At 62.7% G+C, this 56,949-nt stretch carries 49 protein-coding genes and 2 pseudogenes (1 of these 51 only partly in view); 26 read left to right on the top strand and 25 right to left on the bottom strand.

From position 1 onward, the window contains the following. Positions 1-551 carry the start of a bifunctional aconitate hydratase 2/2-methylisocitrate dehydratase gene (acnB, locus tag BM70_RS0120690; protein WP_025857763.1) on the bottom strand. The gene continues 2,059 nt to the left of window position 1, outside the view, so only the first 551 of its 2,610 coding nucleotides appear in the window; it begins with the start codon at positions 549-551; its stop codon lies off the left edge, out of view. Positions 552-945: 394 nt separating this feature from the next. On the opposite strand from acnB, the gene BM70_RS0120685 reads away from it, so the two are divergent. Next, positions 946-1,416: a DUF1289 domain-containing protein gene (locus BM70_RS0120685; RefSeq protein WP_025857762.1), complete on the top strand. Its 471-nt coding sequence runs from the start codon at positions 946-948 to the stop codon at positions 1,414-1,416. Between the two features lie 48 nt (positions 1,417-1,464). On the opposite strand, the gene BM70_RS0120680 is transcribed toward BM70_RS0120685, so the two are convergent. Next, entirely contained in the window at positions 1,465-2,328 is an 864-nt protein-coding gene (locus tag BM70_RS0120680; RefSeq protein WP_025857761.1) for a universal stress protein, read from the bottom strand. 152 nt (positions 2,329-2,480) lie between these two features. Here BM70_RS0120680 and BM70_RS0120670 point away from each other — a divergent pair, with 152 nt between their 5' ends. Beyond that, positions 2,481-3,083, top strand: a complete 603-nt coding sequence (locus BM70_RS0120670; RefSeq protein ID WP_025857760.1) for a tRNA-(ms[2]io[6]A)-hydroxylase — start codon at positions 2,481-2,483, stop codon at positions 3,081-3,083. Here BM70_RS0120670 and BM70_RS0120665 read toward each other — a convergent pair. Beyond that, positions 3,039-4,238 carry an MFS transporter gene (locus BM70_RS0120665; protein WP_025857759.1) on the bottom strand — a complete coding sequence of 400 codons (1,200 nt, stop codon included), beginning with the start codon at positions 4,236-4,238 and terminating at the stop codon, positions 3,039-3,041. The genes BM70_RS0120670 and BM70_RS0120665 overlap by 45 nt on opposite strands. Before the next feature lie 157 nt (positions 4,239-4,395). On the opposite strand from BM70_RS0120665, the gene BM70_RS0120660 reads away from it, so the two are divergent. Beyond that, complete coding sequence (locus BM70_RS0120660; RefSeq protein ID WP_025857758.1) at positions 4,396-5,103, top strand: winged helix-turn-helix domain-containing protein; 708 nt, start codon at positions 4,396-4,398, stop codon at positions 5,101-5,103. Then, complete coding sequence (locus BM70_RS0120655) at positions 5,104-6,381, top strand: ATP-binding protein (RefSeq protein ID WP_025857757.1); 1,278 nt, start codon at positions 5,104-5,106, stop codon at positions 6,379-6,381. Positions 6,382-6,564: 183 nt separating this feature from the next. On the opposite strand, the gene BM70_RS0120650 is transcribed toward BM70_RS0120655, so the two are convergent. The 4 genes from BM70_RS0120650 to BM70_RS0120635 all read right to left on the bottom strand — a co-directional run bounded on the left by BM70_RS0120650 (position 6,565) and on the right by BM70_RS0120635 (position 10,695). Continuing rightward, positions 6,565-7,356, bottom strand: coding sequence for a MipA/OmpV family protein (locus BM70_RS0120650; RefSeq protein ID WP_081782105.1), 792 nt, complete (start codon positions 7,354-7,356; stop codon positions 6,565-6,567). A 17-nt stretch (positions 7,357-7,373) separates the two neighbouring features. After that, entirely contained in the window at positions 7,374-9,188 is a 1,815-nt protein-coding gene (locus tag BM70_RS0120645) for a serine hydrolase (RefSeq protein WP_025857755.1), read from the bottom strand. A 94-nt stretch (positions 9,189-9,282) separates the two neighbouring features. After that, on the bottom strand, positions 9,283-9,771 hold the full coding sequence (locus BM70_RS0120640; RefSeq protein WP_025857754.1) for a GFA family protein: 489 nt from the start codon (positions 9,769-9,771) through the stop codon (positions 9,283-9,285). A 33-nt stretch (positions 9,772-9,804) separates the two neighbouring features. Continuing rightward, positions 9,805-10,695 carry a LysR family transcriptional regulator gene (locus BM70_RS0120635; RefSeq protein ID WP_025857753.1) on the bottom strand — a complete coding sequence of 297 codons (891 nt, stop codon included), beginning with the start codon at positions 10,693-10,695 and terminating at the stop codon, positions 9,805-9,807. A 213-nt stretch (positions 10,696-10,908) separates the two neighbouring features. Here BM70_RS0120635 and BM70_RS0120630 point away from each other — a divergent pair, with 213 nt between their 5' ends. The 8 genes from BM70_RS0120630 (at position 10,909) to dctM (ending at position 19,642) form a co-directional block, all read left to right on the top strand. Further along, the gene (locus BM70_RS0120630) at positions 10,909-11,727 is read left to right on the top strand and encodes a MaoC family dehydratase N-terminal domain-containing protein (protein WP_025857752.1); all 819 of its coding nucleotides are present in this window, start codon (positions 10,909-10,911) and stop codon (positions 11,725-11,727) included. 29 nt (positions 11,728-11,756) lie between these two features. Then, positions 11,757-12,920: an acyl-CoA dehydrogenase family protein gene (locus tag BM70_RS0120625; RefSeq protein WP_025857751.1), complete on the top strand. Its 1,164-nt coding sequence runs from the start codon at positions 11,757-11,759 to the stop codon at positions 12,918-12,920. A 10-nt stretch (positions 12,921-12,930) separates the two neighbouring features. Continuing rightward, positions 12,931-14,280: an MmgE/PrpD family protein gene (locus tag BM70_RS0120620; RefSeq protein ID WP_025857750.1), complete on the top strand. Its 1,350-nt coding sequence runs from the start codon at positions 12,931-12,933 to the stop codon at positions 14,278-14,280. Between the two features lie 9 nt (positions 14,281-14,289). Continuing rightward, a complete protein-coding gene (locus BM70_RS0120615) occupies positions 14,290-15,483 on the top strand; it encodes a CaiB/BaiF CoA-transferase family protein (RefSeq protein WP_025857749.1) in 1,194 nt (397 codons plus the stop codon). Positions 15,484-15,606: 123 nt separating this feature from the next. Further along, positions 15,607-16,428, top strand: coding sequence for a CoA ester lyase (locus BM70_RS0120610; RefSeq protein WP_025857748.1), 822 nt, complete (start codon positions 15,607-15,609; stop codon positions 16,426-16,428). 177 nt (positions 16,429-16,605) lie between these two features. Further along, on the top strand, positions 16,606-17,595 hold the full coding sequence (locus BM70_RS0120605; protein WP_025857747.1) for a TRAP transporter substrate-binding protein: 990 nt from the start codon (positions 16,606-16,608) through the stop codon (positions 17,593-17,595). 134 nt (positions 17,596-17,729) lie between these two features. After that, complete coding sequence (locus BM70_RS0120600; protein WP_025857746.1) at positions 17,730-18,362, top strand: TRAP transporter small permease; 633 nt, start codon at positions 17,730-17,732, stop codon at positions 18,360-18,362. Continuing rightward, positions 18,362-19,642: a C4-dicarboxylate TRAP transporter large permease protein DctM gene (gene dctM / locus BM70_RS0120595; RefSeq protein WP_025857745.1), complete on the top strand. Its 1,281-nt coding sequence runs from the start codon at positions 18,362-18,364 to the stop codon at positions 19,640-19,642. Before BM70_RS0120600 ends, dctM begins: the two co-directional genes overlap by 1 nt. Before the next feature lie 107 nt (positions 19,643-19,749). Here dctM and ampC read toward each other — a convergent pair whose 3' ends face one another. Beyond that, the gene (ampC, locus tag BM70_RS0120590; protein ID WP_025857744.1) at positions 19,750-20,904 is read right to left on the bottom strand and encodes a class C beta-lactamase; all 1,155 of its coding nucleotides are present in this window, start codon (positions 20,902-20,904) and stop codon (positions 19,750-19,752) included. A gap of 127 nt (positions 20,905-21,031) precedes the next feature. On the opposite strand from ampC, the gene BM70_RS0120585 reads away from it, so the two are divergent. Continuing rightward, positions 21,032-21,910 carry a LysR family transcriptional regulator gene (locus BM70_RS0120585; protein WP_025857743.1) on the top strand — a complete coding sequence of 293 codons (879 nt, stop codon included), beginning with the start codon at positions 21,032-21,034 and terminating at the stop codon, positions 21,908-21,910. A gap of 76 nt (positions 21,911-21,986) precedes the next feature. Next, on the top strand, positions 21,987-23,171 hold the full coding sequence (locus tag BM70_RS0120580) for a DUF2252 domain-containing protein (protein ID WP_025857742.1): 1,185 nt from the start codon (positions 21,987-21,989) through the stop codon (positions 23,169-23,171). A 63-nt stretch (positions 23,172-23,234) separates the two neighbouring features. Here the strand turns inward: BM70_RS0120580 and yghX are convergent, their stop codons facing one another. Then, the gene (gene yghX / locus BM70_RS0120575; protein WP_025857741.1) at positions 23,235-24,122 is read right to left on the bottom strand and encodes a YghX family hydrolase; all 888 of its coding nucleotides are present in this window, start codon (positions 24,120-24,122) and stop codon (positions 23,235-23,237) included. Between the two features lie 44 nt (positions 24,123-24,166). After that, a complete protein-coding gene (locus tag BM70_RS0120570) occupies positions 24,167-24,661 on the bottom strand; it encodes a PaaI family thioesterase (RefSeq protein WP_025857740.1) in 495 nt (164 codons plus the stop codon). Positions 24,662-24,784: 123 nt separating this feature from the next. Between BM70_RS0120570 and BM70_RS0120565 the strand changes: the two genes are divergently transcribed. Next, a complete protein-coding gene (locus BM70_RS0120565; protein ID WP_025857739.1) occupies positions 24,785-25,351 on the top strand; it encodes a YceI family protein in 567 nt (188 codons plus the stop codon). Here the strand turns inward: BM70_RS0120565 and BM70_RS0120560 are convergent. Then, a complete protein-coding gene (locus BM70_RS0120560; RefSeq protein WP_025857738.1) occupies positions 25,348-26,238 on the bottom strand; it encodes a DMT family transporter in 891 nt (296 codons plus the stop codon). The two genes, BM70_RS0120565 and BM70_RS0120560, sit on opposite strands and share 4 nt — an antisense overlap. A 91-nt stretch (positions 26,239-26,329) precedes the next feature. Here BM70_RS0120560 and BM70_RS0120555 point away from each other — a divergent pair, with 91 nt between their 5' ends. Next, complete coding sequence (locus BM70_RS0120555) at positions 26,330-27,655, top strand: PLP-dependent aminotransferase family protein (RefSeq protein ID WP_025857737.1); 1,326 nt, start codon at positions 26,330-26,332, stop codon at positions 27,653-27,655. Between the two features lie 28 nt (positions 27,656-27,683). On the opposite strand, the gene BM70_RS0120550 is transcribed toward BM70_RS0120555, so the two are convergent. Then, entirely contained in the window at positions 27,684-28,115 is a 432-nt protein-coding gene (locus tag BM70_RS0120550; RefSeq protein WP_025857736.1) for a nuclear transport factor 2 family protein, read from the bottom strand. 236 nt (positions 28,116-28,351) lie between these two features. Between BM70_RS0120550 and BM70_RS0120545 the strand changes: the two genes are divergently transcribed. After that, the gene (locus BM70_RS0120545; RefSeq protein WP_025857735.1) at positions 28,352-28,570 is read left to right on the top strand and encodes a DUF6434 domain-containing protein; all 219 of its coding nucleotides are present in this window, start codon (positions 28,352-28,354) and stop codon (positions 28,568-28,570) included. Next, the gene (locus BM70_RS0120540; RefSeq protein ID WP_025857734.1) at positions 28,567-29,040 is read left to right on the top strand and encodes a RidA family protein; all 474 of its coding nucleotides are present in this window, start codon (positions 28,567-28,569) and stop codon (positions 29,038-29,040) included. Before BM70_RS0120545 ends, BM70_RS0120540 begins: the two co-directional genes overlap by 4 nt. 117 nt (positions 29,041-29,157) lie before the next feature. Here the strand turns inward: BM70_RS0120540 and BM70_RS0120535 are convergent, their stop codons facing one another. The 5 genes and pseudogenes from BM70_RS0120535 to BM70_RS0120515 form a co-directional block, all read right to left on the bottom strand. Then, entirely contained in the window at positions 29,158-30,867 is a 1,710-nt protein-coding gene (locus tag BM70_RS0120535; protein WP_025857733.1) for an amidase, read from the bottom strand. A gap of 54 nt (positions 30,868-30,921) precedes the next feature. Next, positions 30,922-31,401 (bottom strand): annotated as a pseudogene (locus BM70_RS0120530) (transcriptional regulator); the annotation flags it as partial. Between the two features lie 513 nt (positions 31,402-31,914). Further along, complete coding sequence (locus BM70_RS0120525) at positions 31,915-32,838, bottom strand: sugar ABC transporter substrate-binding protein (RefSeq protein ID WP_025857730.1); 924 nt, start codon at positions 32,836-32,838, stop codon at positions 31,915-31,917. Positions 32,839-32,879: 41 nt separating this feature from the next. Further along, positions 32,880-34,013: a phytanoyl-CoA dioxygenase family protein gene (locus tag BM70_RS0120520; protein WP_025857729.1), complete on the bottom strand. Its 1,134-nt coding sequence runs from the start codon at positions 34,011-34,013 to the stop codon at positions 32,880-32,882. Continuing rightward, positions 34,013-34,849, bottom strand: a complete 837-nt coding sequence (locus tag BM70_RS0120515; protein WP_025857728.1) for an SDR family oxidoreductase — start codon at positions 34,847-34,849, stop codon at positions 34,013-34,015. The genes BM70_RS0120520 and BM70_RS0120515 overlap by 1 nt, the downstream gene beginning before the upstream one ends. A gap of 127 nt (positions 34,850-34,976) precedes the next feature. Here BM70_RS0120515 and BM70_RS0120510 point away from each other — a divergent pair, with 127 nt between their 5' ends. Both BM70_RS0120510 and iolG read left to right on the top strand, forming a co-directional pair. Next, complete coding sequence (locus BM70_RS0120510) at positions 34,977-36,002, top strand: LacI family DNA-binding transcriptional regulator (RefSeq protein WP_025857727.1); 1,026 nt, start codon at positions 34,977-34,979, stop codon at positions 36,000-36,002. Between the two features lie 34 nt (positions 36,003-36,036). Continuing rightward, positions 36,037-37,047: an inositol 2-dehydrogenase gene (iolG, locus tag BM70_RS0120505; protein ID WP_025857726.1), complete on the top strand. Its 1,011-nt coding sequence runs from the start codon at positions 36,037-36,039 to the stop codon at positions 37,045-37,047. Here iolG and BM70_RS0120500 read toward each other — a convergent pair. Next, entirely contained in the window at positions 37,029-38,204 is a 1,176-nt protein-coding gene (locus tag BM70_RS0120500) for a GGDEF domain-containing protein (RefSeq protein WP_025857725.1), read from the bottom strand. The two genes, iolG and BM70_RS0120500, sit on opposite strands and share 19 nt — an antisense overlap. Positions 38,205-38,313: 109 nt before the next feature. Next, complete coding sequence (locus tag BM70_RS0120495) at positions 38,314-39,525, bottom strand: MFS transporter (RefSeq protein ID WP_025857724.1); 1,212 nt, start codon at positions 39,523-39,525, stop codon at positions 38,314-38,316. Between the two features lie 98 nt (positions 39,526-39,623). Here BM70_RS0120495 and BM70_RS0120490 point away from each other — a divergent pair, with 98 nt between their 5' ends. Then, complete coding sequence (locus tag BM70_RS0120490) at positions 39,624-40,445, top strand: helix-turn-helix domain-containing protein (RefSeq protein ID WP_025857723.1); 822 nt, start codon at positions 39,624-39,626, stop codon at positions 40,443-40,445. 66 nt (positions 40,446-40,511) lie between these two features. On the opposite strand, the gene proP is transcribed toward BM70_RS0120490, so the two are convergent. Beyond that, a complete protein-coding gene (gene proP / locus BM70_RS0120485) occupies positions 40,512-42,014 on the bottom strand; it encodes a glycine betaine/L-proline transporter ProP (RefSeq protein ID WP_025857722.1) in 1,503 nt (500 codons plus the stop codon). A 153-nt stretch (positions 42,015-42,167) separates the two neighbouring features. Between proP and BM70_RS31445 the strand changes: the two genes are divergently transcribed. Then, positions 42,168-42,665, top strand: a complete 498-nt coding sequence (locus BM70_RS31445; RefSeq protein WP_043274311.1) for a GNAT family N-acetyltransferase — start codon at positions 42,168-42,170, stop codon at positions 42,663-42,665. Positions 42,666-42,841: 176 nt separating this feature from the next. Next, on the top strand, positions 42,842-44,245 hold the full coding sequence (locus tag BM70_RS0120475; protein WP_025857721.1) for an MFS transporter: 1,404 nt from the start codon (positions 42,842-42,844) through the stop codon (positions 44,243-44,245). Between the two features lie 53 nt (positions 44,246-44,298). Here BM70_RS0120475 and BM70_RS0120470 read toward each other — a convergent pair whose 3' ends face one another. Both BM70_RS0120470 and BM70_RS0120465 read right to left on the bottom strand, forming a co-directional pair. Then, positions 44,299-45,591, bottom strand: coding sequence for a sorbosone dehydrogenase family protein (locus BM70_RS0120470; protein ID WP_025857720.1), 1,293 nt, complete (start codon positions 45,589-45,591; stop codon positions 44,299-44,301). After that, positions 45,588-46,001, bottom strand: coding sequence for a DUF2231 domain-containing protein (locus BM70_RS0120465; protein WP_025857719.1), 414 nt, complete (start codon positions 45,999-46,001; stop codon positions 45,588-45,590). The genes BM70_RS0120470 and BM70_RS0120465 overlap by 4 nt, the downstream gene beginning before the upstream one ends. Positions 46,002-46,175: 174 nt before the next feature. Between BM70_RS0120465 and BM70_RS0120460 the strand changes: the two genes are divergently transcribed. Then, on the top strand, positions 46,176-47,204 hold the full coding sequence (locus tag BM70_RS0120460) for a UV damage endonuclease UvsE (protein WP_025857718.1): 1,029 nt from the start codon (positions 46,176-46,178) through the stop codon (positions 47,202-47,204). An 89-nt stretch (positions 47,205-47,293) separates the two neighbouring features. Here the strand turns inward: BM70_RS0120460 and BM70_RS33975 are convergent, their stop codons facing one another. The 3 genes and pseudogenes from BM70_RS33975 to BM70_RS0120450 form a co-directional block, all read right to left on the bottom strand. Continuing rightward, positions 47,294-48,061, bottom strand: coding sequence for a methyl-accepting chemotaxis protein (locus BM70_RS33975; RefSeq protein ID WP_371262174.1), 768 nt, complete (start codon positions 48,059-48,061; stop codon positions 47,294-47,296). Positions 48,062-48,148: 87 nt separating this feature from the next. Further along, positions 48,149-49,150 (bottom strand): annotated as a pseudogene (locus tag BM70_RS33970) (cache domain-containing protein); the annotation flags it as partial. A 232-nt stretch (positions 49,151-49,382) separates the two neighbouring features. Beyond that, positions 49,383-53,366, bottom strand: a complete 3,984-nt coding sequence (locus tag BM70_RS0120450) for a bifunctional nitrate reductase/sulfite reductase flavoprotein subunit alpha (RefSeq protein WP_025857716.1) — start codon at positions 53,364-53,366, stop codon at positions 49,383-49,385. 619 nt (positions 53,367-53,985) lie between these two features. Between BM70_RS0120450 and nirB the strand changes: the two genes are divergently transcribed. Together nirB and nirD are read left to right on the top strand one after the other, a co-directional pair. Next, entirely contained in the window at positions 53,986-56,526 is a 2,541-nt protein-coding gene (gene nirB / locus BM70_RS0120445) for a nitrite reductase large subunit NirB (RefSeq protein WP_025857715.1), read from the top strand. After that, on the top strand, positions 56,526-56,888 hold the full coding sequence (gene nirD / locus BM70_RS0120440; protein WP_025857714.1) for a nitrite reductase small subunit NirD: 363 nt from the start codon (positions 56,526-56,528) through the stop codon (positions 56,886-56,888). Before nirB ends, nirD begins: the two co-directional genes overlap by 1 nt. Positions 56,889-56,949: the final 61 nt, after the last annotated feature.

Here is a 56,949-nt window from a genome sequence, read left to right as displayed (position 1 = left end):
GGGGACAGGTCGTCGGTGTTGGTTTCGCCGGTCACCTTGAAGACGCGCAGGCTGATCTTGTCGGCCAGGGTAGGGCGGTTGCGGAACCACTCGCCGTCAGCCCAGGACTGGATCACGGCTTTGGCGTGCTCGTTGCCGTTACGGGCTTTTTCAGCCACGTCATGGAACGCATCGAACATCAGCAGGGTGTGCTTGAGTTGGGCGGCCGCGACGGGCGCCAGCTCGGCGTCGTCCAGCAGCTCGACCAAAGTCACGATGTTGTAGCCGCCTTGCATGGTGCCAAGCAGTTCAACAGCGCGTTTCTTGTCGATCAGGGGGGAAGTGGCTTCGCCCTTGGCCAGGGCAGACAGGAAACCGGCCTTGACGTAGGCAGCTTCGTCAACGCCTGGTGGAATGCGGTTGGTGATCAGGTCAACGAGGAATTCTTCTTCGCCAGCCGGGGGATTTTTCAGCAGCTCGACCAGGCCTGCGGTTTGTTCGGCGTTAAGCGGCTGGGGAACGATACCCAGGGCTGCACGCTCTTCGATATGTTTGCGGTAGGCTTCAAGCACAGTTATTACCCTCATCAGTGGTCCCACGGGACGCTCATCCAGAAATGAACGGCACGCATGCGCTCGGGGGCTTTTTGGGCCGCAAAGCCAGCGCTGCCGGCATTCCTCACAGAAGCTGCTTTCAAAGTTTTACGCCTGCAGAACGGGGCTGATGAGGGTTGGCGCGGGGTTGACCTACCGAGTCATACACCGCACCAACACCGTTCTGAAGGAACGACTGTGCTCGTGACGCTTTGAAAACAGCTTCCAGCGGATTATTGGCGCCTTACAAGGCCGGATGATTCTACGGCAAAAAAATTCTAAAGGTAAGTTGCCTAACCAAGTTTGCTGGGTGATCAACCTTAGACAAAGGGCTAACATGGCGCACTGTTTGCTGATCTGCGTGTCGTTGCCCATGTCCAACCAAACCATCAAGACCCCCTGCGTCGGCCTGTGCTCCACGGTTTACGGCGATCTTGTGTGCCGCGGTTGCAAGCGCTTCCACCACGAAGTGATCCAGTGGAACGGCTATAACGAAGAAGAAAAACGCGCGGTCTGGCTACGCCTGGAGCAGTTGTTGGTGCAGGTAATGGCCGGCAAACTGGAGGTTTTCGACCCCAAGACCCTGCGCGGCCAGCTGGAACAGCGCAAGATTCGCTTCGTGCCGCACCAGTCCGAGTACTGCTGGGCCTACCAGTTGATCGCTCGTGGGGCACGGGTGATCAATCACCTGGAGGCCTACGGCATGGTGCTCTTGCCCGAGTTTCGCGACTGGCCGTTGCCGGACCTGCGCGATGCGATCGATCGGGAGTTCTTTATCCTGTCCGAGGCGCATTACCAGCGGTATATCGCGCCGAGGTTCCTCAAGGATGCGTTTGCAGGCTAAAAACACACATCCAAATGTGGGAGATCTTCATTGCCGCAAGGTTCGGTATCAGGGCTTGGTAGCCAGTTCTTCCAGGTGATCCATCAGCGTCTGTGGCTTGAGCACCAGCACATCACTCTCCACCGCATCCAGAATCACCTCCGCCGTATTGCCGATCAGTGCCCCGGAAATCCCGGTGCGCGCCACGGTACCGATGATCGTCACCGCCGCTTGCCACTTGTGGGCGGCGAAGGGGATCAGCACGTCCGCCGGGCCTTCCTCGATATGCAGGTGCGAGTCGTCCACATCGAACTCGGCCTGGAACGCCTTGCATTGCTCGCGGTAGCGCGCCTCGATGGTTTCCTTGAGCTGGAACGTCGGGTCCGCTGCCGACAGCATCGGCGACGGATGGGCGCTGATCACGTGCAACTGAGCCTTGGCCAGGCTGGCGATATCGAAGCCATGGTCAATGATCGAGTTGTGCAATGAACGGTGCTCGCCATCCGTATTGCCGACATCGATTGCCGCCAGGATCACGCCGCCCGTCCACGGCGTCGCCGTCTTGACCAGCAATACCGCCGTCGGGCAGTAGCGCAGCAGCTTCCAGTCCGCCGGTGTCAGCAGGGCTTTTTTCAGTGGGCTGTCCGGGAAGTGCTGCTTGATCACCAGCCCACAGCCCTCGGCCTGCTGCACGTCGATGATGGTTTCATGCAGGCTGTCATTCCACGCCTGCTCGGTGCTGACGCTGTAGCCGTCTTCCTGCAGACCCGATTTCAGCAGGGCCAACAGCGCCGAGTGCTCATGCTTCTTGTCACAGACCAGCAAATGCAGGTGCGCGCCGGTGACCCCGGCGATCAGCTTGGCGCGTTTGAGGGCCAGGCTCTCCGAATGCTCGGGCTCGACGACCACCAGGATGCTGCGGATGGCTTGCATGATCGGGATCTCCAAAAAAGGCGGGGGCTGGAACAACTATAGTTGCTGGCTGGCGCACGTCATGTTGATGCACATCAAGGCCAGCGGCTGGTGGTCTGCAGCGGGGTCGGTATAATCGCCGGCCTTTTGTGATCCTTTTGCCCGTGAGCCCGATGAACCTGCCAGAAATCCACGAATTCCTCGGTTGCCGCACCCCTGATGCCTGGGTCCAGGCCGCGCTGGCCGATCAGGAGACCCTGCTGATCGACCACAAGAACTGCGAATTCAAAGCCGCCAGCACCGCCCTTAGCCTGATCGCCAAGTACCACGGCCATGTCGACCTGATCAACATGATGTCGCGCCTGGCCCGCGAAGAACTGGTGCACCACGAGCAAGTCATGCGCCTGATGAAAAAGCGCAAGGTCGAGCTGCGCCAACTGCATGCCGGGCGTTACGCCTCTGGTTTGCGCAAAGTGGTGCGCAGCCACGAGCCGGTCAAACTGGTGGATACGCTGGTGGTGGGCGCCTTTATCGAGGCGCGCAGTTGCGAGCGTTTCGAAGCGCTGGTGCCGCATTTGGACGAAGAACTCGGCAAGTTCTACTTCGGCCTGCTGAAAAGCGAGGCGCGGCACTTCCAGGGGTACCTCAAGTTGGCGTACCAGTACGGCGACGCCAAGGACATTGCCCAAGTGATCGAGCGGGTGAGGGCGGCCGAGCAGGAACTGATCGAGTCACCCGACATCGAGTTCCGCTTTCACAGTGGCGTGCCAGCCTGAGGCCACGGCCACGCCTAGCAACGCGGTGATCCCGGCCAGCAGCAGGATCACCGCCTGTGTACCCAACGGCGCTGCCAGCAGCGCAATCGCCAGGCCCGCCAAGGGTTGCGGCAGGTTATTGAGCAGGGTGATCACGCCCACCGTCTTACCAAAGTCCTGCACGGGGATCACGCGCTGACGGGTGCTGCGCAGGTAGACGTTGAACATCTTGTCGAAACCGGTGACCAGCAGGAAACCCACGGCATACAGCCACACGCCAGGGCTGATCGCCATGATCAGCGCGCCCACCCCGATCATCGAATACGACAACCCGCCCATCACCTTCAGCGGCAGGCCGGCCCGCGCCAGATAGAACAGAATCCCGATCGTCACCAGGGCGCCCGCCGCCTGCAGCGCGGCATAGGCGTCCTTATCCTGCGCAAACTGGCCTGTCACCATCGCCGCAGACGTGGCCAGCGTGACACCGATGATCAGGTTCACACCCACGGCCAACGTGATGATCCGCTTCAATTCCGCCAGGCTGCGGATATGCCCGAAGGCAATCTTCAGCGGTCGCAGCCAGATATCCCGGTGCTGCTCGAAGGTCTCCAGGCTGACCGTGCTGGAGCGCTGCCACACTCGCATCGCCAGGTCTGCCAGCAAAAACAGCCCGGCCACCCCCAGCACCACCCAGTGCCAGGCCCACAGCTCCAGCATCAGCGCCGCCACCAGTGGCCCCAGCACCAGCCCGCCCTGGTCAGCGATCTGCGAATAGGAGAGGGTCTTGGCATAGCTGTACTGCTCGAAGATATGCGGCATCAGCACTTCCCGCGCCATGATGCCCTGCGTGGTCAGCACGCCGCACAGCGCCGAGAGCAGCACGATCCAGTAGATGCCATCGAACACACTGTACAAGGCGACCGCCACGGCACAGGCCAGTGCCCGGTACACCTGGCTGATATGCAGGATGCGCACCGGCGCAAACTTGTCGCACAATGCGCCGCACACCGGGAACGCCAGGTAACGCGGCAGCGACTCGACAAAAAACGCCAGCCCGGCCCAGGCCACGCTCTGGGTGGTCTGGAACACGATCAAGGGCACGATAAACAGCAGGATCTGGTCCGCCAGCCGCGACAGGAACAGCGAAACAAAGAACGCTAGGTAATCCTTGCGCATACAACTCCCTGTAGTTGGCGTTAAAGATTGCAGGTTATTTGTTAAAAACTCTTAAAAGCATGAAGCTTCGTCGGCCAGTGCAGGCCTGCGGCTTTAGTTGCCCAGCTTGCCACCTATAATGCCCGCTCTTCAATCCGCGTCTGCACACTGAGAACTTATGGAAAACCTGGGGTTGGGCAAGGTATTGCTCGTCGAGGACGACGAAAAGCTGGCAGGGCTGATCGCGCACTTCCTGTCGCAGCACGGTTTCGAGGTGCGCGTGGAGCATCGCGGCGATGAGGCCCTGGCGGCGTTCCTGGATTTCAGGCCGAAGATCGTCGTGCTCGACCTGATGCTTCCCGGCCAGAGCGGCCTGCATGTGTGCCGTGGGATCCGTTCGGTGTCCGACACGCCTATCGTGATCCTCACGGCCAAGGAAGACGACCTGGACCATATCCTCGGCCTGGAGTCCGGTGCCGACGACTATGTGATCAAACCGATCAAGCCGCCGGTGCTGCTGGCGCGCCTGCGTGCCCTGCAACGCCGCCAGGCGCCGGAGCCGACGGTGCGCGGGTCGCTGGCCTTCGGGCGGCTGGCCATCGATCGCAGTTGCCGGGTGGTCAGCCTGGGCGATGACAAGATCGACCTCACCACCATGGAGTTCGAGCTGTTGTGGTTGCTGGCCAGTAACGCGGGCACGATCCTGTCCCGCGATGACATCCTCAACCGCATGCGCGGTATTGCGTTTGACGGCCTCAACCGCAGCGTCGATGTGTACATCAGCAAACTGCGCGGCAAACTCAACGACAATCCCCGCGAGCCGGTGTGCATCAAGACCATCTGGGGCAAGGGTTACCTGTTCAACCCGTTCGCGTGGGAGGTCTAGATGCTGCGGCTCTACATTCGCCTGTACATCATCCTGGCGCTGGGCCTGGCGGGGGCGATCTGGCTGGTCAACTACACCTTCGATGAGTTGCTGCCCGAAGCCAATGAAACCTATAACCGCGAAGCCCTGCGCGGGCCGGCCTATGGCTTGGTCGAGCAGTTGCGGCCCTTGCCGGGCGATGCTCGCCAGGCACGGCTGAGCGAACTGCAACCCCATTACGGCCTGCACCTGAAACTGGTGCAGCGCGATGACCTGGCGCTGAGTCAGCGTGAGCAACAGCTGCTCGCTGCGGGAAAGCTGGTGGTGCGCGGCGACTTCATGGAATTCATCGCCAACATCGATGGCGGCCCGCAGTTGCTGAATATCAAGCTGCCCGATGAGCCGAAATGGTTGTACCTGTGGGCCTACAGCCTGCTGGGTCTGAGCCTGGCGATCGTGCTGTATTTCTGGGTGCGCCCGCACTGGCGCGACCTGGAGCATATTCGCCTGGCCGCCCAGCGTTTTGGTGACAACGACCTCGGTTCACGCATCCTGCTGCCACGCCGCTCCACCGTGCGCGAGCTGGCCGGGCACTTCAACCAGATGGCCGAGCGCATCGAAAGCCTGATCGCCAACCAGCGCGAGCTGACCAACGCGGTGTCCCACGAACTGCGCACGCCGATTGCGCGCCTGTCGTTCGAACTGGACCAGCTCAAGCAGCAAACCGACCCGCGCCAGCGCGGTGAATTGATCACCGACATGTACGCCGACTTGGGCGAGCTGGAAGAAATGGTCTCCGAACTGCTGACCTACGCCAGCCTGGAGCGCGGCGCCACCCAGGTCACTCGCGAGCGTATCGAGGCTCACAGTTGGCTCGACAGTGTGATCGGCAGCGTGGCCCTGGAGGCCGAGGCGGCCGGCATCCAGCTGTCGTTGCGCACCTGCGAGGTGGACTTTATCCAGATCGAGCCACGCTTTATGGCACGCGCGGTGATCAACCTGTTGCGCAACGCCATTCGCTATGCCGACCGCCGCGTCGAAGTGTCGCTGATCAAGTTCGGCAGCGGCTATGAAGTGCGGGTGTGTGACGACGGCCCCGGTGTGCCGGAGGAAGGCCGGGCGAAGATCTTCCAGCCCTTTATGCGCCTGGACGCTAGCCGCGACCGCCGTACCGGCGGCTTCGGCCTGGGCCTGGCGCTGGTGCAGCGGGTGTCGCAGTGGCACGGCGGCCAGGTGCAAGTGCTGGATTCGGAATGGGGCGGGGCCTCGTTTCGGATGACTTGGGCGTATGCCGAGTAACTGTAGTCGCTGGCTTGCTGCGAAGGCGGCCTGACAGCCGACCACTCTCTAACTGTTGCCCCGCGATCTAACTGTAGGCGCTGGCTTGCCAGCGATGGCGATCGTTCATTCAAGGACGGGGCTGAATGTTTATCCGCTATCGCTGGCAAGCCAGCGCCTGCAGTGTTTGATTGGGTTATCAGGTCAGAAGGTGTATTCCAAAACGCCCATCACTGAAGTCTGCAACCGTCGCTCCACAATGGGGCTCTTGCCGGCTTCGTCCGCCAGGTATTGCACGTCCAGCAAGGTCGAGAACTGAGTGTGTTCGCTGATGGGCAGGCTCCACGACAGGTTCAGGCCGTTGCTGATGTTGCCGGCGCCAGCCTTGTAGGCTTTGAAGCGGCTGCGGGCGGCTTGGCCGGTGGTGACGCCGTACCAGGTCTGCAGGTAGTCGCGGTCGCCAAAATGGCTGCTGAGGCTGGCATCCACGGAGCCGTAGCGGCCTTCATAAAGGTTCGTGCCCAGGCTCAGTTCCAAATGGGTGAACGCCTTGCCACTGTCTTTGTGGTCATCTTCCTTGAGTGCATGTTCCAGGGTGGCGCCGACAATTGCGCCGCCGAGGTTGTAGCTGGCACTCACGCCCACTTGCGGGCGTGACTTGATTTCGCCCATGCCCTTGAGGCGCTTGGAGCCGGCATGCATTGACTCGTTCTTGTCCTTGCGTGAGGCGCTGGCGCCGACGTAGGCACTGAAGCTCAAGGCATTGCCTTCGTAGCCCCAGCCCAGGCCTTTGTCGGTGTCGAGGAAGATTCCCCATGGGCTGACGACGGCGCCGCCGACCATGGGCGCGGTCATGCGCTCGTCGCTGCCGCTGTAGCGTGGCAGGTTGGCAACGCCGGCCTTGAGGGTGTAGGTCCAGTCCTCGGCCAGCACTGGGTTGGCGCCTGCGAGCAAGCACAGTGAGGTGATGGACAGGCAGAGGTGTTTGGAGGGCATCAGGGCTTTCATGGGGATCAGAAACTCAGGGGTGGATGGGTACGTTTGAAGGCGTAGCCCGAGGCGCTCAGGCCGTTGACCTGGCGGCTGACGGTGTCGCCCAGGCCATAGCCGTTGCCGGCGAGTACGGCATGGGCGTTGTCCACGGGCAGCAGGATGTAGTCGGTCAGCGGCTCGTCATGCAGTTGGCCGCGAATCACCAGGAAGCCTTCTTCCAGGCGCACGCTGATGCCGCTCAACGGTGCGTCGGGCTCGTGGGTGTTGAGCACTTGATAGGTGCCGACGGTATCGGCCCAGGCCGTGGGCAGCGGTGGCGGGTCGATGCGTTCGCCGATGGCGATGCGCTGGCCGTGGCTGCGCGCAGTGAGTATCTGCCGGCCTTGCACGGTGATCATGTCGAGTTGTACGCGGCCGAGTTCGCCGAGGTCCTTGAGCCAGAAACCGAGGACTTTTTTCTGCGCGCGCAACCAACCCTGATCGTCACGCAGCAGTTCGAAGTCGTAGCCGGCCAACTCGCCCCGCAGCCGATTGGCGTCGTCCCTGATCCGGAACACGCCCCAGGCGGTCGCGTAGAACCCGGCCAGGCGCTGGCGGTCGATGGCGGCCGGCACCTGGCGCAGCTTGAGCCCATGGCGGGGTGCCTGGCAGTCGTCGTTGCACATCCGCTCACCGGTGTGTGCCTGGAGCATCAGGCGTAGGGTGTCGGTGGCCAGTGTGGCAACCAGGTCTTCGGCATTGCTGTCATTGGCCATGATGATCACCGCCAGTTGCTGGTCAGGCAGCACGGTCAGTTGCGCGGCAAAGTCATCGCCACCGCCGCTGTGCTGGTAGCTGCGCACGCCGGGCGCGATCGGCTCGTCACCGCACGGCGCCAGGAACCAGCCCAGGCCGATCTGGCAGTCGAAATCCAGGGCGTTGCCAGTGTTCTGCTGGGTGAACATGTCATCGATGGACCGGCTGGCCATCACCCGATTGCCCTTGTAGAGGCCCTTGGCGAACAGCATCTGCACGTAATGGCTGAGGTCCTTGGGGCTGGCCCACAAGCCGCCGGCGGCGAGGTCGCGCACTTGGGCGTCGGTGCTGGCGACACCTTCCTGATAGCCCTGGGCGCGATTGGCCGATTGCGCAGCGGTGCCGACAAAACTCGCGTGGCTCATTTCCAGCGGTGTGAGCAGGCTGTGTTGCAACTGGGTTTCAAAGTCCTTGCCGCTGCTGCGCTCGATGGCCGCGCCCACCAGCGCATAACCCAGGTTGGAATAGGCCACCTGCGTGCCGGGCGGTGTGCTCAGCCATATGCCCGACAGGCGCATCGGCATCTGCCCCATGGCGAAGCGGTTGCGCAGGTCGCGCAGGTGCTCACTGGGCAAGCCGGATTGATGGCTGAGCAGGCGACGCAAGGTGATGTCGCGGTCGGCGGCCTGTTGGTCGACGTGAAAGCGCGAGCGCACATAGAACTCACGCAGGGTCTGCTGGATCGGTGCATCCAGCGCCAGCCGCTGCTGTTCCACCAGTTGCAGGGCAGCACTGGCGGTGAACAGCTTGGAGATCGCTCCGGCGCGGAAGGCAGTGTTCGGCGTCACCAGCAGGCCCATGGCTTTGTCGGCCATGCCGAACCCGCGTGCCCAGATCAACTCCTGGCCGTTGACCAGCGCAATCGACAGGCCGGGCACGTTTGCACGGGCCATCTCTTGGGGGATGCGAGTTTGCAGGTAGCGGATGATCGCGCTGTAGTCGCCCTTGGGAATCGGCGGCGGGGCAGGTGGCTGCCCGTGGCAGCCGAGACTGCCCAACAGGCAACCGAGTAACGGAATACCACGCAATGTGCGAAGCATGAAGAGCACCCGACAGGTGGTTTGGATGCTCGAATGCTAGGGGCGCGATGCCCAGAGGTCTTTGGCAGCTTTGTCGAGAAACTGTCAAAGACTGTTAACGGGTCACGCCATTGCGCTCATGCCATTGGGCGATGGACTCTTCGGGGTATTCATCGAACTGCAGGTCACCCTTGCGCAACGTGACTTCCACCCACGGCGCCTTCGACCCCAGCATCAGGTGCGTATGCTCCGGCGGCACTGGCAACGGCGTGTCGATGGCCGAGGCAAACGGGTGGATCAACTCCGGCCACTCCGGGCTGAACAACCACAAGGCGCTGCCGCACTGCGAACAGAAGTGCCGTTCGGCGGTGCTCGCGTGGGCACGGCTGGCGCCCTCGGGCTTGAGCCTGGCGTGGTAGATCGAAATCAGTTTGCGCCCGCGCACCTTCAGGCTCTTGGTATCGCCGGCGAGGTTGATCGCATAACCGCCACCGCCCTGGGTCTTGCGACAGATCGAGCAGTAGCAACGCTGGTAAGGGTAAGGATGGGCACTGTCGAGGCTGAACGTGACGGCGCCGCAATGGCAGGATCCTTCGAGCTGCATGGGCTGACTCCTTTGGCAAGGTGACTGTCCAGCTTAGGCGTTTTCCGGCATCAACGTGGCAATCAACGCACGAATGGTGCCGGGCAACGCCTCCAGCTCCCGCACCAGGATGCTGCGTTCGCGAATCGCCCAGGGCTCATCGAGCTTCACCGCCACCAGTTGCATGGTGCGGCTGTGGCGCACGGCGGCGGACTCCGGAATGATGCCAATGCCCACGCCGGCCTCGACCATCCGGCAAATCGCCTCGAAGCTGGATACTTGAATCCGTAGCGACAAATGTTTACCGAGCCGCTCGACGTGTTCGCGCAAGAAGCTCAGCAAGGTGCTGCCTTCATGCAGGCCGATATGCTGGTAGGCGAGGGTCTGTTCCAGCGTCACCGACGCTTGCTCCGCCAGCGGGTGGCCGACCGGCACCATCAACACCAGCTCATCCGTGCTGAAATGCAGCACCTGCAAACCCGCCGCTTCCACAGGCCCGGCAATGATGCCCATGTCGCTGGTGCCATCGAGCACGCCGCGCACGATGTCGCGGGACAGGCGTTCCTGCAGGTCGACGGTGACGCCGGGCCGTTGCGACAGGAAACCCGCCAGCACTTCCGGCAAGAATTCGGTGACCGCCGTGGTGTTGGCGAAGATGCGGATATGCCCGGCCGAGTCCACGCCGTACTGGGTGAATTCGCTCTTGAGATAGTCGACCTGGCGCATGATCAGCCGCGCATGGTGCAGCAAGCGCTCACCGGCCGGAGTGATCTCCACGCCACGGCTGTCGCGGTACAGCAGGCGAGTGTCGAGCTGGCCTTCGAGGGCCTTGATCCGCGCACTGGCGGCCGCCGGTGAGAGAAATGCGCGCTTGGCACCCTGGGTCAGGCTGGGGGATTCGGCGATATGGATAAACAGGCGCAGGTCGGCCAGATCGAAGTGCATGCAAGGCTCCGTGGCATTTTAAACCTGTAGGAGCCGGCTTGCCGGCGATCGCGGTCATCCTGACACACCGCCATCGCTGGCAAGCCAGCGCCTACAGAGGGTGTTTGGCGTTCAGCATAACCGAACGCTGGTTTATTGAAATGCAAATTCTCAGAACGGGCACGCGCTTGCATGATCCGGGGCAGACACTCACTGCCCGAGGACCTGCACCCGATGAGCGCCACCGATTGGATCGGCCGAAGCGAGACCGCCCACGACCACCTCAGCCATAACCTGCTCAAACGCATCGCCGCCACGTTCGGCGACGCGGTGCCCGCGGATGGCGCGGACATACCGCCGCTGTGGCAGTGGTGTTTCTTCCAGGACCCGCTGCCGGAAACCGCGCTGGGCGCAGACGGCCACCCGGCCCGTGGCGGCTTCCTGCCGCCGGCCGACAACCGCAATCGCATGTGGGCCGGCGGGCGTATCGAGTTCATTCATGCGCTGCGTGCCGGCGAGGCGGCGACCCGCGTGTCGACCATCACCCAGGTAGAAGAAAAGACCGGGCGTACCGGCTCGTTGCTGTTCGTCACCGTACGCCACGACTACTCCCAGGCGGGCCGCCTGGCGATCCGCGAAGAACAGGACATCGTCTACCGCGAACCCACGCCGCCCAAACCAGGTAGCGGTGAGGCGCTGGAGCAGGGCGAATGGCGTGAAGCGATCGACCCCACGCCAACCCTGCTGTTTCGCTACAGCGCCGTGACCTTCAACGGCCACCGTATTCACTACGACTATCCCTATGTCACCGGCACCGAAGGCTATTCGGGACTGGTGGTGCACGGGCCGCTGATTGCCACCTTGAGCCTGCGCGCATTTTGCCGAGCCCACCCCGACGCTACCTTGCGCCGTTTTGCCTATCGCGGCGTACGCCCGTTGATTGCGCCGCAACCCTTCGAAGTGGGGGGCCGCGTGACCGAAACCGGCGTGGCCCAGCTATGGGCCGGCAACGCCGAAGGCCTGGCGCAGCAAGCCCACGTGCATTTCGAATAATCCAAGAACAACAGGCGGAGAGCCGTTACATGAACCCCAATGACAATGAAGAACTCAATGCCATCCGCGAAGGCGTGCGCGCCTTGTGCGCAGAATTCGATGCGGCCTACTGGCGCAAGATCGATGAAGAGAAAGGCTTCCCCGAAGCGTTCGTCAAGGCGCTGACCGACGCCGGCTGGCTGTCGGCGATGATCCCTGAAGAGTACGGTGGCTCCGGCCTGGGCCTGGCCGAGGCCTCGGTGATCCTCGAAGAAGTGAACCGCTGCGGCGGCAACTCCGGCACCGTGCACGGCCAGATGTACAACATGTTCACCTTGCTGCGCCATGGCAGCGAAGCGCAGAAGCGCTTCTACCTGCCCAAGCTCGCCAGCGGCGAGTTGCGCCTGCAGTCCATGGGCGTGACCGAGCCCACCACCGGCACTGACACCACCAAGATCAAGACCACCGCGATCAAGCGTGGCGACAAATACGTGATCAACGGCCAGAAAGTCTGGATCTCGCGGGTGCAGCATTCCGACCTGATGATCCTGCTGGCGCGCACCACGCCATTGGTCGAGGTGAAGAAAAAGTCCGAAGGCATGTCGATCTTCCTGGTGGACCTGCGCGAAGCCATCGGCAACGGCCTGACCGTGCAGCCCATCGCCAACATGGTCAACCACGAGACCAACGAGTTGTTCTTCGACAACCTCGAGTTGCCGCTGGACAGCCTGATCGGCGAGGAGGGCAAGGGCTTCAAATACATCCTCGACGGCCTCAACGCCGAACGCACGCTGATTGCCGCCGAATGCATCGGCGACGGTCGCTGGTTCGTTGAAAAAGCCAGCGCCTATGCCCGCGACCGCGTGGTGTTTGGCCGGCCCATCGGGCAGAACCAGGGCGTGCAGTTCCCGATTGCCGAAGCGCATATCGAGATCGAAGCGGCAGACCTGATGCGCTGGCGTGCCTGCGAGGAATACGACAGCGGCAAGAATGCCGGCGCGAGCGCGAACATGGCCAAGTACCTGGCGGCCAAGGCGTCCTGGGAAGCGGCCAATGCCTGCCTGCAAACCCACGGCGGCTTCGGGTTCGCCTGCGAATACGACGTGGAGCGCAAATTCCGCGAGACGCGCCTGTACCAGGTGGCGCCGATTTCCACCAACCTGATCCTGTCCTACGTGGCCGAGCATTTGCTCGAACTGCCACGCAGCTTCTGAGGGCCTGACCATGAGCCATACCCAAGCCTTGTGTCGGTTCCTTGCCGAGTTGAACTACGCGCAACTGCCTGAAGACGTGCTGGCGCGTACCGAAGACCTGTATCTGGACTGGCTGGCCTCGGCCCTGGCCAGCAAGGGTGCGCATCCGATTCCGTTGTTCGAACGCTATGCGCAGAAGATGGGCCCGAGCAGCGGCCCGGCGCAGGTGATCGTCAATGGCAGCAGTAGCAGCGCGTATTTCGCCGCGCTGGTCAACGGCGCTTCGTCCCATCTGGTGGAGCAGGATGATCTGCACAACAGCTCCGTATTGCACCCGGCGACCGTGGTGTTCCCCGCGGCGCTGGCGGCGGCTCAGGACCTCGGCAAGTCCGGCCGTGAACTGCTGCTGGCCTCGGTGGCCGGCTACGAGGCCGGTATTCGCATCGGCGAGTTCATGGGGCGTTCCCACTACCGCATCTTTCACACCACCGCGACCGTCGGCACGTTGGCGGCGGCGGTGGCGGTGGGCAAACTCTTGGATTTCAACGAGGAGCAGTTTATCAACCTGCTTGGCAGCGCCGGCACCCAGGCCGCCGGGCTATGGGAGTTCCTGCGCGATGCCGCCGACTCCAAGCAACTGCACACGGCCAAGGCCGCGGCAGACGGTCTGCTCGCCGCTTACCTGACAGCGGATGGGCTGACCGGCGCGCGCAATATCCTCGAAGGCGACCAGGGCTTGGCAGCAGGTATGTCCAGCGATGCCGAACCGAGCCGGTTGTCCGCCGACCTCGGCAGCCGCTGGGCGCTGCTGGAAACCTCGTTCAAGTTCCACGCTTCATGCCGCCACACCCATCCCGCCGCCGATGCGCTGTTGGAGTTGATGCAGCGCGAAAGCCTCACCGCCGCCGACATCGCCCACGTGGAAACACGCGTGCACCAGGGCGCCATCGATGTGTTGGGTCGGGTGAACGTGCCGACCAGTGTGCACCAGGCCAAGTTCTCCATGGGCACCGTGCTGGGCCTGATCGCGGTGCATGGCAAGGCCGGGCTCACGGAATTTCATGAATTGGCATTGACCGACCCGGCCGTCTCGCGCTTTCGCGACAAGGTCAGCATGACCCTCGACCCTGAGGTCGATGGCGCCTATCCCCGGCACTGGCTCGGCCGCGTCACCGTCACCACCCTCGATGGCCGCACGCTGCACGGCGCCATCGACGAGCCCAAGGGCGATCCGGGCAACACCCTGAGCCGCGAAGAGTTGGCGGATAAATTCCAGCGCCTCACCCGCTTCAGTGGCGCCCGCACCTCGGCCCAGGCCGACGTCTTGATCGAAAAGGTCTGGGACTTGCGCAACGCCGCGTCCATGGCCGGCTGGCTCTGAGGAACTGTCATGACTCATCAACGACCGCTGGACGGTATCACCGTTGTCAGCCTGGAACACGCGATTGCCGCGCCGTTCTGCACCCGTCAGTTGGCGGACCTGGGGGCCCGTGTGATCAAGGTCGAGCGCCCTGGCACCGGCGACTTTGCCCGTGGCTACGACGAGCGCGTGCGCGGCCTGGCTTCGCATTTCGTGTGGACCAACCGTTCCAAGGAAAGCCTCACCCTTGACCTCAAGCAGGACGAGGCGGGCGACATTCTCGACACGTTGCTGGCCGACGCCGATGTGCTGGTACAGAACCTGGCGCCCGGTGCGGCGGCGCGCATGGGCCTGTCGTTCGAGGCATTGCATGCGCGTTTTCCGCGTTTGATCGTGTGCGATATCTCTGGCTACGGCGAAGGCGGGCCCTACGAGAAAAAGAAGGCCTACGACCTGCTGATCCAGAGCGAGGGCGGCTTTCTGTCGGTGACCGGCGGCCCCGGCGAAGACCAGATGGCCAAGGCCGGCTGCTCCATCGCCGATATCTCGGCGGGCATGTACGCCTACAGCGGCATCCTCTCGGCGCTGCTGTTGCGTGGCAAGACGGGAAAGGGCAGTCGCATCGACGTGAGCATGCTGGAAAGCCTGGTGGAGTGGATGGGCTACCCGATGTATTACGCGTTCGATGGCGCCCCCCAGCCGCCGCGTGCCGGGGCTGCGCATTCGACGATCTATCCCTATGGCCCGTTTCCCACCGGCGACGGCGGCACGGTGATGCTCGGCTTGCAGAACGAGCGCGAGTGGGCGGCGTTCTGCGACAAGGTGCTGCTCACGCCGGCATTGGCGACGGACGAACGTTTCTCCGCCAACTTCAAGCGCTCGGCCAACCGCGACGTGCTGCGCCAGATCATCGTCGACAGTTTTGCCCAGCTTGACGCCGAAGCGGTGATCCAGCGCCTGGAAGACGCGCAGATCGCCAGTGCGCGTGTCAACGATATGCAAGGCGTGTGGGACCACCCGCAACTCAAGGCCCGCGACAGCTGGCGCGAAGTCGATAGCCCGGCGGGGCCGTTGCCGTCGCTGCTGCCACCGGGACGCAATGCCGCGTTTACCCCGCGCATGGACCCCGTGCCCGCGTTGGGGCAGCACAGCCAAGCCATTCTCGACCAGCTCGGTTTCAGCGCCGACGCTATCGAAACCCTGAAAACCCGCGGCGTCATCTGACCCCGCACCCCTTTGCAGGAGCCGGCTTGCCGGCAATGGCGGCCTTGAGCATGCACTGATTTCAAGGGCCTCATCGCTGGCAAGCCAGCTCCTGCATCGGGCGTGACAATAAGGAATTGTGTGATGCCAAACCCTCTTGTGCGCTCTGCGCTGTTTGTGCCCGGTAGCCGACCGGAGCGATTCTCCAAAGCCTTGGCCAGTGGTGCAGACGCGGTGATCGTGGATTTTGAAGATGCGGTTGAAGAACCGCTCAAGCGTCAGGCGCGGGATAACCTCGGGGCGTTTTTGACCGCCAACCCCAGCGCCCAGGTGTGGGTGCGCATCAACGCGCCGGACCATGCCGGGCATTTCGAGGATGTGGCGTTCTGTAAAGCCCACCCCAACGTGGCGGGCGTGTTGCTGCCGAAAGTTGAAAGCGCGGCCCAGGTCGCCGTGGTGGCCGCCACCGGCAAAGTCATCTGGCCGATCATCGAGAGTGCGCGCGGCTTGTTGGCCGTGGCTGAAATCGCCCATGCGCCGCACGTGGAGCGTTTGTCGTTCGGCGGGCTGGACCTGGCCCTGGACCTGAACCTGAACCTGAGCAGTAATTCCCCGGCTGCTCGGTTTGCCCTGGACCAGGCACGCCTGGCGCTGATCGTGCATTCTCGTGCAGCAGGGTTGGTCGCGCCGCTGGACGGCGTGCACCCGGCGATCGACGACCCCGAGGGCCTGCGCCGGTCGATCCGGCATGCCTATGAAATGGGGTTTGCCGGCGCGCTGTGCATTCATCCCAAGCAGGTGGCGGTGATCCATGAAGCGTTGGCGCCGAGCGCCGCAGACCTGGCCTGGGCGCAGCGAGTGGTGGACGCCGGTGCCCATGGGGCAGGGGCCTACCAGATCGATGGGCAGATGGTGGATGCGCCGGTGCTGTTGCGCGCTCAACGACTTCTGGCCGCCTCTATCTAGCTGGAGAAACCGAATCAAAATGTGGGAGCGGGCTTGCTCGCTCCCACATTGGATCGCTGTTGTAGCTCAGATTGGCGTTCGTCCAGACCGAACGCAGGTATCAAAAAATCGAAATTCACTACACGCACGACATCAGGCACCTTGCCTTACAACACAACAATAAGAAGGTGATTCTCCATGCTCAAGCTTTCCCGGGCGCTGCTGTGCGCCGCCACCTTGTTTGCCGCGGGCCTGGCCCAGGCGGCGGACCCGATTGTCATCAAGTTTGCCCACGTGGTCGCCGAAAACACCCCCAAAGGCCAGGGCGCGCTGCTGTTCAAGAAGCTCGCCGAAGAACGCCTGGCGGGCAAGGTCAAGGTCGAGGTGTACCCGAACTCGTCGCTCTTCGGCGACGGCAAGGAAATGGAAGCGCTGCTGCTGGGCGACGTGCAGATGCTGGCACCGTCCCTGGCCAAGTTCGAGCAATACACCAAGCAAGTGCAGATCTATGACCTGCCGTTCCTGTTCAACGACCTCGCCGCCGTCGACCGTTTCCAGGCCGCCCAGGGCAAGGCGCTGCTGACGTCCATGCAGGACAAGAACATCCTCGGCCTGGCCTATTGGCACAACGGCCTCAAGCAACTCTCGTCGAACAAGGCGTTGCATGAGCCCAAGGACGCCCGTGGCCTGAAGTTCCGCGTGCAGGCCTCCAGCGTGCTCGAAGAGCAGTTCAAGGCGATCCGCGCCAACCCGCGCAAGATGAGCTTTGCCGAGGTGTACCAAGGCCTGCAGACCGGCACGGTCAACGGCACCGAGAACACTTGGTCGAACTACGAAAGCCAGAAAGTCAACGAAGTGCAGAAGTACTTCACCGAATCCAACCATGGCTTGATCGATTACATGGTGATCACCAACGCCACGTTCTGGAACGGCCTGCCACCGGATATCCGTACCACCCTGGACCAGATCATGGTCGAAGTCACCGTCGAGGTGAACAAGCAGGCCGAGGCGCTGAACCAATCGGCCAAGCAGAAGATCGTCGACGCCAAGACCAGCGAAATCATCGAACTGACCCCGGAGCAGCGCGCACTCTGGCGCGAAGCCATGCGCCCGGTGTGGCAGAAGTTCGAGGGTGAGATCGGGGCTGACCTGATCAAGGCGGCGGACGCCTCCAACCAAGCCCAATAACCCGGTAGGAGCCGGCTTGCCGGCGATGGCGTCCTAGATACATGCATTCATTTCAAGGGCCTCATCGCCGGCAAGCCGGCTCCTACAAAAAGCCATCTGCGTTCACATTCCCGTTCCTTTTGCGAGGTTTTGCCATGCAAACGCTAAGGCGCGTCTGGGAGCACCTGGAGGAAGGTTTTATCGCCTTCCTGCTGGCCGCCATGACCCTGGTGACATTCGTCTACGTCATGCTCAACAACATCTACACGTTGTTCTTTGCCTTGTCTGACAAGTGGACATGGAGCAGCAACTTCTTCGGCGCGCTGGGTGACCACACCATGACCTGGGCTCAGGACATGACGTGGAGCGTGGCGCTGACCAAGGCCATGTTCGGCTGGCTGATTTTTTTCGGTATTTCCTACGGTGTGCGCACTGCCGGCCACCTCGGCGTGGATGCACTGGTCAAGCTGACCAAGCGCCCGGTGCAGCGCGTGCTCGGCATGCTCGCCTGCCTGTGCTGCCTGGCCTACGCCGGGCTGTTCATGATCGCCAGCTACAAGTGGGTGAGTGCGGTGATGGGCGCCCATATCGGCGCTGAAGACCTCGACCAGTACGGCGTTGACGTGGGCGATATCGTGATCATCGTGCCCATCGGTTTTGCGCTGGTGTTCATCCGCTACCTCGAAATTTTCTACCGCATCTTTACCCACCGTCAGGTCGGGTTGGGGCTGGCCGACGAGGCTGGTGAGGCCAGCAAGTTGGCCGGCAGCCATGAGGAGCGTCACTGATGGCCGTGCTCTGTCTATTCCTGCTGTTGTTCGTGTTCATGTTCCTGGGTGTGCCAATCGCAATTGCACTGGGGTTGTCGGGGGCGGTGTCGATCCTGATGTTCAGCCCCGACTCAGTCAGCTCCCTGGCGATCAAGCTGTTCGAGACGTCTGACGCCTACACGTTTTTGGCGATTCCGTTCTTCCTGCTGTCCGGCGCGTTCATGACCACCGGGGGCGTGGCGCAACGCCTGATCGACTTTGCCAACGCTTGTGTCGGGCATATTCGCGGTGGCCTGGCGATTGCGGCGGTGCTGGCGTGCATGCTGTTTGCGGCGCTGTCGGGTTCGTCGCCGGCGACGGTGGCGGCGGTGGGATCGATCGCCGTGGCAGGCATGGTGCGTTCCGGTTACCCGAAGGAATTCGGTGCCGGGATCATCTGTAATGCGGGCACGCTGGGTATCCTGATCCCGCCGTCGATCGTGATGGTGGTGTACTCGGCCGCGACGGAAACATCGGTGGGCAAGCTGTTCATGGCGGGCGTGATTCCAGGCTTGCTGCTGGGCCTGATGTTGATGATCGCGATCTACATTGTCGCGCGCATCAAGAAGTTGCCGGCGCAGCCACGGGCGACCTTCCGTGAGTGGCTGACCTGCGCACGCCGTGCATTCTGGGGCCTGTTGTTGCTGGTGATCATCCTCGGCGGCATCTACAGCGGCATGTTCACCCCGACCGAAGCGGCGGCGGTGGCGGCGGTGTACTCGGCGTTTGTGGCGTTGTTCGTCTACAAGGACATGAAGCTGCGCGACTGTCCCAAGGTACTGCTGGAGTCCGGGCGCCTGGCGATCATGCTGATGTTCATCATCGCCAACGCCATGCTGTTCGCCCATGTGCTCACCACTGAGCAGATTCCCCAGGAAATCACCGCGTGGGTGATCTCTGAAGGGCTGACGCCGATTGGCTTCCTGATCATGGTCAACGTGGTGCTGTTGGTAGCGGGCAGCTTCATGGAACCGTCCGCCATCGTGCTGATCCTGGCGCCGATCTTCTTCCCGATTGCGATGAAGCTGGGCATCGACCCGATTCACTTGGGGATCGTGATGGTGGTGAACATGGAGATCGGCCTGGTGCATCCGCCAGTCGGGCTGAACCTGTTCGTGACCTCGGCGGTGACCGGCTTGAGCCTGGGGCAGACCATCCGTGCGGCGTTGCCGTGGCTGATGATCCTGCTGGTGTTCCTGATCATGGTCACCTACCTGCCGTTCATCTCCCTGGCGCTGCCGCACTGGCTCGGCATGTAGTCGCCCCCCCCTGTAGGCGCCGACTTGCCGGCGATGAGGCCCTTGAAACCAGTGCATGTATCAGGGGCGCCATCGCCGGCAAGCCGGTTCCTGCAGGGATGTGTGGGTCAGTGGTCCAACGCACTCAAGATCGCATGGGCCACTTTCACTCGCTCCCCGTTCGGGTAGTTCTTGTTCGCCAGGATCACCACGCCCATGCCCTTGCTCGGCACATAGGCCACGTACGCGCCAAATCCGTTGGTGGAGCCGGTTTTGTTCACCAGTGTGTCGGCGTGGGGGGCTTGCGGCGGGGTCAGCCAATCGACCTTGTGCGGTTCACGCGCCATGAGGGTCGAGTTGCCGTCGAGCAAGGCGTCGAGCTTGATCGGGTAGGGATACATCTCCCAGCCCAGACCCTGGGTCATGCCGCTTACGCTGTAGTAACCGGTGTGCGTGGTGGCGATCGCCTGTTGCAACGGTTTTTCCAGACTGGCCGGGTTCATGTTCACACTGACGTAGTGCAGCAGGTCGGCAGCGCTGGTCTTGATGCCATAGGCCTCGCTGTCCATGGCGCCAGGACCGACGCGTACCGGCTTGCCGTCGTTGCCGTAGCCCTGGGCATACAGGTCCATCTGGCTGGCGGGCACTTTGACGAAGGTGTGCTTGAGCCCCAGTTTCGGGAGCAGGGTTTGCTCCATCAGCCGGTCGAACGGTTGCTTCAGGCTCTGCGCCGCCAGGTAGCCGAACAGGCCCAGGCTCGGGTTGGAGTACAAGCGGTGGGTGCCGGGGGCGAAGTCGGGTTTCCAGTGCTGGAAGTAACTGATCATGCGCGAGTTGTTATCCGCCTCGGCGGGGAACTGCAGGGGCAGGCCGCCGGCAGTGTAGGTGCCCAGGTTGATTACGCTGATGTGGTCGAACCGGCCGCCGCGCAATGCCGGCAGGTAGTCGCTGGCCGGCGCGGAGAGGGTCAGTTTGCCGGTCGCCACGGCATAACCGGCGAGGGTGGCGGTAAAGGTCTTGCTCACCGAACCGACTTCAAACAGGGTGTCTTCACTCACGGGTTGCTGAGCGTCTTTGCTGGCAACACCGTAGTTAAAGTATTGCGTTTTGCCGTCCTTCACGATGCCGACGACCAAGCCTGGAATAGACTGCTGTTGCATCAGTGGCTTGACGCTGGCGTCCACCACGGTACGCAGGTCGGTAGCGGCCAGACAGTGGCCGGCAGCCAGAAACAAAGCCAGGGCGCTTAAATTACGCACTCCAGGCAGGGAGAGTTGGGGCATGATATCGCTTCCATGAGAGTGATCGATTGACTGAGAGCCTGCGCGGGCGTGGCAAATGTAGGCAGTTCGCCGGCCTTGGGCAAACGATGATATCTCGCACCTGCCATTAGATTAGTTAGGGTCAAGTATGCTGCGCTCCCATTTGCCGCTCAACGCGCTGCGCGCTTTCGAGGCCTCTGCGCGACATTTGAGCTTTACCCGTGCGGCCATCGAGCTGTGTGTGACTCAAGCAGCGGTCAGCCACCAAGTCAAAAGCCTGGAGGCGCAACTCAACGTCACATTGTTCAAACGCTTGCCCCGCGGCCTGATGCTGACCCGTGAAGGCGAAACCCTGCTGCCGGTAGTGCGCGAGTCATTTGACCGCATTGCCCAGACCTTGAGCCAATTCGAAGGCGGGCATTACCGCGAAGTGCTCACAGTGGGCGCAGTCGGCACCTTTGCCGTGGGCTGGTTGTTGCCTCGGCTGCCGGATTTCCACGCACGCTATCCCTTTATCGACCTGCGGCTGTCCACCCACAACAACCGCGTCGACGTGGCCGCCGAAGGCCTGGACTATGCCATCCGCTTCGGCGCAGGTGCCTGGCATGGCACAGAGGCCTGCGAACTGCTGGCAGCGCCACTGACTGTGCTCTGCGTGCCGTCATTGGCCGAGCAACTGCACACGCCCGCCGACCTGTTGAAACACACCCTGCTGCGCTCCTACCGCGCCGATGAGTGGAGCCTGTGGTTCCAGGCCGCCGGTTTGCCCGCCGATACCCTGGTGCCGCGCAGCATCGTGTTTGATTCCTCGCTGGCAATGATGGAAGCGGCTTTGCAAGGCATGGGGGTGGCATTGGCACCGGCGATGATGTTTTCGCGGCAACTGGAGAGCGACGTCATCCGCCAACCGTTCGATGTGGGCATTACCACCGGCAGCTACTGGCTGACCCGCCTGCAATCGCGGGCTGAGACCTCGGCGATGTTGGCATTCAAGGGCTGGTTGCGGGAGAGGGCGACGCAAGACTAAATGTGTTTTTTTGAAACATGATGAAACATTTGCTGGAGGCCAGCGCTCTACCGCAACACCTGCACTGAGTTATTCCATGAAAACACCGCGCCCCTCCGCCCGCATGCCACACCTGACCCAATTGCGCAATTTGAAGATGGCGCGCTCTGCCCATGCCTACGTACGCGGCAGCACCGTGCAGTTCTACGAGTGGCTGCACAGCCAGACCGGTCGCCGCTTGCCCCACGGCCCGGCGATCTGGATCTGCGGCGACTGCCACGCCGGCAACCTGGGGCCTACCGGCGACACCAAGGGCCGCATCGATATGCACATCCGCGACCTCGACCAGGCAGTGATCGGCAACCCGACCCACGACCTGGTGCGCCTGGCCCTGTCCCTGGCCACCGCCGCGCGCGGCTCGGACCTGCCCGGCGTCACCACCGCACGCATGCTCGAAGAGATGATGGTGGGCTACGAACAGGCGTTCAAAGACAAGCCCGACCAGGCGCCGCCGCGTCCGTCCCAGGTCAAGGCGGGCATGCGCAGCGCCGTGGAGCGCACCTGGAAAAACCTGGCGCGCGAGCGCATCGAAAGCGCCCGGCCGACCATCCCGTTGGGCAAGCATTTCTGGTCGTTGTCACGGGCCGAAAAAGCGGCGCTGGAAACCCTGTGTGCCTCGGACGAAATCCACCAGTTGGTCACCTCGCTCAAGGGCCGGCCCAAGGACGCCAGGGTCGAACTGCTGGACTCGGCTTATTGGGTCAAGGGTTGCAGTTCGCTCGGCCTGCTGCGCTATGCCGCCTTGCTCGGTGTGGGCGACAAGGACGAACAGGAATACTGCCTGATCGATATCAAGGAGGCCGTCGGCGCCGCAGCACCCCGTGCGGCACGGGCGAAGATGCCCAGGGACAACGGTCGTCGCGTGGTGGAAGGCGCGCGCCAGTTGTCACCCGGCTTGGGTGAGCGGATGGTGGCCACGCGTTTTCTGGATCACGGGTTCTTTATCCGCGAGCTGCTGCCCCAGGACATGAAACTGGAGCTGGATGAGTTGAGCGAGACAGACGCCAGGCACGCCGCCGGCTACCTGGCGCGGGTGGTGGGTATCGCCCATGCGCGGCAGATGGACCGCGAGACGCGCAAGGACTGGATGGCGGTGTTGCAGGAGAACCGTTCCAAGCAACTGGATGCACCGTCCTGGTTGTGGACCAGCGTGGTGCAACTGGTGGGGAGCCATGAGCAAGGCTACCTCAACCATTGCCGGCGTTATGCCTTGGAACACTGACCTCGAGAACGAAGTCGATCCAATGTGGGAGCAGGCAAGCCAGCTCCCACATTTAACGGGTGTCTAGGCCAAATATTTATGGAACCAGTCGAGCGTCCTCTCCCACGCCAGGTTCGCCGCTGCCTCGTCATAACGCGGCGTCGAATCATTATGGAAACCGTGGTTGGCGCCCTTGTAGATATACGCCTCATACGTGGTGCCGGCGGCCTTGAGCGCCTTCTCGTACGCCGGCCAGCCTTCGTTGATCCGCGTGTCCAACTCACCGTAGTGCAGCATGATCGGCGCCTTGATCCGCGGCACATCCTTGGCCTCCGGCTGACGCCCATAGAACGACACCGCCGCGCCCAGTTCCGGGTACGCCACCGCTGCCGCATTGGTCACGCCGCCGCCATAACAGAAGCCGGTGATGCCGACTTTGCCGGTGCTGCTGTCGTGGTGCATCAGCCATTCGATGGCGGCGAAGAAGTCGTTCATCAGCTTGGTCGGGTCGACTTTCTGCTGCAGTTCCACGCCTTTTTCATCGTTGCCGGGGTAGCCGCCGACCGAGGTCAGGCCATCGGGGGCCAGGGCGATAAAGCCGGCCTTGGCCAGGCGCCGGGCGACGTCTTCGATATAAGGGTTGAGGCCACGGTTCTCGTGGACCACCACCACCGCCGGCAATTTGCCCGCCGCTTTGGCCGGGCGCACCAGATAGCCGCGTACATTGCCGTTGCCCTTGGGCGAGGGATAAGTGATGTAGTCGGCGACGATATCCGGGTCGGTGAATTTCACCTGTTCGGCCAGCGCATAGTTGGGGCTCAGGGCGGCGAGCAGGGCCGAGGCGGTTAGGCCGCCAAACGTGAACAGCGCGGCGCGGTCGAGAAATTCGCGGCGGTTGATCTTGCCGTGGGCGTAGCCGTCGTAGAGTTCCAGCAGTTCGGGGGCAAAGTCTTTCGCGGTGAGACGAGTCATCGGTGCAGTCCTCGATTAGCGGTGGCAGTCAATGTAGACCAGGATCAGCCCTCGCGACCATGGGCGGCGGCGGCCAGTTGGCCGGTGTCGACGCGCACGAAGATCGAATCACCGACCGCGGTGAGCACGTCACCGGCGTACACCTCGCAGATCACGCGGGTCTTGCGCCCCACATCGCCCTCGGCCCGTGCGCGCAGGGTGAGGGTGACGCCCATGGGCGTTGGCTTGATGAATTTGATGCCCAGGTTGCCGGTGACGCAGTCGATGCGCGGCAGGCTGCCGGGCTCGCGCTGTTCGGCGCGGTAGTGGTAAGCCATGGCGGTCCAATTGGAATGGCAGTCCACCAGCATGGCGATCAGGCCACCGTAGACCAGGTCGGGCCAGCCGCTGTATTGGGCGTCGGGCAGATGTTCAGCGATCAGGTGGATGCCGTCCGCGTCCCAGCGGCTCTTGATATGGAGGCCGTGGGGGTTGCTGCCGCCGCAGCCGTAGCAGATGCCTTCCGGCGCGGTGATGTCCTGGAGTGAGGGGGCGAGCATGCAGAGTCCTTGTTGTGCTTGGGCGACTACTCTGTTTAGCAGGACAGACGCCGGATGGGAATAAATCCCGGGTCTGGCGTGTTAGCTCAGTACCTGTGTCCTTAACCTCCAGCGGAGCGTTGCATGAAACGACGAATGTCCCCGGTCGCCGTACTGGCCTTGATCCTCGCCTATGGCGCCAGCGCCCAGGCAGTGGAATACAAGGACGTCAACCGCACCGCCAGCCAGATCAGCTTTACCTACAAGCAATTGGGGCAGCGGGTGTACGGCACCTTCAGCGACTTCGAGGGTACCTTGACCTTCGATACACAAAAGCCGGAAGCCGGGCATGCCTTGCTGAAGATCCAGCTCGCCAGCATCGACGCCGGCAGCCCGGACGCCAACGACGAACTGCAACGTGCGTCCTGGTTCGACACCGCGACCTACCCGGTGGGCGTGTATGAATCCACCGGGGTCAAGGCCCTGGGAGACAACCGCTATACGATCAGCGGCAACCTGACCATCAAGGGCACCACGCAATCGGTGGATGTCGACGTGGTGCTCAAGGAACAAAGCGGCATTGGCGTGTTCGACGGTGAGTTCATCCTCAAGCGCGGCGACTTCAAGATCGGCGAGGGGGAATGGGCCGGCAACAGCGTGGTGTCGAATGACATCAACATCAAGTTCAAGATGGTCGCGCCGCAGCGTTAACGCGCGAACTTCTTCGCGCCGGCCACGCAGCCGATCACCGCGACCGTCACCAGCACCATGCCCAGGCTGACCTGCTCATGCAGCAGGCCCGCCGCCAGTGCCAGGCCGAAAAACGGTTGCAGCAACTGCAACTGACCGACAGCGGCGATGCCACCCTGAGCCAGGCCGCGGTACCAGAACACAAAGCCGATCAGCATGCTGAACAGCGACACATAACCCAGGCTCAGCCAGGCAGGCAGGCTGATGCCGTGAAAGCTTGTCGGCGCCAGCACCAGGCTCAACGGCACCACCACCGGCATCGACACCACCAGCGCCCAGCAGATCACCTGCCAGCCGCCCAGGCTGCGTGACAACTTGGCGCCTTCGGCATAGCCCAGGCCACACGCCAGCACCGCCAGCAGCATCAGCACATCGCCGGCCGGCGCGGCGCTCAAGCCCTGGGCGAAGGCATAACCCATCACCAATACACTGCCGAGGACCGAGAACAACCAGAACACCGCGCGCGGGCGTTCGCCACCGCGCAGCACGCCAAATACAGCGGTCGCCAGCGGCAGCAGGCCGATGAACACGATGGAGTGGGCCGAGGTCACATATTGCAGCGCCAGGGCGGTGAGCAGCGGGAAGCCGATCACCACGCCAAGGGCGACGATCGCCAGCGGCATCCATTGAGTGCGTGCGGGGCGTTTTTCCTTGAACAGCCACAGCAGCAGCACCCCTAGGACGGCGGCGATGGCGGCGCGGATCATGGTCAGGAACACCGGGTCGAACGCCATCACCGCCAGGCGCGTGGCGGGCAAGGACCCGCTGAAAATCACCACGCCGATAAAGCCGTTGATCCAGCCTTGGGTGCTGGCGTCCAGGGTGTTGAGTGAGGATGTACGTTCCATGAGGAGGTGCCCGAAGAAAGAGGGGGTTGCGTCCGAGCCATCCTAGGGGCGAGCATTGAGACAATCAAAGAATTGTCATGGATACATGCTTATGCCCCGCGCCCGCTACAAGTCCCTGGTCGATATGTTCGCCGCAGACATCCGCAGCGGAAAAATGCCGCCCGGTACGCGCCTGCCGACTCACCGTCAGTTGGCGGCCGAGCAGGGTCTGGCGCTGGTCACCGCCAGCCGGGTGTACACCGAACTGGAGGCCATGGGACTGGTCAGCGGTGAAACCGGGCGCGGCACCTTTGTGCGCGAAATCTCGCTGCCACCGGGGCAGGGCAGTGGGCAGATGACGGTGGCGGCGGGGATGCTCGACCTCAACTTCAACTACCCCTCGTTGCCGGGCCAGGCGGACCTGCTGCGCACGGCCTTGCGACAGTTGGCGTTGTCCGGCGACCTTGAGGCCCTGCTGCGTTACCAGCCCCACGCCGGCCGCCAGCATGAGCGTGCTGCATTCGCACGGCATTTGCGCAGCAGAGGATTGAGCGTGGAGGCCGACCAGGTGCTGCTGGTCAGCGGTGCCCAGCATGGCTTGGCGGTGACGATGATGGCGTTGCTCAAGCCCGGGGATGTGATCGCGGTGGATGCGTTGACCTATTCGGGGTTCAAGGTGCTCGCTGAGACTCTGCACCTGGAAGTCGTCGCGATCCCGGTGACGCCCGCAGGCCCGGACCTGGACGCCTTGCAAAGCCTGTGTCGCCGACGCCCGGTGCGTGCGGTGTACAGCATGCCGACCTTGCACAATCCCCTCGGCTGGGTGATGGACAAGGGCCAACGCGAACAACTGGTCGCCATCGCCCGCCAGCACAACCTGATGATCATCGAAGACGCGGCCTATGCGTTCCTGGCCGAAAACGCACCGCCGCCCGTGGCGACGCTGGCGCCGGAACGCACGGTGTATGTGGGTGGGCTGTCGAAAAGTGTCGCGACCGGCCTGCGCGTGGGGTTTGTCGCCGCGCCCAGCGAATGGGTGAAACCCCTTGAGCGCACGATCATGGCCACCACCTGGAATGTGCCCGGTGTGATGAGCGCCATCGCGGTGGCCTGGATCGAGGATGGCACCGTGGCGCAGTTGGAAGCGCAAAAGCGTGAAGATGCCCAGGCGCGCCAGGAGCTCGCCGCGCGGGTGCTCAAGGGGTTGGCCTACAGCAGCCATCCTTCATCGTATTTCTTGTGGTTGCCGTTGGCGGAAGACGCGCGGGCCGATCAGGTCGCCATGACCTTGCAGCGCGAGAATATCTCGGTATCCACTGCCGAGCCGTTTGCCGTCTCGGCCCATGTCCCACACGCGTTACGCCTGGCCCTGGGCTCGGTGGCAATGCCCGCGCTGCACGAGGCATTGCTCAAAGTACGCAGGGTGGTGGAATGGTGAGCCGGGTTCAGCGGCTCACCGGTGGGCATCAGTACTTGTAGGCCTGACGTCCGATCAGCAGCCATTTGCCTTTCTGCTTCTGCCAGATCTGGAAGTTATCGATGTCGGTAGGGACCTCAACGCCACTGTTCACGGCCAGGGCGTGGAAGTGGTTGCGAACCAGGGCGGTGTCGCCTTGCAGGGTGATGGTCTGGTTTTGCATTTCCAGGGTCTTGAATGCGCTGGTGTGGGTTTCCAGGTCAGCAATGAACTGGTCTTTGTTCTGCACCTTGCCGCTGGAGTGGCCGTAGGTGAGTTTGTCGGACGTCAGCGCGTGAAGCTGCTTGAGGTCCAGGTGCAGCATGGCTTGGGTCAGTTGGTCGACCGCTTGGGCCACATCCTTTTCGGCAGGGGCAGGCGCTGCTGCGACATAACCGGTGAACAGGCACAGAAAACCGATCAGCACTTTGACGTTTTGCATGGGTGTTTCCTTATTGTTGTTGGGGGCCGACACGACAGGTTGAGTCGTCGTACAACCATGCAATATTTCCAGTGGGGAAGGAAAGTGAAATTTTGAAATATCCTGAAAAGATTCGACTTTATGGCGTTATAAAACGACGATCAACTTATACGATGTCTCAACACAACGCTTTGCTTCCTGTGCAAGTAGCACATCGCTATGCTACTGCCGGAACCCAGCCCCGCCCGAGAGACAAAATGGATTTTGACTGGCACAGCGACCCCATCACCCGCGCCACTCCCGTGATCCCACACTACAAAAACACGCAGAACGTACGCCGCTTCATGCTTGAGCACTGCGGCCCGGGGTTCAAGTTCGACCGGCCCTTCATGGCCTGGATTCGCAACGAAGTACCCAAGACCCTGGGCGACATGGTGGATGAGTGGCAACGCCGACACGAGGATTCACGCCCATGACACCCGACGAGAAATACCAGGCCGCCCAGCAACGCCTTGGCTATCAGCTGGACGAATTCAAAGTCGGTGGCAACTACACGCCACTGGTTCGCGACGGTAACCACCTGTACATCAGCGGCCAGATCCCCCGCGTGGGCGATGCCATCGTGCTGCCGGGCAGGGTGGGTGACAGCCTGACCCTGGCGCAGGCGCAAATCGCCGCTGGGATCAGCGCCTTGCGCTGCCTGGGGTTGCTCAAGCAAGCATTGGGTTCGCTGGACCGGATCAAGGCGATCCCGCGCATCACCGTTTACGTACGCAGCGCCGAGGATTTTGACCAGCAGAGTGAAGTGGCCAACGGCGCCTCCGATCTGTTGCACGAGATCCTCGGCAGCGCCGGGGTGCATACGCGTACGTCGGTGGGGGTGATGCAACTGCCGAAGTCGGCGGCGGTAGAGATCGATATGATTGCCGTCGCCCACAGCGCTTGATGTGAAACGCAGTCCAATTGTAGGCGCCGGCTTGCTGGCGATGGCGGTGGTCCAGGCTGCGCAACCATTACGGTTAGACCGCTATCGCCGGCAAGCCGGCTCCTACAGGGAGGGTGTTTAGTCAGCTGCCAGCGGGGGTGTACGTGGCGGGATCAGGCGTTTGCTGCCGGTGGCTTCATAGGCCGAAGCAAAGCGCAGCAACGCCGAGTCATCGTAGGCGCGACCGGCAAACGTCAGCCCCACCGGCATGCCAATATCCGCCATCACGCCCATCGGCACGGTGACGGTCGGCACGCCCAGGTGGCGGATGGCGAGGTTGCCGTTGGCCACCCAGATGCCGTTGCTCCAGGCGATATCGGCACTGGCTTCGTTCACGTCGGCATCCGCCGGGCCTACGTCGGCCACGGTGGGGAACAGCACCGCGTCGAGGCCGAGTGTGTCCATCCACTCTTCCAGGTCGATCCGCCGGGTTCGTTCCAGGCCGCGCAGGCCGTCGGGGACGGTGCTGATCTGATCCCATGGCGTAATGCCGCGTTCGGCCATGCGCACGTATTCGTCCATGCCCGCCGCCAAGTCATCCTCACGGTTGGGCAGAGTGCCGGGGTCGTGGGGGAAAATCTTCGGCCCGTCTACATCCGCCAGGCGGTTGAGCGCGGGGTCGTTGTTGGCGCGCAGGAAGTCATCGAAAGCCCAGGCCGACAGCTCCCACAGTTCATCGTGGAGGAATTCCTTGGAGACCAGCCCACGGGTAAACACGGTGGGCGCGCCGGGGCGATCACCTTCGCAGTTGGACACCAGTGGGAAGTCCACGTCGATGACTTCGGCGCCGGCCGCGACCAATGCCTGGCGCGCGTCTTCCCACAGGTCGATCACGCTGGCGCGGGTGTTGATCTTCTGCCCGGTCGGGCCGCCAATGCCAGGCTTCTCGCTGGTGCCAGCGTCAGGATCGGCATTGATGTACATGCGCGGCACGCCAAAGCGCTTGCCCGCGAGGGATTCGGCGGGCACGGCCAGTTCAGCGTAGGCCGCCGGGCGCACCGAGGCCACGCTGGGGATCGGCACCCAAGGCTGCAGGCGCCACAGGTCTCCACGGGTGTCCGGGTCTTCGGCCACCACCACGTCGAGGATTTCCAGCAGGTCAGCCATGGTGCGGGCGTAGGGCACCACCACGTCCATGGTCGGCGTCAGCGGCCAGTTGCCGCGTACCGAAATCACCCCACGGGACGGTGTGTAGGCACACAGGCCATTGTTGGACGCCGGGCCGCGTCCGCTCGACCAGGTCTCTTCGGCCAGGCCGAACGCGGCAAAGCTCGCTGCCGTCGCGGTGCCGGCGCCGTTGGACGAGCCGGAGGCAAACGGCGCGGTCAGGTAGTCGGCGTTGTACGGGCTTTCCGCGCGGCCATACACGCCACGCTGCATGCCGCCATTGGCCATCGGCGGCATGTTGGTCTTGCCCAGGCAGATGGCGCCACCGGCGCGCAGGCGCTCGATGGTGAACGCATCGCGTTGGGCGACCAGGTTGGCAAACGCCGGGCTGCCGGATGCCGCGGTCAGGCCCTTGACCAGATAGCTGTCTTTGGCGGTGTAGGGAATGCCATCCAAGGGCCCCAGGGTTTCGCCTTTGGCCCGGCGCGCATCGGACGCCTCGGCTTCTTTCAGCGCCTGGGGGTTGCGCACCACGACGGCGTTCAAGGCGGTGGCGGTCTGCGGACCGTCGTAGGCATCGATCCGTGCCAGGTAGGCCTGGACCAGTTCAACGGCCGTGGTCTGGCCGGATTCAAGCGCAGCGCGCAATTGGGCAATGGAGACTTCGGTAACTTGCATCACGTTTTTTTCGCCGCCTTCAAGTGGGGGTATGGCGGCAGTCTACGTACAGATATTTCACAAAACCAGCGCCGCATAATCCGCGTAGGCGCCGCGCATCACCTGCCAGGTGGCCTCGTCGGCGGGAATCAGATGTTCGATGCGCAGGGAGGTGAGGGTGATGTCCTGGGGCATGCCGAAGGTGGTGAGGGTGGACAGGAAGCTCAGTTCACCCTGAGGTGTGCGAATGCGCGTCAGTACCAGCGGCGGCATCTGTTCAGGCAGTTCGGTGCTGGCCGGTGTGGGCAGGCTCGCCAGCAGCGCGGCCAATCCGGGATTGCCCAGTGACTCGCGGGTGGCGCGCTGCCAGGCCAGGGTGCGGATCTCTTCGGCATTGATCAGGTGATCGCCGAGGCCGGCCGGTTGCAGCAGCGTGGTCAGCAGGTTCAAGCCTTCAGTCGCCCGCGTCGGGATGCCGAGTAATTCGAACAGCACGCCAGTGCTGGCATTCGCTGCCAGTACGTCCCATTGGCTGCCCAACAGGATGGCTTGCGCGTTGGTGTGAGCGCTGCACCGTAGATCAATGTGGGAGCGCGCTTGCTCGCGAAGGCGGCCTAACTGCCGACCTGGATGTTGGATCTGACTGAGTACATATCCGTTAATTAGGTAATGGCTGCTATGGGTTCCGCCCTTACGGCGGCTCACTTTTGAACAGCGCAAAAGTAAGCAAAACGCTCTTGCCCCAACACTCGGCACCTCACCTAGGCTCGGTGTGCCCGTAATCCGACAGGTATTTGGGGGGCCGCCGCCACGCGCCATCCATGGCGCGGGGCGGCTAAACCGGCATCCCTGCCGGTTTACCCCCCAAATCCCTGTCGAATTCCGGCCAGCGTGTTTGACGGGGCGCCTAAGATCAAAAGCGAGATCAAGAGCGGCTCGCTTCGCATCGTGGGTACGCGGTTTTGTAGGAGCTGGCTTGCCGGCGATGGCGTCGACGCGGTCTGCCTCATGTACCGAGGTGCCTGCATCGCGGGCAAGCCCGGCTCTTACATCGGATGCTGTTGCCGGTGTTCAAGGATTCAGGAATGCCTGGTAGTTTTCCCGGGTGATCTGCTGGTAAGGGATGGTCAGTTCAGCTGTGTAGGGTTCTTTCTTGACCATCTTCACCGCCAGATCAATCGAGCCCACCGCCTGGCCCTTGTTGTCCTGATAGACCGTCACCAGCAACTGGCCTTTCTTCACTGCATCCAGTCCGGCAGCGCCGCCGTCGCTGCCGGCGACCAGGATGTCCTTGCCCGGCTGCATCCCCGCCTGGGTAATTGCCATGGCGGCACCGATCGCCATTTCATCCGCGTTCGCGGCCACTGCGTCGATTTTGCGACCGGACACGATCCAGTTGTTCATCAGGTCAATCGCCTTGCCGCGCTGCCATTCTGCGGTTTGTTCTTCGACGATCTTGATGTCGGGGTACTCCTTGAGTACGGTTTTCACGCCCAGGGTGCGGTTGTGCGTGGCGTTGTTGGACAGCAGCCCAAGCATGATCGCCAGGTTGCCCTTGCCGCCCATTTTTTCTGCCAGGTAACGCATCTGGATCTCACCGGCCTTGATCTCATCCGAGCCCACATACCCCACGCCCGGTGGCACTTCCTTGAACTCAGGACGGCGATTGACGTATACCAGTGGGATCTTCGCCTGTTGGGCATTCACGGTCATTTTCTGTGTGGCGGCGGTGTCTACCGCGTTGACGATAATCGCGTCCATGCCCTGGGCGGTGAAGTTCTGTACCTGGTTGAGCTGGCGCACCACATCGCCCTGGGCGTCTTCGAATTGCAGGGTCACGCCGGGCAGTTCCTTGGCGTGGGCGGCCATGTAGTCACGCATCTGCGCGAGGAACACATCGTCGACCTGGGCGATGCTCACGCCGATACGGATATCGGCCATGGCCCAGGGGCTGATCGCCAGGGTAAGGAGTGCCGCAAGGAGTTGCTTTTTCATGGTGGTGCTCCGTTGTTTTTGTTGTTTTAAAGCCGGGTGGTTCACGCTTGGCGCTTGGCCCGCAACTGCTCCACGGCGGCTGCAAAGGCCGCAGATGGCCAGCGCTCGTCGAGGGCTTGCTGCATCAGTTGCTGCCCGGTTTGCGGGGCGAGGCCCTTCAAGGGTGGGTCGGTGTCGAGGTTGGTGGGGAAGGCGTAACCGTCGGCGGTGCAGGCAACCACCGCTGCCACGGCCTGGGCATCCAGCGCAGTGTTGTCCAGCAGGGCGGGGTACACCGCCAGCATCATGCGGTCGCGGTCGAGGGCTTCCATGGGTTTGCCGAACGCCGAGGAGATCTGCAGCAGGTTGGCCATGCGCTGGCGGTCCGGCGTGCGGTTGGTGCCGGCGGCATGAAACAGCGCCGGGTTGAAGAACAGCAGGTCGCCTTTGTTCAACGGCAGTTGCACAGCGTGTTGCTGGAAGTAGTCGATAAAGTCTTCGCGGCGCCAGGCCAAGTAGCCCAGGGCGTATTGCTGGGAAAACGGCAGCAGTTGGGTGGGGCCGGTTTCCAGTGGCATGTCCGAGTGCGCGATGGCGCCTTGCAGCGTCAGGTACTGGGACAGTTGGTGCAGTGGCAGGGGAAAGCGCTCCACCACGTCGTTGGTCTGAAATCCCAGGTGGTAGTCACGGTGCGGCTGCTGGGCCTGGCCACCGGGGTGCACCACATTCACCTGCGCGGTCACCTGGAAGCCCGGCCCCAGCCACGCCTCTGCAATCAGCCCCAGCAGCGGGTTGGCGTAGTACTCGACAAAGGATGCCGGCGACTGCAACGCGGCCTTCTGCAGTGAATTCCAGATTCGCCCATTGCTGCCGGCCTTGGCGAAGTGATCGGCGGCCACGCCCTGCGCCGCTTCATGGGCGAATATCGCGTCGAACACCTGGCTGTGACGGTCGACCACTTCGAGATCTTCGTAAGCCCTGCGCACCACCATCACCCCCGGCCCATCGCGAAACAGGCCGTGCAGTTCATTCATCACTGCCAAACGCTCGCTATTGCGCAGGGTGTGGGCCTGATAGATCGGCACGTTGTTCAACACTTCTGTGCACAAGGGGTAGTCATCCCGGCTCACGCGCTGCGCGCAGATCCGGCTGAAGTCCGCCAGGCGCACTGCCTGTTCAGTCACGAATGCCGACATCACACACCTCCCAGCGCCTGGTAGGGCTGCGGGCTGCCACCGTCGGAGCAGCCGACCACGCCTTGCTCCAGGTCGATCACCGAGCCGGTCATCATTCCCGATTCGCTGGACAGCAGAAACGCCACGCTGCGCGCCACTTCTTCGGGCTTGAGCAGGCGCCCGAAAGGCTGCGCGCTTTCCGCCTTCTCCAGCCAGCCATCCTCGGCACCGTGGTACTGGCGCTGGATCTCGTCTTCGTGGGGCGTGTCCATCCAGCCGATATTCAAGCCATTGACCCGGATGCGGTTGCGCAGGGCACTGAACGCCACGTTCTTGGTGAGGATCGCCAGCGCGCCCTTGGATGCTGCATAAGCACTCAGGAAGGATTGCCCGCCATGCCCGGTGACGCTCTGGATATTCACCACGGCGCCTTCCACGCCCTGGCTGATCATCAGCTTCAGCGCTTCCTGCATCAGGAAAAACGGCGCCCGCACGTTGACCGCCATCAGCCGATCAAACAGCGCCGGTGAGGTATCCAGAATGGTGCCGCGATCCGACATCCCGGCGCAGTTCACCAGCCCATGCAAGGTGCCGAAGTGGGTGCGGGCCGCGTCGATGATCGCGCGGCAATCTTCGATCTTCTCCAGGTCTGCCTCGACGAAAAATGCCTGGCAATCCAGCTGTGCCAACTGCCGGATCTGCTCTTCGCCCTGGGCACGCCGACGCCCGCAGATGATCAGCCCGGCGGCGCCACGACGGGCCAGAGTGTGGGCCACAGCGGCGCCCAGGCCCTGGGTGCTGCCGGTGACGACAAAGTATTGACCGCTGAACGAAGTGGCGAGATCGGTGTTAGGCATGCAGCTCTCCTGGATTTTTTTGTTGTTGTTCATCGCCGGGCTCGACGCCTGGCGAAACTGAGACTAGCATTGCAAAACCTCAGTAAAGCCCAAAAAACACCTCAAAAACACCTCAAGGTGAGGCTCCATGCTCGAACGCGCAAAACACTTCTCCATCAAGCAACTCGCGACCCAGGCGGGGGTGAGCAAAGCCACGGTCGATCGCGTGCTGCACCAGCGCGGCAGCGTGCACGCCCAGACCCGGCGGCGTATCGAGCAAGCGTTGGATGAGTTGGAGTCCCAGGAGAAAAACGGCCTGGCGGTGGGGCGCACTTTCCACGTTGACGTGATCATGCATACGCCCAAACGTTTCAGTGCGGCGGTGCAGGCAGCGATCACCGCGCAACTGGGCAGCCTGGCGCCGTTCCGGATTGCCCCGCGTTTTCACCTGTTCGAAGAGATTGAGCCCCAGGCCATGCACGACCAACTGCTGCGCTGCCTGGACACAGGCAGCCAGGGCGTGGTGCTCAAGGCGGCTGATGAGCCGGCGGTGAACCAGGCGGTCAAGCAACTGATCGCGGCGGGGATTCCGGTGGTGACCCTCGTCACGGACTTGCCGCAAAGCGAGCGCATCGGCTACGTCGGCATGGACAACCGCACCGCCGGCCAGACCGCCGCCTACCTGATGTCGCGCTGGCTACCGAAGCAGCCCCAGGACGTGGCGGTGGTGATCGGCAGTGAGTTGTTCCGTGGCGAAGAAGAGCGCGAAATGGGTTTCCGCGCCTGGCTGCGGGGGCGTGCCGCGCACTTGCGGGTAGTGGACATCAGTGGCGGCTATGGGGTGTACGACCGCACTTTTGAACGGGTGACCCAGGCGCTGAAGCAGCATCCCGAACTCAAGGCGGTGTACAGCGTCGGCGGTGGCAACCGCGCGATCGTCGATGCTTTCGCCGCCCTGGACCGGCCACTGGAAGTGTTTATCGGTCACGACCTCGACGAAGAAAACCGCCAGTTGCTGCGCGAAGAAAAAGTCGCCGCGATCATCGACCACAACCTGCAGATCGATGCCCGCCACGTGTTCCTGCATATCCTGCACTACCACCGGCTCTGGAAGACCGGGCCGATTGCGCCGTCACAGGTGCAGATCGTGACGCCGTTCAACCTGCCGGATTGATGACTCCCTCAATAACAACATCAGGAGTTCGACCATGCTACGAATCGCCGTTCTGGGTGCCGGGCGCATCGCCAGGATCCACGCCGCCAACGTCGCCGCCCATCCCAACGCCACGCTGGTATTGGTGGCCGACCCCTGGCGTGAAGGTGTCGATGCCTTGAGCACGCAACTGGGCTGCGAGGCCGCTTACGATTGCGCCGCCGTGCTGACCCGCCAAGACATCGACGCCGTGGTGATCGGTACACCTACCGATACGCATATCGACCTGCTCCTGGCGGCAGTGGCCGCGGGCAAGGCGGTACTCTGCGAAAAACCCATCGACCTCGATATCGCCAAGGCCCGCAGCGCCGCCCAAGCGGTAGAGCGCCAAGGCGGTAGGGTGATGCTCGGTTTCAACCGACGCTTCGACCCCGACATGCTGCGCCTGCGCCAGGCCCTCGATGCCGGGCAGATCGGTGACGTGCGCCAGGTGATTATCACCAGTCGCGACCCCGGCCTGGCACCGCGCGACTACCTGGAACACTCCGGCGGCATCCTGCGCGACATGACCATCCACGACTTCGACACCGCCCGCCACCTGCTGGGCGAAGAACCGGTGGAGGTCAGCGCCATCGCCAGCCGCCTGGTGGACCCGAGCCTGGCCGAGATCGACGACTACGACAGCGTGATGGTGCTGCTGCGCACCGCCTCCGGCAAGCAGTGCCACATCAACTGCTGCCGCCAGGCGGTGTACGGTTATGACCAGCGCGTGGAAGTGTCCGGCGCCAAGGGCGTGCTGCTTACCGACAACCATCGCCCCAGCACCTTGCGGCACTGGAGCGCCGAGCACACCGAAGCGCTGGAGCCTTTGCAGCACTTTTTCCTCGAGCGTTATGCAGAGGCCTACCGCAATGAGCTGACGCACTTCATCGACGCATTGAACAGCGGCACGGCATTGCCCACCAGCGTGCGCGATGGGCTGTATGCGTTGCACTTGGCGGACTGTGCGTTGGAATCGGTGAGGGCTGGGCGTAGCGTCGCGGTCAGTTACGATCTTTGGCCGTAAGCGCTTGAACCCGTGCGGTCGACAAGGCGAATGCTATCGCGCCCACCCCGCTTGGACTCATACAGCGTGGTATCGCCTTGCTCAATCAACGCCGTCAGGCTCGGCGGCGGCTGGTCGAACAGGTTGGCGCCGATGCTCAGAGTCACCGGCGCCGGCGTGTTGAAGGTCTGCGAGGCCAGTTGGTGGAACTGGTCGCGCAGGCTGCTGCCCAGTTCGACGATCTGTTCGGTGGAGGCCGGGTTGAACAGAATCACGAATTCATCCCCACCCAGGCGGGCCGCCAGCGCGCCCTGGGGCACCACGCCGCGGATCATTTCACTCAAGGCAATCAGCAAGCGGTCGCCGGCGGTGTGGCCGTGGAGGTCGTTGACCGATTTGAAGTTGTCGATGTCGATCAGCAGCAGCGCACCCGGTTGCGCCGGCGACACCTGGGCCAGCAGGCGCGGTGCGCGCAGGTCGAGGGCGCGGCGGTTGTACAGGGCGGTCAGTGGGTCGCGGGCGGCGAGGCGGGCAATCTGCTGTTCGCGACGGTAGCGTTCGGAGCCGGTCATCGACAGCGCAATCAGCATGATTGCCATGGCGCCTTCCACCAGGGACACCTGAATGATCTCGCCCTTGAACGCGGCGAGGTCGATCAAGGTGCCGGGGATCAGCACCGACAGCGCCTTGGCCACATAAAACCCACCATGGATCAGCAGTACATAGCGCAACTGCACGGCGCCGATGCTCAAGGACTTGCCATGGGGGCGCAGCAGGAAACTGGCGCGCAGGGTCGGCAGCGCCACCAGCAGCGACTGCACGCCCAGCATGGCTTTGGACCACGGCAGGTCGGCCGGCAGCATCAGCATGCCGAGCCACACCACCAGCATCAACAACCACAACGGCGACAAACGCACCTGGGTGAACCGTGCCACACCCAGCAGAAATAGAAAGTGCGCGGTCACCAGCAAGCCGTTGGCGAACCAGATGCCGATCATCAGGAAGCCATTGATGCGTAGCAGCGCGAGGAGAGAGCCGATGCAGATGGTCGCGAAACCCGCGCTCCAGCACAGCAGCGAGGGTTCACGCACACTGCGCCACTCAACGGCCAGGTACAGGGCGGCAGCGGCCGCCAGGGCAACGGAAAGTGCCAGTATCGTGGGAGGGTCGAGCGTCATTTCTTGCCGGGTCTGCCTGGTGTGCCTTTAGAACCGGGATTGTAAGCGCACACGCAGGTTTTTCAGAGCATTCATCGTGATGGCACACGGCCAGGCGATGATCGGCAGGTCAGGCGCCTTTGGTCGACGGCAGCAGGACCGTCAGGATGCCCACCAACGGCAGGAACGAACACAGTGTGTAGACGTACTCGATACCGTGGGTATCGGCGAGCAAGCCGAGCAAGGCCGCGCCAATCCCGCTGAAACCGAACATCAGGCCGAAGAAGATCCCGGCGATCATGCCCACGTTGCCGGGCACCAGCTCCTGGGCATACACCACGATGGCCGAGAAGGCCGACGCGATGATAAACCCGATTACCACGCTCAATACCGCCGTCCAGAACAGGTCGACGTAGGGCAGCGCCAGGGTGAACGGCGCGGCGCCGAGGATCGAGAACCAGATGACTTTCTTGCGGCCGATCCTGTCGCCGATCGGGCCGCCCGCGAAGGTGCCGACTGCCACGGCGCCCAGGAACAGGAACAGGTACATCTGCGAGCTGGAGACCGACAGCTGGAATTTTTCGATCAGGTAGAACGTGAAGTAGCTGGTCAGGCTGGTCATGTACCAGTATTTGGAGAACACCAGCACGGCGAGCACCACCAGGGCAAAGGTCACGCGGCCTTTGGACAGCCCGTGGGTGGCTTTGCCGCCTTGCTTGAGCTTGAACAGGTTGAGGTGGTGGCGGTACCAGCGGCTCAGGCCGTAGAGCACCAGGATCGCAAACACGGCAAACAATCCGAACCAGGCGATATGGCCCTGGCCGTAAGGAATGATGATCGCCGCGGCCAGCAATGGGCCCAACGCGCTGCCGGTATTGCCGCCCACCTGGAAAGTCGACTGCGCCAGGCCGTAGCGACCGCCGGAGGCCAGGCGCGCGACGCGCGAGGTTTCCGGGTGGAAGGTCGACGAGCCGACGCCCACCAGGCCTGCCGCCAGCAGGATCGCCGGGAAGCTGCCGACAAAGGCCAGCATCAGGATGCCGATCAAGGTGCACACCATGCCCGCCGGCAGCAGCCATGGCTTGGGGTGGCGGTCGGTGTGGTAACCGATCCAGGGCTGCAGCAGCGAGGCGGTCAGTTGGAAGGTCAGGGTGATCAGGCCCACCTGGGTAAACGACAGGCCGTAGTTGGCCTTGAGCATCGGGTAGATCGACGGCAGCACGGCCTGGATCAGGTCATTGATCAAGTGCGCCAGGGCGCAGGCGCCTAGGATACGCATGACCAAAGGGCTGGCCTGGGGTGTAGTGGTTGCAGCGGCGGGTGACGCAGTGAGGGTCGACATGCAGGCATTCCATACAAGGCAGCTAATCAGAGGCGGCGACTTCTTAAGGTCGTCATCCATTACAAAATGATTCGGCGTTCATGCTAGATTCGTCAAGAATGCCTGTCTCGCGTAATTCGGGCGACAACCATCGCAAAAAGGGCGAAATGATTAAACCACTGAATGAATTTCTCCAGGAAATCAACGAAGGCGCCTGGGCTGTCATCAGTTCCGCCACGGATTACCCGGAAAACTGGGTGATCCCCGACCACAGCCACGAGAAACATCAACTGCTCTACGCCATCGAGGGCGTAATGGTGGTGTACTCGGCGCTGAACCAGTGGACGGTGCCGCCCAATCGCGGGATCTGGATGCCTGCCGGGCAAGTGCATTCCCTGCGTTGCGTCGGCACCCTGAAGATGCGCAGCGTGTTCGTGCGCCCGGACCGCTTCCCGAACATGCCCGGCGAGCCGAAAACCGTCAGCATTTCACCGCTGCTGAGCGAGCTGATCAAGGCCTCCGTGAGTTTGAAACCGCCGTATGCCGAGGACTCGCGGGAGGCGCGGATCATGCACTTGATCCTCGACGAACTGGCCATCCTGCCGGCGTTGCCACTGTCGTTGCCGCAGCCCGCCGACCCTCGCCTGCAGCGCATCAGCCTGGCGCTGCAGGAAGACCCGAGCGACGCCTCCACCGTGGCGCACTGGAGCGAACGCCTGAACCTGGACCAGAAAACCATCCAGCGTCTGTTTCGCAGGGAAACCGGCATGACCTTCGGCCAATGGCGTCAGCAGGCGCGGTTGCTGCTGGCGCTGGAGCGCATTGCGGTGGGCGAGAAGGTGATCGATATCGCGCTGGAACTGGGCTATGAAAGCCCCAGTGCTTTTACCAGCATGTTCAAGAAACAGTTTGGCAAGACGCCGAGTCATTTCTTCAGGTAGGGCGGCTGATCGGTGGGCGTCAAGTTGGCACAGAAGAGGCACCCGATCAGTCGCGCAAACCGGCTTTTAGTTGATGCGCGGGTGCTGTTCCACGAGGTGCTTGCGCTTGGCTTCCAGCTCGGCAATCTCGGCATCGATGTCTTCGATCTTCTGCTCGATAGTGTCGTGGTGTTCCTGCAGCAGTTCCTTGGCTTCTTCCATGTCCGAAGCGGCCGGCGCTGCACCGCGCAGTGGCTTGTTGGCGGTTTCCTTCATGGTCAGGCCGGTGATCAGGCCGACCACCGCAAACACCATCAGGTAGTAGGCGGGCATGTACAGGTCGTTGGTGCTTTCCACCAGCCAGGCCACGGCGGTCGGGGTGACGCCGGCGATCAGTACCGAGACGTTGAACGCACTGGCCAGCGCGCTGTAGCGCAGGTGAGTGGGGAACATCGCCGGCAGGGTCGAGGCCATCACGCCGATAAAGAAGTTGAGGATCACCGCCAGGATCAGCAGGCCCGCGAAGATCAGCCCGATCTTGCCGCTGGTGATCAGCATGAACGCCGGGATGGCCAGGAACAGCAGGCCGATACTGCCAGCGATGATAAACGGCTTGCGGCCGATCTTGTCGCTGACAAAGCCAATGAACGGCTGCACGAACAGCATGCCGACCATGATCGCAATGATGATCAGCACACCGCTGTTTTCTTTGTAGTGCAGGTTATGCGACAGGTAGCTCGGCATGTACGTGAGCAGCATGTAGTACGTCACGTTGGTGGCCGCGACAATCCCGATGCAGGTCAGCAGGCTGCGCCAGTGCTGGGTCGCGACCTCCTTGAACGAGACTTTGGGACCGTGGGTCAGGCCTTCGCGGTCGCCTTGTTCGAGCTTGTCCATGTGTTGCTGGAAGGCCGGGGTTTCTTCCAGCGCATGGCGCAGGTACAGGCCGATGATGCCCAAGGGCAGGGCAAGGAAGAACGGCAGGCGCCAGCCCCACGCTTCAAAATCGGCTTCGCCGACGACGCTGGAAATCAGCACCACCACGCCCGCGCCCAACACGAAACCGGCGATGGAACCGAAGTCCAGCCAACTGCCCAGGAAGCCACGCTTGCGGTCCGGGGCGTATTCGGCCACGAAGATCGAAGCACCGGTGTATTCGCCACCGACCGAGAACCCCTGGGCCATTTTGCACAGCAACAGCAGGATCGGCGCCCAGATGCCAATCGAGGCGTAGGAGGGGATCAGGCCGATGGCGAAGGTGCTCAGGGACATGATCACAATGGTGGCGGCGAGGACCTTTTGCCGCCCGTACTTATCGCCCAGTGCCCCGAAGAACAGCCCCCCCAGCGGACGGATCAGGAAGGGCACGGAGAAGGTACCCAGTGCAGCGATCATTTGTACGCTGGGCGAAGCGTCGGGAAAAAACACCTTGCCCAGTACATAGGCGACAAAACCGTAGACGCCAAAGTCGAACCATTCCATGGCGTTACCCAGTGCGGCGGCGGTGATCGCCTTGCGCACTTTGGTGTCGTCGACGATGGTGATGTCTTTCAATCCGATGGGCTTGACGCTTTTCTTACGTGATTTCATGCGGGGCACTCTAAAGCAGAACAGGGGAGGTGCCATCGCTGCGATGGCACCGCTCTGTCAGTTCAGATACAGGCGGACATGAAATAATTCACCACTATTTGCGTTTTTTTGCGGATGGATTGAACGTTGTCAGTCCACACACGAGATATGCCGATGCCAGCCACCCCCTCCCGCCTCATCTACCGTCAGCCACGCCCCGACGATGTGCAGCGATTGTTCGCGATCTTCGGTGACCCGCAAACGAACCTGTTCAACCCAGCGGGGCCGATGGACAGCCTGGACGTTGCGCAACGCCTGCTGGATCACTGGCTCGAACAGTGGGCCAGTCAGGGTTATGGCTGGTGGGCGATTGCCCGCAAAGAAGCGCCGGAACACATCATTGGCTTCGGCGGGATCGCGCCCCTCAACTACTTGACCGAGCGGCGCATCAACCTCGGATACCGGTTCGCGGTGGAAGCCTGGGGGCAGGGCTATGCCACCGAGTTAGGCCGCGACGCGCTGATGCTGGCATTCAATACTCTCGGTTTGCCGGCGGTGTTCGGTCTGGTGCGACCGGATCACGCGGCATCGATTCGGGTGCTGGAAAAGATCGGCATGCAGCCTTTCGGCCTGCTCGATGATGTGCCGGGCAAGGCACCAAGCCTGGTATGACGGGTTTGTCATCCTACAACTGCGATGGCCTGATATTTTACATACCAGCCAAATACCTCGATAAGCGGCAATCTTTCAGATTGACAGCGTGTAGGCGTCTCGATATAAAAGTCGCAGTTGTACGACGACATATGACGTAACGTATGTCCTACCTAACAAAAATAAAAAGTGATGCCATGAACTTGAACGAGCCCATCAACGCCCAGCGCGTTGGCCAGGCGGTAGGTAACTATCGCTGGACCATCTGCGCGATGCTGTTCTTCGCTACCACCGTCAACTACCTCGACCGCCAGGTACTCAGCCTGCTGGCACCTCAGCTGTCCACGCAATTTGGCTGGAGCAACACCGACTACGCCAACATTGCCGCGGTGTTCCAGTTTGTCTACGCGATTTCCATGCTGTTCGCCGGGCGCTTTGTCGACAGGATCGGCACCAAGGCGGCCTATGTCGTGGCGATTGGCATCTGGTCCACGGGCGCCATCATGCATGCGTTCTCGGTGCCGATGGGCGAGGGCATCGCGGCCATCAGCGGCGCAATCGGCCTGGCGGTGATTCCGGTGTCGATTGCCGGTTTCATGCTGTCCCGTGCGGTGCTGGCGATTGGCGAAGCGGGTAACTTCCCGATCGCGATCAAGGCCACCGCCGAGTACTTCCCCAAGAAAGAACGTTCACTGGCCACCGGTATCTTCAACTCCGGGGCCAACGTGGGCGCGATCCTGGCGCCGATCTGCGTGCCGCTGATCGCAGGCCTCTGGGGCTGGGAAGCGGCGTTTATCGTGATCGGCGGCTTGGGATTCGTGTGGGTTGCGGTGTGGATCGCGCTCTACCAGAAACCGGAGGAGCAAAAACGCTTGTCGCCCGCGGAACTGGCCTACATCCGCAGCGACCAGACCGTGCAGCCTTTCACCCCGGCACCGGCCGGCGCTGTGGAGAAGAAGGTCTCGTGGTTCAAGTTGCTCACCTATCGCCAGACCTGGGCCTTTGCCTTCGGCAAGTTCATGACCGACGGCGTGTGGTGGTTCTTCCTGTTCTGGCTGCCCACCTATCTGTCGGCGCAATACGGCATGAAAGGCGCCGATATCGTGATGCCGCTGGCGGTGCTGTACAGCATGACCATGGTCGGCAGCATCGGTGGCGGCTGGTTCCCCAGCTACTTCATGGCGCGCGGCGATGCTCCTTACGATGGGCGCATGAAAGCCATGCTGGTGATTGCGCTGTTCCCGCTGGTGGTGTTGCTTGCGCAGCCGTTGGGCTACATCAGCTTCTGGGTACCGGTATTGCTGATCGGCGTGGGCGCCTCCGCGCACCAGGCGTGGTCGTGCAACATCTTCACCACGGTGTCGGACATGTTCCCGCAGAAGACCGTGGCTTCGGTGGTCGGTATCGGCGGCATGGCCGGCGGCCTCGGCGGCGTGGTGATGACCAAGATCGGCGGCTGGGTGTTCGACTACTACAAGTCAGTCGGTGACATCCACACCGGCTACATGATCATGTTCGCGATCTGTGCGCTGGCTTACCTGGTGGCGTGGAGCGTGATGAAGACGCTGGTACCGCGTCACAAGGAAATCACTGACCTGTAAACCCGAGGAGAAATGTGGGGGCAGGCAAGCCCGCCCCCCATGGGTTTGTGCCGTTACGGGTTACGCGTTACCCGCCAAATGGTATTGGCCAGGTCGTCGGCGATGATCAGCGCGCCTTTCGGGTCTACCGTCACGCCCACCGGGCGGCCACGGGTCTTGCCGTCATCACCGCGAAAGCCGGTGGCGAAGTCGATAGGCTCGCCGGACGGCTTGCCATTGCTGAACGGCACGAAGATCACCTTGTAGCCCACCGGATTGTCACGGTTCCAACTGCCGTGCTCGCCGACGAAGACGCCATCGGCAAACTTCTCGCCCATTTGCGCGATGGAAAAGTCTACGCCGAGGGCTGCCACGTGGGAGCCCAGGCTGTAATCCGGCTTGATCGCAGCGGCGACTTTGGCCGGGTTCTGCGGCTGTGCACGCGGGTCGACGTTCTGGCCCCAATAGCTGTAGGGCCAGCCGTAGAAGGCGCCTTCACGCACCGAAGTGAGGTAGTCCGGCACCAGGTCCGGGCCGAGTTCGTCGCGTTCGTTGACCACCGTCCACAATTGCCCGGAGTCCGGCTGGATGGTCAGTGCGGTCGGGTTGCGCAGGCCTGTTGCATAGGGCTTGCGCGCGCCGGTGGCCGCGTCGATCTGCCAGACCATCGCGCGGTCGATCTCCACTTCCATGCCGCGTTCGGTGACATTGCTATTGGAGCCGATACCCACGTAGAGCTGGCTTCCGTCAGCGCTCACGGCCAGGGATTTGGTCCAGTGATGGTTGATCTGTGCCGGCAGGTCGGTGACTGTGCTGGGTGGGCCGCTGGCCTTGGTCTGGCCGTCGGCGTAGTCGAAGCTCACCAGTGCATCCTGGTTGGCCACATAGAGTTTGCCGTTGGCGAACGCCAGGCCGTAGGGCGCATTGAGGTTGTCCGCGAACACGGTCTTGAGTTCATAGGTGCCGTCACCATCGGCGTCGCGCAGCAGGGTCAGGCGGTTGCCGCTCTTGACCTTGGTATTGCCTTCGGCCTTGATCAGGCTGGCGATCACGTCCTTGGGCTTGAGCTTCGCTGCGCTACCGCCACGGCCTTCAGCGACGAGGATGTCACCGTTGGGCAGCACCAGGGTCTGGCGCGGGATGGCGAGGCCAGTGGCGATGGCCGTCACGCTGTAGCCATCCGGCACCTTGGGTTTTTGCTCGCCCCACGGTGCGGGCTCGGCAATCTTCATGCTCGGCAGCAGGCTGCTTTGTTGCTCGGGCAGCTTGGGATTCGGACCACGGGCCTGGGTCTTGTCGCCTTCGCCCCCGCAGGCGCTCAGCAATAATGCGGCGCTCAACAGGGTCAGGGTGCTGGACGTTTTCATTTGACACCTCCCGAGCGCAGGCCGGTCCATGTCGCCGCCAGTGTCAGCAGCATGACGATGGCCGACAGCACTAGGCCGGCCGGCATCGAGGCGTAGGCGTCCTTGGCGTGCTGGAAGGCATTGACCAGGCCCAGTAACCAGGTGGCCAACAGCAGCAGCACATACCGTGCGGGTTGTCCGGCCTTGCGCTCGGCGCGGAGCAGGTTGACCAGCGCGAACAAAAACGCAAAACCTGCGAACACCAACGCGCCAGCAATCAGCCAGGACGCGAAGTTGGCCCATTGAATCTGGTAGGTCTGGGTGTAGGCAATGTCACTGAGCAAGGCACCGAGAAACAACGGTACGGTGCCGGCCAGCAAGGTCGCATGCAGCGGCCCTGGCGTGTATCGGTAGGCGGGGAGGGTAGTCATAGGCGTGGCGGCTCCTTGTTGTACAACGCCCCTGGGATGGGGCAGCGCATAGGAGATGAGCACACCGGACGTCAGAAAGTTCAGCGTGAATCGTGTCGAAATATTGTGAACCCACTGGGTTGGCCCCGGCCTAACGCCGTATCATCCAGCACTTTATTAACGCCAGGCGCTTCCATGACCCACCCTCGCATCGGCTTCGCGTGCCAATACAAGCACCCCGAACGCCTGCCCTCCGCCAGCGCCTTGAAGCTGATCGAAGGTCCGTTCAACCCGCGCACCACCACATTGCGCTGGATGGAGAGCGTTGCGCCGCAAGTGGCCCGTGACAAATTAGTGGAGGTGGTCACCCATAACCTGGCCGCCCAATTGCGCCTGTTGGCGTACGTCGCCGAGCTGCCGCCGACCTTGCGTATGCTGCGTCTGAGCAGCGATCTGTTGCCCTTCTATAGCCACCCGAAAATCGCTGCTGTGTACAAGGACCCGGCCATCGAACGTCAGTTGGTGGAGGGGTTTGCCGCTATCGGCGACTTGGCGCGTGCTTCGGATATTCGCCTGTCGTTCCACCCTGGCCAGTACTGTGTGCTGGGTTCGGAGAACCCTGGCGTGGTGGAAAACAGCCTGGCCGAGTTTGAATACCACGCTGACATGATCCGCATGATGGGCTACGGCCGACGCTTCCAGGACCTCAAGTGCAATGTGCACATTGCCGGCCGCCTTGGCGTGCAAGGCACCCGTGCGGTGTGGTCGCGCCTGTCAGAAGTGGCGCGCAACTGCATCACCTTCGAGAACGACGAGAAAACCTATGGCCTGGACCACTGCCTGCAAGTCGCCGACCTGGCGCCGGTGGTGCTGGACATTCACCACTGCTGGATCAACGAAGACGACTACATCGACCCCCACTCGGAACGGGTCGCCCGCGTGATTGAAAGCTGGCGTGGCGTGCGGCCCACCCTGCATTACTCCCAACCCCAGGAGAGCCTGCAGGCACTGGGGTTCGACGCCGAGCACAAGCTGGAAATGGGTGCGCTGTTGCAGGTCGTGTCCAAGCGCGACCTGTACGCCCATAGCGCACAGATGTGGAACCGCTGGACCAACGACTACGCGCTGCAGTTTCTCGATCGTTTCGACATCATGCTCGAAGCCAAGGACAAAAACGTGGCCGCGTTGGCCTTTTATGCGCACTGGACGCGGTGCAACGGTTGAGGCGTAGGCAGAGTGTCGGTCGACCAGGATGCCAGCAGCGCCACAAAACGTGCGCCCAGCAGGCACAACCAAAATCCTGAGCGGGTGCCTCAGGACTTGAACCGTCCCACCAGGCCATTCAACTCGTCCGACAGATTGGACAAACGCCCCGAATCGTCCTGCGCCGAGTTGGCCAGGCTTTCCACCAGGCGTGCCTCGTCGTAGATCTGCTGGATATGCCGGTTGATCTCTTCGGCCACGCTGTGTTGTTCCTCGGCCGCGGCGGAGATCTGCAGGTTCTGGTCGCGGATCTCGTTCACCGACAATTGGATGCCTTCGAAACTGTCCCGCGCGCTTTCGATGGAGGACACGCTGGCTCGCGACAGGTCCAGGCAACTGCCCATCTTCTGTGTGACTTCCTGGGTCTTGTTTTCCAGGGTGCCGAGCAGTTGCTCGATTTCACCGGTGGAGTCGGACGTGCGCTTGGCCAGTGCGCGCACTTCATCGGCCACCACCGCGAAGCCACGGCCCTGGTCGCCGGCACGGGCGGCTTCGATGGCGGCGTTGAGTGCCAGCAGGTTGGTCTGCTCGGCAATCGCGCGGATGGTGCCGAGAATCTGGTTGATGCTGCGGCTGCCGGCCTCCAGTTCGACCATGGCCTGGGACGATTCGGTGAGGCGCCGGCCCAGGCGGTTGACGTTGTCGGTGGTGACCTCGATCTGCTGCTTGCCCTCGGCCACGCGACGGTGGCCGTTCTCGGCGGACTGCGCCGCACCGCTGCATGAGCGTGCGACTTCGTTGGCGGTGGCCACCATTTCGTTGAACGCGGTCGACACCAATTCGACGGCCTCACGCTGGCGGCCGGCAGCCTCGTTCATGTTGTGCGCCACCTCGCTGTTGACCTTGGAAGCGTTCTGCAGGTTGGCCGAGGCCGCGCCGATATGCTGGATCAGTTGGCGGATCGCCGCGAGAAACTTGTTGAACCAGCCGGCCAGTTCGGCGGTTTCATCCTTGCCCTGTACGTGCAACTCGTGGCGCAAGTCGCCTTCACCCTGGGCGATGGACTGCAGGCCGGTGCTGACCTGGCCGATGGGTTTGACGATGACCTTGGAAAACGCCGCCGCGATCAGCCCGAAGATCAGCACCAGCACGCCGACGATGATCGCGGTGAGGTAGGTCATGCGCGTGGCTTCGGCCATGACTTCACGGTGTTCGATCAGCCCGATATAGCGCCAGCCGAGGCCGGGTGAGGTCCACACGTTGGCCATGTAGCGCACGCCGTCGATCACCACCTCGGTGGAGCCTTGCGGCGTGTCGGCCAATTGCGCATAGGCTGCGCCCAGGTCCTTGAGCGGCTTGAAACTGTGGGCGGCGTCGCGTGGGTCCACCAGCACCACGCCGTCTTCGATCAGCATCACGTAGCCGCTTTCGCCCAGCTTGATGCTCTTGACCAGCTCGGTGAGGTTCTTCAGCGAGACGCTGACCACGAACACGCCCTTGGCCTTGCCGTTGTCCAGCAACGCCCGCGCAGTGCCTACCAGTGCCACGTCGTCTTTGTCGTAGTAGTAAGCCGGCGTGCGCACGGTCTTGCCGGGGCTGGCCATCGCGGCCTTGTACCAGGGGCGGGTGCGCGGGTCGTACTTGGCCAGTTGCGGGTCATCCGGCCATTTGGCGTAGGTGCCGTCTTCCAGGCCGATGGACAGGATCGCCGCCGCCGGGTGCGTGGCGCCAAAGCGCGCGAAACGGTCGATCACCGCTTGCGCCTCGGCCGGCATTGGCTGACTCGCCGCCTCGGCGGGCTGGTAGTTCTTTAGTGTGTTCACCGATGTGTATACAGGATCAGTAGCCATTTGATCGACGTTTTGCAGCGTGCCGTCGAAGAACTGGCGAATGTTGCCATCGATCTGACGGATTTCGCGGGTGCTGCCATCGATGAACTGATCCACCGCCTGGGTCCGTGTGTTCATGACCGAAATCACGGCCACCAGGCTCACCGGGATAAACGCAACAGAGGCAAATGCCAGTACCAACTTATTTTTTATTTTCATCGAGACGACCATCAGCGTAGAGGGCGGCCAAATCGTCGCAGTCCTGAAATGGAATCGCGGCAATTTGCTATCACTGCTGTTTCGGCCCTGGTCCGGCAAACCTTTAGGGTTTTTTGTACACAATACAAATGGGTGATTGTTCTGTATCCAATCAATACACATCACGCAGATAACGCTTCTGTTCGCTCAGCTGACGCCAGTAATCGACGGCACCTTCCACATCCAGCCCGCCGTGGGTTTGCGCCACTTGACGCAGGGCCTGGTCGACGTCCTTGGCCATATGGCTGGCATCGCCGCAGATGTACAGCCTGGCGCCGTCCTGCAGCCAGCGCCACAGTTCGGCGCCTTGCTCGCGGATGCGATCCTGCACGTAGACCTTCTGCGCCTGGTCGCGGGAGAACGCCAGGCTCAAGTGGGTGAGCAGGCCGTCGCGCTGCAGGCCTTGCAGTTCGTCCTGATAGTAGAAGTCAGTGGCGGCGTGTTGTTCGCCGAAGAACAGCCAGTTGCGGCCCTGATGCCCCAGCGCCCGGCGCTCCTGCAGGAACGCACGGAACGGTGCGACACCGGTACCGGGGCCGATCATGATCATCGGCACTTCGCCGTCACGGGGTGTGCGAAAGTGCTTGGACGGCTGCACGAACAATGGCACTTCACCGTCACCGACGCGGTCGGCCAGGAAGGTCGAGGACACCCCTTTGCGTCTGCCATAACGCACGGCGGCCACGGTGAGGTGCACTTCCCGTGGGTAGGCCTTGGCACTCGAGGCGATTGAGTAGAGGCGCGGCTGCAGGCGCTTGAGGGTGCCCAGCAGTTCGTCCGCCGAGCAATCGATGGGGTACTCGTGCAGCACGTCCGCCAGTTGCCGGCCCCACAGCCAGTCATTCAGTTCGGCCTTGTGCTCGGGGTTGAGCAGGTGCTTGAGGCCTGGGTTGGCGCTGCGCTCGGCGATAAAGGCCAGGGTGTCGCTGCTGGGCCGGGCGATTTCGAAATGCTGGGTGAGTGCCTGGTCCAGGGGAACATCGCCGAACGTGTCGATGTTCACGCAGGTACTGCCCCCCAGGCGGGTCAGGTCGAGCAACTCGCTGACCAGCTCGGGGCAGTTGCGCGGCCGCACACCCAGCGCATCGCCGGCTTCGTAGGTCAGCCCGGAGTCGGCCAGGTCCAGGGCGAACTGGCGGGTTTCCTTGTGGGCGCTGTGCGGATTCAGGTGCCGGTTGAGCAGCAGGCGCGACCCGTACAGCTTGGTCTTGCCGGCAGGCGTGGCGGGTGGGGCGAGCGCCACCGGCTTTGCCGGGTTGAGGCTCTGCTGGAAGCGCGCCAGCCAGGCGTCGGCGGGGGCTTCGAATTCGGTATCGCAGTCGACGCGTTCGAGCAGGCGGGTTGCGCCCAGTTCCGACAGGCGCTGGTCGAGTTGCTTGCCGTGGTTGCAGAACTGGTCGTAGTTCGGATCGCCCAAGGCCAGCACCGCAAAGCGCAGCGACTCCAGGCGCGTCTCGGCGGTGCTGAGGCTGTGCCAGAAACCTTCGCCATTGTCCGGCGGGTCGCCGTCGCCGAAGGTGCTGCTGATCAGCGCCAGGGTGTGGGTGCTCGCCAGTTTGCTCGCGGGGAAGTCCGACATCGCGCTCAGTTCCACCCTGATACCGGCGTCGTGCAGGCGCTTGGCGAAACGCTCGGCCAGGGCTTCGGCGTTGCCGGTTTGCGATGCCCACAGCAGGGTCACGGCAGGCGAGGGCGCTGCGCCGGATTCGGTATGACTGAATAGCCCGCCGAGCAAGCCGTTCAACCAGAGCCGGGACGCATCGGCCAGCGGCGCATTGGCGGGCATCGTCGGTACGCCGACGGCCTGGCGCGCGGCGTTGGATTGCAGGCCGCTGAGGAAACCAGCGAGGTAGATGCGCTCGTTGTCACTCAATGACGGTTGCGGCAGGTGACGGAGGCCGGCGATTTCGGCGAAGGCGTCGAGGCGCGACATGACGGTGTCCTCAGGTTCGTGAGCGTGGAGGTCGAGGAGCTGATGGTCGATCAGTTCGACGCGGACCAGGGCGACGGCGCAGAACTTGAACTCCGGCTGCAGGGAAATCGGGTCCACGGCATCGTTGGTCACGGCGTTGATCGCCAGGTGTTCGCCAAACACATCGTTCCAATGAAAAGGTGCAAAACAGTTGCCTGGCCGCACACGGTCGGTGACCACGGCAGGCAGCACGGCGTGGCCGCGCAGGGAGCGTATTTCGACCCGGTCCTTGTCTTTGATGCCCAGCCGGGCTGCGTCTTCGGGGTGCAGTTCCACGAAGGGGCCGGGGTTGAGTTTGTTCAAGGTGGCGACCTTGCCGGTCTTGGTCAGGGTGTGCCATTGGTGCTGCACGCGGCCGGTGTTGAGCACGAAGGGGAACGCATCATCGGGCATCTCGGCGGGCGGCATATGCGGGCGGGCAAAGAACCGGGCCTTGCCGTTGTCGGTGGCGAAGGCGAGGGCGCCGTGGGTGCGGTAGCGGATCGGGTTGCGGTCCGCTGCATCAACGGATGCGCAGGGCCATTGCAGCGGCTTTTCGCGCAGGCGCGGGTAACTCGCGCCGCGCAGGTCATAGCCGGTCTTGGGGTTCCAGGCGCATTTGATTTCTTCGAATACGTCGGCGGCGGATGCGTAGCTGAAGGCTTCGGCAAAGCCCATCTCACAGGCGACCCTGGCGATGATCTGCCAGTCGGGTAACGTTTCGCCGGGGGCGTCGACGGCTTTCTGCATCAGGGTCAGGTTACGTTCGGAGTTGATCATCACCCCTTCGGCTTCGGCCCACAGCGCACCCGGTAGCAGAATGTCGGCGTAGCGGTTGGTCTCGGTGTCGAGGAAGGCATCCTGGGTAATCACCAGTTCGGCGGTCTGCAGCCCTTTGATGACGGTTTGGCGGTTGGGCACGCTGGCGACCGGGTTGGTGCAGATTATCCAGCAGGCCTTGATCTGCCCGGCGGCCATCTGCTCGAACAGCGCCACGGTGCCGCTGCCGGCCTGGCGTGGCAGGCTGTCGTGGGGGATCTGCCACAGGTCCTCGATAAAGGCGCGGTCCGCCTCGACCAGCACCGAGCGCTGCCCCGGCAGGCCTGGGCCCATGTAGCCCATTTCGCGCCCGCCCATGGCGTTGGGCTGGCCCGTGAGGGAAAACGGACCGCTGCCCGGCCGGCAGATGGCGCCGGTGGCAAGGTGCAGGTTGCAGAGGGCGTTGGTGTGCCAGGTGCCGTGGGTACTCTGGTTCAGGCCCATGGTCCAGCAGCTCATCCACTCGGTGGCCTGGCCGATCCAGTCGGCGGCTTGGCGGATATCCGCTTCGGCAAGGCCGGTGAGGTCTGCGACGCGCTGCGGCGAATAGTCCTCCAGGAACGCGGGCATGGCCTCCCAGCCCTCCGTGAATGCAGCGATGAATTGCGGGTCGGTATGGCCGTTTTTGACCAGCAGGTGCAGCAGGCCATTGAGCAGGGCCAGGTCGGTGCCGGGTTTTATCGGCAGGAACAGGTTGGCCTTGTCCGCCGTGGCGCTGCGCCGTGGGTCGACCACGATCAGCTTCGCCCCGGCCTTGACCCGGTCCATCATGCGCAGGAACAGGATGGGGTGACAGTCGGCCATATTTGCGCCGATCACGAAGAACAGGTCGGCGCGGTCGAAGTCCTCATAGGAGCCCGGCGGGCCGTCGGAGCCGAGGGACAGTTTGTAGCCACTGCCGGCGCTGGCCATGCACAGGCGCGAGTTGGACTCGATGTTGGCGGTGCGCACGAAGCCCTTGGCCAGTTTGTTGACCAGGTACTGGGATTCCAGCGACATCTGGCCCGACACGTAGAAGGCCAACGCGTCCGGCCCATGGGTGTCGAGGACGTGGCGCAAGCGGCGCGCAGTGTCGCTGATGGCCTTGTCCATGGCGACGCGCACGGGGTCCTGCTCGCGTGCCTGGCGCACATAGGCGTTCTCCATGCGTCCGGATTCGGCGATGGCTTGGCCGCAGGTGGTGCCTTTGGTGCACAGGCGACCGAAGTTGGTGGGGTGGGCCTTGTCGCCGATCACCTTGACTACTTTGTTGTGTTCGACCTGCATGACGATGCCGCAGCCCACGCCACAATAGGGACACACACTGCGTATGCTTTGGTTGGCCATGTGAAACCCGTGTAAACAAAAAAGGCGCCTTGTAACCCTCCGTTGAAAACGGGGATTACACGGCGCCTTTGTCGTGAGAGGGCAGTCAGCGTTGACTGCTTGGTTGGGGTGTTCCTAGCAAGTCACGCGCCAGTTTGTTCACGACGCGGTTTGTCGGGTGAACTGGCCTTTTGTGATGAACGGGATTTTTGTGGTGAGCGGGCTTGCCCCGCGCTGGGCTGCGCAGCAGCCCTTAAATAGATACCGTGGTGCTCCCGCGCGGGGCAAGCCCGCTCACCACAGCAAGCCCGCTCACCACAGAACACTGTTTACCCCTGGCAAATCGTGCACTTTTATGACGCGAGACGCACCAGTTAGAGGCGTTGGAGAGGGTGTACAGAATTGCGAACAACCTGTCGAGCCATGAACACGGCCTCGCCTTCGTTTGGCACAGACCCTGCAAGCTCCCTCTTAACCCACCTCGGTCAACGACGATCGACACCAGGGGCAATAGCGGTCAGTCCGGCGCAGTCGCCCGATCCGAACCCGCATAAGAACAGGCAAAGACGCCTGGAACCGAAAGGTTTCAGGCGTTTTTTTTGCTTTTTTAAACCGTGATGAGCTTTGTCGGGTGCTTTATATGAACAATCTCAAAACCTTGATCGTCGTCGGCAATGGCATGGTCGGCCACCACTGTGTGGCGCAACTGATCGAGCGCGGCGCGCTGGATCGCTATCGCTTGCATGTGTTCAGCGAGGAACCGATGCGCGCCTATGACCGGGTGCATCTGTCCGAGTATTTCACCGGCCGTGACGCCGAGTCCCTGGCCTTGTCCGAGGCCTCGTTGTATCAGACGCCAGGCGTGACCCTGCACCTGGGCGTGCCGGTGCTGGAGATCGACCGCGTCCGCTGCGAGGTGATCACCGCCAACGGTTGCTTCGGCTATGACAAGCTGGTGTTGGCCACCGGCTCCTATCCGTTCGTGCCGCCGATCGAAGGCGCAGAAGGCGATTCGCGGCTGGTGTATCGCACGCTTGAAGACCTGGACGCGATTCGCAAGGCGGCCGTCAACGCGAAGCGCGGTGTGGTGGTGGGCGGTGGCCTGCTGGGCCTGGAAGCCGCCAACGCGCTGAAAAGCCTGGGCCTTGAAGCCCATGTGGTGGAGTTCGCGCCGCGCTTGATGCCGGTGCAACTGGACGACTTGGGCGGCCTGGCGCTCAAGGCGCAGATCGAGCGGCTGGGCGTGGGGGTGCATTTGTCTCGCGCCACCCAGTCGATCAGTGCTGGCGAGCAGTTCCGCTACCGCATGAACTTCGCCAATGACGAATGCCTCGAAACCGACCTGATCGTGTTCTCTGCCGGTATCCGCGCCCAGGACGCACTGGCCCGTCAGGCGGGCCTCGAGATCGGCCCGCGCGGCGGCGTGGTGATCAACGACGAATGCCTGAGTTGTGACCCGAACATCTACGCGATAGGCGAGTGTGCCTCCTGGAACGGCAGCCTGTTCGGCCTGGTCGCGCCCGGCTACCAGATGGCCCGAGGCGTCGCCGCGCTGCTTTGTGAGCAAACCGCCGAGCCGTTTGTGGGCGCCGACATGTCCACCAAACTCAAATTGCTGGGCGTGGACGTGGGCTCCATCGGCGACGCCCATGCCCACACACCCGGCGCGCGCAGCTACCAGTTCATCGACGAAGCCAGCGCCAGCTACCGCCGCCTGGTGGTGGACGCCTCGGGCAAGCAGGTGATCGGCGCCGTGCTGGTGGGTGACAACAGTTACTACGACACCTTGCTGCAATACCTGCAGAACGGCATCGCGCTGCCATCCGAACCGGCCAGCCTGATCCTGCCATCCTCCAGTGGCGCTCCGATCCTCGGCCCCGGCGCGTTGCCGGAATCGGCCACCGTGTGCTCCTGCCACAACGTGACCAAAGGCGCGATCTGCTCGGCCATCGACAGTGGCTGCAGCGACCTTGGCCTGCTCAAATCCCAGACCAAGGCCTGCACCGGTTGCGGCGGCTGCGCCGGGCTGCTCAAGCAAGTGTTCGAGCATGAACTGATCGCCCGTGGCGTCAGCGTCGACAAGAGCCTGTGCGAGCACTTCGCCTACACACGGCAGGCGCTGTACGCGCTGGTGCGTGTGGAAGGCATCACCACGTTCGACGAACTGCTGGCCAAACACGGCCGTGGCCATACCGGTTGCGACGTCTGCAAGCCGACGGTGGGCTCGATCCTGGCGTCGTGCTGGAACCAGCCGATCATGGACGCATCCCTGGTGCCGCTGCAGGACACCAACGATACGTTCATGGCCAACATGCAGAAGAACGGCACCTACTCGGTGGTGCCACGCATTCCGGGCGGCGAGATCACCGCGGATAAGCTCATTGTGATCGGCGAAGTGGCGAAGAAATACGACCTCTACACCAAGATCACCGGCGGCCAGCGCATTGACCTGTTTGGCGCGCAACTGCATGAACTGCCGGACATCTGGGGCGAGTTGATCGCGGCGGGGTTCGAGACCGGGCATGCGTATGGCAAGTCCACGCGCACGGTGAAGTCGTGCGTGGGCAGCACCTGGTGCCGCTACGGCGTGCAAGACAGCGTGAAAATGGCGCTGCTGATCGAGGACCGCTACAAGGGCCTGCGCTCGCCGCACAAGCTCAAGTTCGCAGTGTCCGGCTGCACTCGCGAGTGCGCCGAAGCCCAGAGCAAGGACGTGGGCGTGATCGCCACGGAGAAGGGCTGGAACCTCTACATCGCTGGTAACGGTGGCATGCGCCCGCGTCATGCGGAACTGTTTGCCACCGACCTGGACGATGCCTCGCTGATCCGCTGCATCGACCGTTTCCTGATGTTCTACATCCGCACCGCCGACAAGTTGCAGCGTACATCGGTATGGCGCGAGAGCCTGGAAGGCGGCCTGGATTTCCTCAAGGACGTGATCCTGCACGACAGCCTGGGCGTGGGTGCCGAGCTGGAAGCGCAAATGCAACAGGTGGTCGACCGCTATGAATGCGAGTGGGCCAACGCCCTCAAGGACCCGGAGAAACTCAAGCGCTTCCGCACCTTCGTCAACGACAAACGCCCCGACCCGGACATCCACTTCGTCCAGGAACGCGGCCAGCGCCGGCCGATCATGGCCGCCGAACTCAACCTGATTCCCGTCACCGAGGAGATTGCTTGATGAGCCAGTCCAACACGCAACGCAACCTGGCCACCTGGAAACGTGTGTGCAACCAGGCCGACCTGGTGAGCAATTCCGGCGTGGTGGTGTGGGTGGACGGCGCGCAGGTGGCGCTGTTCTACCTGCCGGATGCGCAGGACCAGACGGTGTACGCCATCGACAACCATGACCCGGAATCCGGGGCGAATGTGATCGGCCGTGGTTTGATCGGCAGTATCAAGGGCGACCTGGTGGTGGCGGCGCCGATCTACAAGCAGCATTACCGGCTGGAAGACGGCCAGTGCCTGGAGGCGCCGGACCAGCGCCTGCGGGTGTGGCCGGTGCGGTTGAACGGTGGGGGGGTGGAGTTGGCATTGGCTTGATGCTGTGTGCAGGAGTTGTGGCGAACCGATTCCTGTAGTGAGCGGGCTTGCCCCGCGCTGG

It is taken from the genome of Pseudomonas sp. CHM02, assembly GCF_000612585.1.
Taxonomy (GTDB): domain Bacteria; phylum Pseudomonadota; class Gammaproteobacteria; order Pseudomonadales; family Pseudomonadaceae; genus Aquipseudomonas.
The sequence above is the reverse complement of the archived record's forward strand: the minus strand, read 5'-3'. Positions and strand labels throughout refer to the sequence as shown.

Excerpts from the sequence above, each read along its gene's own strand:
- BM70_RS0120560 (WP_025857738.1), bottom strand. The coding sequence starts at position 26,238 with ATGGAACGTACATCCTCACTCAACACCCTGGACGCCAGCACCCAAGGC.
- BM70_RS0120605 (WP_025857747.1), top strand. The coding sequence starts at position 16,606 with ATGCTCAAGCTTTCCCGGGCGCTGCTGTGCGCCGCCACCTTGTTTGCC.
- yghX (WP_025857741.1), bottom strand. The coding sequence starts at position 24,122 with ATGACTCGTCTCACCGCGAAAGACTTTGCCCCCGAACTGCTGGAACTC.
- BM70_RS0120660 (WP_025857758.1), top strand. The coding sequence starts at position 4,396 with ATGGAAAACCTGGGGTTGGGCAAGGTATTGCTCGTCGAGGACGACGAA.
- iolG (WP_025857726.1), top strand. The coding sequence starts at position 36,037 with ATGCTACGAATCGCCGTTCTGGGTGCCGGGCGCATCGCCAGGATCCAC.
- BM70_RS0120640 (WP_025857754.1), bottom strand. The coding sequence starts at position 9,771 with ATGCAGCTCGAAGGATCCTGCCATTGCGGCGCCGTCACGTTCAGCCTC.
- BM70_RS0120615 (WP_025857749.1), top strand. The coding sequence starts at position 14,290 with ATGACTCATCAACGACCGCTGGACGGTATCACCGTTGTCAGCCTGGAA.
- BM70_RS0120610 (WP_025857748.1), top strand. The coding sequence starts at position 15,607 with ATGCCAAACCCTCTTGTGCGCTCTGCGCTGTTTGTGCCCGGTAGCCGA.
- BM70_RS0120500 (WP_025857725.1), bottom strand. The coding sequence starts at position 38,204 with ATGACGCTCGACCCTCCCACGATACTGGCACTTTCCGTTGCCCTGGCG.
- BM70_RS0120510 (WP_025857727.1), top strand. The coding sequence starts at position 34,977 with ATGCTCGAACGCGCAAAACACTTCTCCATCAAGCAACTCGCGACCCAG.
- BM70_RS0120495 (WP_025857724.1), bottom strand. The coding sequence starts at position 39,525 with ATGTCGACCCTCACTGCGTCACCCGCCGCTGCAACCACTACACCCCAG.
- BM70_RS0120635 (WP_025857753.1), bottom strand. The coding sequence starts at position 10,695 with ATGCACTTCGATCTGGCCGACCTGCGCCTGTTTATCCATATCGCCGAA.
- BM70_RS0120650 (WP_081782105.1), bottom strand. The coding sequence starts at position 7,356 with ATGCCCTCCAAACACCTCTGCCTGTCCATCACCTCACTGTGCTTGCTC.
- BM70_RS0120655 (WP_025857757.1), top strand. The coding sequence starts at position 5,104 with ATGCTGCGGCTCTACATTCGCCTGTACATCATCCTGGCGCTGGGCCTG.
- BM70_RS0120515 (WP_025857728.1), bottom strand. The coding sequence starts at position 34,849 with ATGCCTAACACCGATCTCGCCACTTCGTTCAGCGGTCAATACTTTGTC.
- BM70_RS0120665 (WP_025857759.1), bottom strand. The coding sequence starts at position 4,238 with ATGCGCAAGGATTACCTAGCGTTCTTTGTTTCGCTGTTCCTGTCGCGG.
- BM70_RS0120540 (WP_025857734.1), top strand. The coding sequence starts at position 28,567 with ATGACACCCGACGAGAAATACCAGGCCGCCCAGCAACGCCTTGGCTAT.
- BM70_RS0120490 (WP_025857723.1), top strand. The coding sequence starts at position 39,624 with ATGCCTGTCTCGCGTAATTCGGGCGACAACCATCGCAAAAAGGGCGAA.
- BM70_RS0120475 (WP_025857721.1), top strand. The coding sequence starts at position 42,842 with ATGAACTTGAACGAGCCCATCAACGCCCAGCGCGTTGGCCAGGCGGTA.
- BM70_RS0120565 (WP_025857739.1), top strand. The coding sequence starts at position 24,785 with ATGAAACGACGAATGTCCCCGGTCGCCGTACTGGCCTTGATCCTCGCC.
- BM70_RS0120465 (WP_025857719.1), bottom strand. The coding sequence starts at position 46,001 with ATGACTACCCTCCCCGCCTACCGATACACGCCAGGGCCGCTGCATGCG.
- BM70_RS0120645 (WP_025857755.1), bottom strand. The coding sequence starts at position 9,188 with ATGCTTCGCACATTGCGTGGTATTCCGTTACTCGGTTGCCTGTTGGGC.
- BM70_RS0120550 (WP_025857736.1), bottom strand. The coding sequence starts at position 28,115 with ATGCAAAACGTCAAAGTGCTGATCGGTTTTCTGTGCCTGTTCACCGGT.
- BM70_RS0120470 (WP_025857720.1), bottom strand. The coding sequence starts at position 45,591 with ATGAAAACGTCCAGCACCCTGACCCTGTTGAGCGCCGCATTATTGCTG.
- nirB (WP_025857715.1), top strand. The coding sequence starts at position 53,986 with ATGAACAATCTCAAAACCTTGATCGTCGTCGGCAATGGCATGGTCGGC.
- BM70_RS0120625 (WP_025857751.1), top strand. The coding sequence starts at position 11,757 with ATGAACCCCAATGACAATGAAGAACTCAATGCCATCCGCGAAGGCGTG.
- BM70_RS0120585 (WP_025857743.1), top strand. The coding sequence starts at position 21,032 with ATGCTGCGCTCCCATTTGCCGCTCAACGCGCTGCGCGCTTTCGAGGCC.
- BM70_RS0120580 (WP_025857742.1), top strand. The coding sequence starts at position 21,987 with ATGAAAACACCGCGCCCCTCCGCCCGCATGCCACACCTGACCCAATTG.
- BM70_RS0120545 (WP_025857735.1), top strand. The coding sequence starts at position 28,352 with ATGGATTTTGACTGGCACAGCGACCCCATCACCCGCGCCACTCCCGTG.
- BM70_RS0120460 (WP_025857718.1), top strand. The coding sequence starts at position 46,176 with ATGACCCACCCTCGCATCGGCTTCGCGTGCCAATACAAGCACCCCGAA.
- BM70_RS0120525 (WP_025857730.1), bottom strand. The coding sequence starts at position 32,838 with ATGAAAAAGCAACTCCTTGCGGCACTCCTTACCCTGGCGATCAGCCCC.
- BM70_RS31445 (WP_043274311.1), top strand. The coding sequence starts at position 42,168 with ATGCCAGCCACCCCCTCCCGCCTCATCTACCGTCAGCCACGCCCCGAC.
- nirD (WP_025857714.1), top strand. The coding sequence starts at position 56,526 with ATGAGCCAGTCCAACACGCAACGCAACCTGGCCACCTGGAAACGTGTG.
- BM70_RS0120450 (WP_025857716.1), bottom strand. The coding sequence starts at position 53,366 with ATGGCCAACCAAAGCATACGCAGTGTGTGTCCCTATTGTGGCGTGGGC.
- dctM (WP_025857745.1), top strand. The coding sequence starts at position 18,362 with ATGGCCGTGCTCTGTCTATTCCTGCTGTTGTTCGTGTTCATGTTCCTG.
- BM70_RS0120670 (WP_025857760.1), top strand. The coding sequence starts at position 2,481 with ATGAACCTGCCAGAAATCCACGAATTCCTCGGTTGCCGCACCCCTGAT.
- BM70_RS0120685 (WP_025857762.1), top strand. The coding sequence starts at position 946 with ATGTCCAACCAAACCATCAAGACCCCCTGCGTCGGCCTGTGCTCCACG.
- proP (WP_025857722.1), bottom strand. The coding sequence starts at position 42,014 with ATGAAATCACGTAAGAAAAGCGTCAAGCCCATCGGATTGAAAGACATC.
- BM70_RS0120570 (WP_025857740.1), bottom strand. The coding sequence starts at position 24,661 with ATGCTCGCCCCCTCACTCCAGGACATCACCGCGCCGGAAGGCATCTGC.
- BM70_RS0120680 (WP_025857761.1), bottom strand. The coding sequence starts at position 2,328 with ATGCAAGCCATCCGCAGCATCCTGGTGGTCGTCGAGCCCGAGCATTCG.
- BM70_RS33975 (WP_371262174.1), bottom strand. The coding sequence starts at position 48,061 with ATGAACGAGGCTGCCGGCCGCCAGCGTGAGGCCGTCGAATTGGTGTCG.
- BM70_RS0120600 (WP_025857746.1), top strand. The coding sequence starts at position 17,730 with ATGCAAACGCTAAGGCGCGTCTGGGAGCACCTGGAGGAAGGTTTTATC.
- BM70_RS0120620 (WP_025857750.1), top strand. The coding sequence starts at position 12,931 with ATGAGCCATACCCAAGCCTTGTGTCGGTTCCTTGCCGAGTTGAACTAC.
- BM70_RS0120520 (WP_025857729.1), bottom strand. The coding sequence starts at position 34,013 with ATGTCGGCATTCGTGACTGAACAGGCAGTGCGCCTGGCGGACTTCAGC.
- BM70_RS0120555 (WP_025857737.1), top strand. The coding sequence starts at position 26,330 with ATGCCCCGCGCCCGCTACAAGTCCCTGGTCGATATGTTCGCCGCAGAC.
- ampC (WP_025857744.1), bottom strand. The coding sequence starts at position 20,904 with ATGCCCCAACTCTCCCTGCCTGGAGTGCGTAATTTAAGCGCCCTGGCT.
- BM70_RS0120630 (WP_025857752.1), top strand. The coding sequence starts at position 10,909 with ATGAGCGCCACCGATTGGATCGGCCGAAGCGAGACCGCCCACGACCAC.